Below are 57,671 nucleotides of genomic sequence, written 5' to 3'. Positions count from 1 at the left end.
GCGGCCGATCGAGAGATGACGCGGGTTTGTCCAATGCACTACGAGCCGGTGACGGTTCGGGCGGTCGGGTGGTATGGCGACGGGATCGTCGACTACACCCGCACCTACGGCAACTCCTGCGTCTTCGCCAACAGCGCCGGGCAGCTCTGGAACATCTGACGCGGGGTTAGTGGGGCCGCATCGCGGGCACTCCAGGGTCGTGAGTCGACGAGCTGAGGGTCACGTGACGAACGGTCGGGGCACGGGGGCGCGCGTGCTGTGCGGGCTGCTGGGTGCGGCCCTGCTGACCTTCGGGATCATCGGGCTGGCCCAGATCGGGCTGAGCGGGTTCGCCCCCGTGCCGGAGGGCACGGCGGATCGGACCGACGTGTCGTTCGGGGGGTCGACGCTGCTCAGCGTCATCCACCTGATCATGGGCGCGCTCGCGCTGTTCGCCGCGCTGCGCAACGGGGCGCGGATGGCCGGGCTGTTCGGGATGATCGCGTTCGCCGGGCTGCTGGCCTACGACATCGTGGCGCTCATCGCCGACGACCCGGACGACCCGCTGGGCGCCAGGTGGCCGGTGCTGGTGCTGCACGCGCTCGGGTTGCTGGCCTGCGTGCTGATGGTCGCCCTCGCCAACCGGGCGACGCATGACTTCGAGGGCGAGCAGCACTAGCTACTCGCGCGACAGCACCAGCAGGCCGACCGCCGCGACGAGGCCGCCCACCAATGCGACCGGGCGCACGCCCGCCAGCGGCAGCAGGACGCCGCCGAGGAGCGCTCCCCCGCCGATGCCGACGTTGAACGCCGCCGAGCTGGCCGCGGACGCCACCTCCGTGCTGCCCGGCGCGACCTCCAGGATGCGGCTCTGCAACGCCGTCACCATGAAAGCCATGGCGAACCCGGACAGCGCCTGCAACCCGACCGCAACCACCTTCACCGGGCCGAAGGCGTAGAGGCCCAACAGCACCACCACCTGCAGCGCCACGGAGAGCACCAGCACGGCACGCGGCCAGCGGTCCAGGACGGCGCCGGAGAGGACGTTTCCCACCGCCCCTGCCGCGCCGCCCGCGAAGAGGACCAGGCTCACCGCCGCCTCGGCGAACCCGCTCACCTGCGTGAAGAACGCCGTGACGTAGGTGTACTGCGCGAACACGCCGGTCACCACCAGCGCGACGGTGACGACGAGGATCCGGAACCGCCGGGCGTCCGGGGACGTGCCGGTCGAGGCGTGGTTGTCCTCCGGGCGCACGTTCGGCAGGGCCGCCGCGATCGTCACCAGCGCCAGGAGCCCGACGGCGCTCACCACGAGGAACGCGGTCCGCCAGCCCGCCTGCTGGCCCAGCCAGGTGCCCAGCGGCACGCCCGCCACCATCGCCAGCGACGGCCCGGCGAACAGCCCGGCGATCACCTTGCCGCGCACCCGGGCCGGGAACAGCCCGGCCGCCGTCGCCGTCACCACGGCCCAGAACACCGCGTGCACCAGCGCGATCACCAGCCGGGCCGCCATGAGCAGCCAGTAGTTCTGCGCGATGGTCGACAGCCAACACGCCGCCACGAAGACGGTCAGCAGCCCGGTGAGCAGCGTGCGGCGGGGTATGCGGCGGACCCACCGGGTCAGCGGGACCGAGGCGACCACCACGACCGCGGCGTACCCGGTGACCAGCAGGCCGACCGCGGTCAGCGACACGTCGAGGTCCGCTGCGATCAACGGCAGCAGGCCGATCGGCAGGTTCTCGGTGATCACCAGCGTGAACAGCGCCAACCCGAGCGCCGCGACCGCGACGACCGCCGACGACCGGCCGACCTGGAGTGCTGACACGCGTTCCCCCTTGTTGAGAGCGTTCCCACAATGCGCCGTAGGCTGGCCGACGGCAACCGGATTGGGGTGGAGCGCACATGGCGAGCGTGCTGGTCACGGGTTCGGCGGACGGCATCGGCCGGGAGACGGCGGCGACGCTGGCGGCCGCGGGCCACCGCGTGGTGCTGCACGCGCGGGACGAGGACCGCGCGGCGCACGCGAGGACCGCGGCGCCCGGCGCGGCGTGCGTCGTCGGCGACCTGGCCTCGCTGCGCCAGACCCGAGCGCTGGCCCACGCCGCCGCCGCGCACGGCCCGCTCGACGTCGTGATCCACAACGCCGGACTCGGCGGCGGACGCGCCGAGCGGGCGGTGACCGAGGACGGGATCGAGCTGCTGTTCCAGGTCAACGTGCTCGCCCCGTACCTGCTCACCGCCCTCATGCCGCGGCCGCGCAGGCTGGTCTACCTCACCTCCGGCCTGGAGTCCGTCGGCGTCGCCGACCTCGACGACCCGCAGTACGAGCGCAAGCCGTGGGACGGCATGCAGGCCTACTCCGACTCCAAACTCCTCGACGTCGTCCTGGCCTTCGCGGTGGCACGGCGGTGGCCGGGCGTGCTCAGCAACGCGGTCGACCCGGGCTGGATCAAGACGAGGCTGGGCGGCCCGGACGCGACCGACGAGCTGCCCGAGGGCGCGGAGACCCAGGTCTGGCTGGCCACCGCCACCGACGCGACGGCGACCGGCCGCTACTACAAGCGCCGCCGGGAACTGCGCGCCAACCCGGCCGCGTACGACATCGCCGTGCAGGAGCGGCTGCTCTCCCTCTGCGCGGACCTCACCGGGGTCGCCCTGCCCGGGTGAGGTCACCCGACCGGTGGCCGGTTCCGGCCGTGTGCCGGTGGGCGCGGCCGAAGCGTGGCACCGTCGACCCATGCGCCGTCATTGCCTAGTGCTGCTCACCGGGACCACGCTGCTCCTGGCAGGCTGCGGCGACCGGTCCATCCCCGACCTCTTCGCCGCCCACGCCGACACGCAGACCACCCCTCCCCCACAGCCCACGACACGCCCGTGGACCACCCCGACGAGCACCGACCCGACCACCAGCGAACCGACCACCCAGTCGACCACCGCCCAGCCGACCACGACCAAGCCGACAACGACGGCCGCCGCCCCGGACGGCATCCGGGTGGCGGAGGGCGGCGCCGTGCCGATCCCGGCCGGGACCGGCGTCGGCGGGGTCCGGGTCCAGTCCATCGACGGCGCGCGGGTCACGCTCGCGGGCGAGTCGACCGGCAACAGCTTCCGCGGCGCGTGCCTGCAGAGTTGCACCATGTCCGCCCACAACACCGCGTTCACCGTCGAGTTGGGACAGTCCGGCGGCACGATCCTCAACAACCTGCGCATCGACCTGCTCGGCGTCGACGGCGGCGCGGCCGTGCTGGACGTGGCGAAGGTCTAGCCGGGCAGGACGCGGTAGCCGACCCGCGGCACCGTGTGGATCACCGGCGGGTCGCCCAGCTTGCGCCGCAGGCTGGACAGCGTCACATCGAGCACATTGGACTCCGGCCGGACCAAGGCGTCCCACACGCCTGCGAGCAGCTCGTCCCGCGTGACCACGCGGTCCTGGTGGGCGAGCAGGTGCTCCAGGACCGCGAACTCCTTGCCCGTCAGGCCGAGCAGCACGGCGCCCCGGCGGACCTGGTGGCGGGCCACGTCCATCTCCAGGTCGCCGCAGCGCAGCGGCACGTGCGCCATGGTCGGGCCGAGCCTGCACAGGGTGCGCACGCGGGCGATCAGCTCGTCCAGCGCGAACGGCTTGACCAGGTAGTCGTCGCCGTGTTCGAGCCCTTCGACGCGGTGGGCGATGCTGTCGAGCGCGGTCAGGAACAGCACCGGCGCCGGGACGCGGCGGGCGCGGACGTAGCCCAGCGCGTCGCCGGAGGGGAGCATGCGGTCGAAGACGGCGCAGTCGTAGGCGTTGACGGCCAGCGCCTCGTCGGCGGCGGGCAGGTCGGCCACGGCGTCCACGGCGAACCCCGCGCCGCGCAGGGCGCTGCTGACCGCCAGCCGCAGGTCGGCGTCGTCCTCGATGACCAGGATGCGCACCGCCTCACGGTAGTGGATCACCCCGCCGCGCTCAGCCAGCCCCGGTCGGCGGCCTTCACCCCGGCCTGGAAGCGGCTGCGCGCGCCGAGCCGGTGCATCAGGTCGGCGACCATGCGCCGCACCGTCCGCACGGAGACGCCCAGCCGCGCCGCGGCCGTCTCGTCGGTGCAGCCCGCGCACAGCAGCCCGAGCAGTTCGCGTTCGCGTGGGCCGAGGTCGCCGTCGTCGGGCAGGTCGTCGGCCAGCAGCGGGGTCCCCGCCGCCCAGACCCGGTCGAACAGGCCCATCACCGCCGTGACGACGCTCGGCAGGCGGAACACCCCGTCGGGCAGGATCGCGACCGCGCGGTCGATGACCACCACGTCGGCGGGGACGTCGGGCACGGTGCGGGTGGCGGCCCCGGCGACGGACAGCGCGGCCAGCCGCGGCGCCTGGAGGGTGGCCGTGCGGGCCTGGTCGGGGGCGAGGACGCGGTAGCGGACGCCGCGGCGCAGGTTGGCCTGGTCGACGCGGCGCACCGCGGGGGCCGTGGACGTCATGAGCAGGACCTCGCGGTCCGCGGTGGCCAGCAGCGCGTCGACCCCGGTGTGCCGGGAGACGGGCGGGTCGAGGGCGAGGACGCTCATGCCAGCCTCCCGGGACAAGCCGTGCGTGCGTCGGACATCGTGTGCTCCATTCGGTCGGTGGCGGGCGGGGTCAGGCGACGCGGGCCGGGTCGCGGGCGGTCGAGCGCAGCGCGGCGGCGTGCGCGGCGCGCAGGGCGGGGCCGGGCTCGACGCCCAGTTCCTCGGCGAGCACCGCGCGGGCCCTGGCGTAGACCGAGAGCGCGGCGCTCGCGCGGCCCGCGTCGGTCAGCAGCCGCACCCAGCGCGCCCAGGGCTCCTCGCGCAGCGGGTCGTCGTCGGTGAGCTCGCGCAGCGCGGCGTCGGCCTCGCGCACCCGCCCCAGGGCGGCGCACGCCTCGGCGTACGCCGAGCGCAGTGCCCAGCGCAGCTCGTCGAGTTCGGGCAGCAGCGGCTCGGCGACGGCCAGCCCGCCGTACGGCTCGCCGCGCCAGAGTCCCAGCGCCTGGCGGCACAGCGCCGCCGCGGCAGCGTGATCGCCGCGCCGCGCCGCCTGCCGCGCCTCGGCCGCCCGGCACGCTGCCACCTCGGAGTCCAGCTCGCCCGGGTCCACGCGCAGCCGGTAGGCCCCGGGACGGCTGTCGATGCGCACGCCGCAGGCCGGGGCGGGCAGGGTGCGCCGCAGCCGCCAGACGTAGGTCTTGAGGTTGGCCTCGACGGACGTCGGCGTGGCCGTTTCCGGCCAGATCGCCCGGATCAGCCGAGGGGTCGGCACCCACGCGTTAGCGTGCGCCAACAGCGTGGCCAGCGCGGTGGCGGGCTTGCGGGCGCGCTGGTCGAGCACCACCCCCTCCGGGGTGCGGACCTCGACCGGGCCGAGCACGTGGAACAGCATCACTCCTCCATCCGTCGGCGTCGTCACGCCGTGCTGCCCCTACGATCGACCAGGAGATATGAGGATTCGATGACACTCTGGGGCACGCCATGCGGGTGATGGTCGTCGAGGACGACGAGGATCTCCGGGTCGCCGTCTGCGCCGAACTCGGCGCGCACGGGGCCGTCGTCACCGCGGCGCGGTCGATCGGCGAGGCCGACCTCGCCCTGCGGGCCGCGGCCTACGACTGCGTGGTCTTCGACCGCATGCTGCCCGACGGCGACGCCCTGCACTTCGTGCGCGCCGGGCGGCAGCGGGGCTGGACGACGCCGGTGCTGTTCCTGACCGCCCTGGCCGCCGTCGGCGACCGGGTCGACGGCTTCGCCCACGGCGGCGACGACTACCTGGTCAAGCCGTTCGCCATGGCGGAGCTGGCCGCGCGCGTGCGGATGCTGTGCAGGCGCGCGGGCGCGCGGCCCCCGGTGCTGCGGTACGCCGACCTGGAGGTCGACTGCGCCCGCCGGGAGGTGCGCCGCGCGGGCACGCTGATCTCGCTGTCGCGCAAGGAGTTCGCCGTCCTGGAGTACCTGGCGATCCGCCCCGAGCAGGTGGTGACCCGCAGCGAGCTGATCGAGCACTGCTGGGACGACGGCACCGACCCGATGTCCAATGTGGTCGACAAGGTGATCAAGCGGGTGCGGGACAAGCTGCACGAACCCGGGCTGGTGCACACCATCCGCGGCCGCGGCTACCGGCTGGCCACCGCGTGAGGCCCCGCTCCGCCGCCGACCGGCTGCGCAGGCTGCGGCTGGTGCTCACGGTCCTGTTCACCGTGCTCAACACCGCGGGCCTGATCGTGCTCGCGGTGGTCATCGTCGACACCGACCGCGACCGGGGGCGCGACCGCATCGACGCCGAGCTGCACCGGGTCACCAGCGTCATCAGCAGGCTGCTCGTCTACGTGGACGGCACCATGCACTTCAGCGAGGTCAAGAAGGACACGCTCAACGACCGGTGCCCGAGGTTCGCCGTGGTCAGCGCGGGCGCGGCCACCTTCCCGACCTACACCAGCCCGGCCCCGTGCCCGGACGTGCCCGCGGCGACGCTCGCGGGCTACGCGCGCGAGGCGGTGGACGTGGACAAGACGCTGTCGGCGTACGAGCACGATGTCGACGGCGACCTCGTCCTGCTGTTCGCCGAACCGGTCCGCGCCCCGACCGGCCAGTACATCGGCGCGGTGATCGCGTGGGCCGACGCCGAGGCCGAGGAGGCTCGGCACGACGGGTTCACGCTGCTCGTCGCGGGCGGCTGCCTGCTGACGCTGCTGCTGCTCGCCGGGGCGGGGCACGTGCTGTCCGGGCGGGCGATCAAGCCGGCGGTCACCGCGCTGAGCCAGCAGGAGGTGCTGCTGGCCGAGACCGCGCACGACCTGCGCACCCCGATCGCGGCGCTGCGGGCGCTGGCCGAGAGCGCGCTGCGCAACCCGGAGCAGAGCCCGGAACTGCTCCCCCGCACCGTCCGCCTCGCGGGCCGGATGGGCGGGATCATCGACAGCCTGCTGGTGCGCGCCCGGCTCGCCGCGGGCGTCGACGACCTCGCGATCCAGCCGATCTGGCTCGACCAGCTGGTGTCCGTCGTGGTGGACGAGACGCCCGCCGACGGCGCGTCGATCACCCTGACCGCCGCCCCCACCCAGGTGATGGCCGACCCGGGACTCGTGCAGCGCGCGATCGGCAACCTGCTGGACAACGCGCTGCGCCACGGCCGCCAGCCCTACGCCAAGGCGGTCGTGCACATCACCGTCGCGGGCGGGCGGGTCACCGTCGCCGACCACGGCCCCGGCGTCGACCCCGCGCTGGCGGCCGAGGTGTTCGACCGGTTCCGCACCGGCAGCGGCTCCACCGGCCTCGGACTGGCGATCGTCCGCTGGGTGGCGCAGGCGCACGGCGGCGCGCTGAACGTCTACAACGCCGACGAGGGCGGCGCGATCTTCGAGCTCGTCCTGCCGCCGCGGTGACCCGGTCCGGCGGATGTACCGGATGGATTACCCTCTGTGGCATGGACCGGGGGGACACCAGATCGTCGCTTCGCCGGGCCAGGGTGCCCGCGCTCGTGGCCGTGGTCGCCGTCGTGGGGGCGGTCGTGGGGGCGGTCGTGGTCGCCGTGTCCGGCGCGGCGTCCCGGGTCCCCGGCGTGCGGTTCCTGCCCGCGGGCAACTGGGTCTACAACACGATCATGGGCGCGGCGTTCCACGTCGACGGCGGCACGGGGAACATCGACGCGCGGATCGACGTGGCCGCGGGGCCGGGCGCGCAGGTCGTGCAGGGCGACACCGCGGCCGTCGTGGTGAGCGACGACATCCACCGGTTCAACCAGGCCGAGCTGGAGGTCGTCGAGACGGTGCCCGCGCCGGTCGACGAGACCCCGGTGGCGCTGGAGGCGCCGGGCGGGCCGTACCTCGCCTACCTCGACGCGGGGATCATCGTGCGGTACGGGGAGGTCGAGGCCAACGTGCGGCTGACGGGCCCGCTGAGCAGGCCGGTGGTCACCGCCGACGGCACGCTGTGGGTCCACCGCGGTTCGACGAGCAGCCTGTGCAGGCTGGCGGGCGAGAGCACGGAGGCCGACTGCTCGGTCCCCACGCCGCAGGGCGCGACGGGCGCGCTCACCACGATCGCGGACAAGCCGGTGTTCCTCGACCTGTCCGCCAACGCCATGCACGCCGTCGACGGCGGCGGTCTCGGCGCGGCCGTGCCGCTCGGCGTCGACCTGCCGGACACCGCGCAGCCCGCCGCGACGGACGTCGCCGGGCGCGTCGCGGTCCTCGACCCGGCCAACAGCCGCGTGCACATCGTGGGCGCGGCGGCCCCGCCGACGAGCGTCGACCTCCCGCCCGGCGACTACACCGCCCCGGCGTCCACCGGCGAGGTCTTCGCCGTGGTGGACCGGGAGGACGACACGCTGCTGGTGTTCGACGGGGCGGGCGCCGAGCGCACGAGGAAGCCGCTGCCGCCCGAGGGCGGCGAGCCGACCCTGGCCGCGGGCCAGGACGGCAGGCTCTACGTCAAGGGCGGCGAGGGCGAGCACGTGGTGATCGTCGACCGCGGCGGCGACGTCACCGACGTGCCGGTCGACGGCGTGGACGTGACCACGACGCCGACCCGGGACACGACCACCGCGGGCGAGGACCCGATCACCACCTCCACCACCGTCACGACCACGACGCCGACGCGGGTCGAGCCGACGACGCGCATCCCGCCGCCGGTGGCCCCGCCGAGCCCGCCGGGCGCGCCGCCGGGGGTGCGGGCCACCGCGGGCGACGGGTCGGCGACGGTCACCTGGCAGGCTGCGGCCGCCAACCGCGGCCCGATCACCGGGTACCGGGTCTCCTGGCCCGGCGGCTCCACCACCGTGGGGCCGAACGTCCGCCAGGCGCGGGCGGGCGGGCTGACCAACGGGACGCGCTACGTGCTGACCGTGGCCGCGGTCAACGCCGCGGGCGTCGGGCCCGGCACCCAGTCCAACCCGGTCGTCCCGGCAGGCCCCGCGGCGGCGCCCCGCGGCCTCGTGGTCGACGCCGCGTCCGGCGAGGCCACCCTGACCTGGACCGCGCCCGCGATGGGCGGCGGGCGGTTCGTGCACTACCGCGTCAGCGCGACGGGCGTCGCGGCGCGGACGGTGACCGGCACCTCGGTCGTCCTCAGTGGACTGCCGACCGACCGGGACGTCACCTTCACCGTGCGCGCGGTGACCGAGGTGAACGGGCGCAACGTCGACGGCGCCGCGGCGAGCGCGGTCGTGCGGGCGCCGCGCCCGGTCATCACGGTGACCCGGGGCAGGACCGAGGGCTACGACGGCTGCGAGGTGCCCGAGTGCGGGTACATGCTCGTGACCATGACCGGTTTCGAGCCGGACACCCACTACGAGGTCGAGGTGTACGCGACCAGCGACTACACCAATCCCGGTCGCGGCACGACGACCGACGGCGAGGGCAAGGCGGACTTCGAGGCGTTCCCCTTCGAGGGCGTCGGCGAGCAGGTGTGGGTCGAGGCCACCCTCGACGGCGAGGTCGTGGCCAGATCGGCCCGGTACACATGGAGGTCAGGGTGACGGACGCGGCCGAGGTCTACCGGCTGATCTCGGCGAACGTGCAGGCGGTGGTGCGCGGCAAGCCGAGGGTGGTGCGGCTGGCCATCGCGGCGCTGCTCGCCGAGGGCCACCTGCTCGTGGAGGACGTGCCCGGGCTGGGCAAGACGACGCTGGCGCGCTGCCTCGCCCGCAGCGTCGGCGGCGAGTACCGGCGCATCCAGTTCACCCCGGACCTGCTGCCCGGCGACATCACCGGCGTGCAGGTGTACCACCAGGGCGCTGAGCGCTTCGAGTTCCACCCCGGCGGGGTGTTCGCCAACGTCGTGCTGGCCGACGAGATCAACCGGGGAACGCCGAAGACGCAGTCGGCGCTGCTGGAGGTCATGGCCGAGCGGACGGTGACCGTGGACTCGGTCCGCCACGACGTGCCCCGCCCGTTCCTGGTGATCGCGACGCAGAACCCGATCGAGATGGAGGGCACCTACCGGCTGCCCGAGGCGCAGCTCGACCGGTTCCTCATGCGGCTGTCGGTGGGCTACCCGGACCTGGAGACCGAGGTCCTGGTGATCATGAGCGACTGCGCGGGCGTCGGCCCGGACGAGCTCTCCCCCGTCGTGCACCCCGACGCGCTGCGCGCGGCCGTGGCGCAGGTGCGGGCCACGCACGTCGAGCCCGCAGTGTGCGAGTACGCAGCGCGGCTGGCCGCCGCGACCCGCGAGCACCACGCGCTGCGCTACGGCGCGAGCCCGCGCGGGAGCATCGCGCTGGTCCGCGCCGCGCAGGCAGTGGCGGCCACGCACGGCCGCGGCTACGTCACGCCGGACGACATCAAGGAGGTGGCCGAGCCGGTGCTGGCGCACCGCCTGGTGCTCACCCCGGACGCCGAGCTGAACCAGCGCGCCCCGGCCGACATCGTCGCCGAGGTCCTGGCCGCCACCCCCGCGCCCACCTCCCCGGCGCGGTGACCCGGCTGACACCGCGCGGTGTCGCGCTGCTCGTGGCCTCGGTCGGGGTGGGGACGGCCGGGGTGCTGCTCGGCTATCCGCTGTTGCGGGTCCTGGCGGGCGTCGGGCTCGGCGCGGTGGCCGCCGCCTTCGTCAGCACGCGGGGGCGCGTGCGCGTCGAGGTCGTGCGGGAGGTCTATCCCGACCGGGTGCAGCGGGGGCGTCCCGCGTTCGCCCGGCTGCGGGTGCGCGGCACCGGCTCGCGTCGGCACGCCGGGTTCGTCGCGGGCGACCGGGTGGGCTCGGGCTTCCACACCGTCGCCGTGCGCCCGCTGCCGCCGGGCGGGGAGGCGGTCTACCACTACGAGCTGCCGACCGTCCGAAGAGGACGGCATGAGGTCGGGCCGCTGACCCTGGAGCGGACGGACCCGCTGGGGCTGGGCCGCAGCCGGGTGACCGCGGGCGACACGACGACGCTGTGGGTGCACCCGCGGGTCCATCCCGTGCGGGCCGTGGTGACCGGGCATCCCCGGCACCACCACGACGGCCGCACGACCGAGCGGTCCCCGCACGGGTCGCTGGACGTGCGCGACGTCCGCGAGTACGTGGTGGGCGACGAGGTGCGCCACCTGCACTGGAAGGCCACGGCGCGGACCGGGCGGCTGATGATCAGGGACTACCTCGACCCCGAGCAGCCGAGGTTCACCGCGCTGCTGGACACCCGGTCGGCGGGTGACGGGTTCGAGGAGGCGGTGGACTTCACCGCGTCCCTGCTCGCGGCGTCGGCGGGCGCCGACCACCGCTGCAGGCTGGTCACGCCGTGCGGGGCCGACATCCCGACCTGGGGCGGTATCCAGGCGACCCGGCAGCTCCTCGACGCGCTGTGCGTGCTCGAACCGTCAGCCGCCGACGGACCGCTGGTCCCGCCGACGCTGGGCGGCTCCGGCGGCTGCCTCGCGGTGGTGACCACGCGGCTCGACGCGGACGACCGGGTGGCGATCGCGCGGCTGCGGTATCCGATGACCGTGGTGGTCGTTGTCGGGGGTGGGACGGTCGGCATGCCGGGAGCGCGCGTGCTGACGGCGACGGACGCGGCGGAGGCGGCTCGGCGGTGGAACGCGGTGGTCGCGGGATGAGGACCCGCGTCGCGGTGGGGTGCGTGCTGCTGGCCGCGGCCTGGGCCGGGCTGCTGTTCGCGCCCGTGTTCGGGGTCGGCCCGCTGGTCGTGCCGATCATCGCCGTGGTGGCCGTCGTCTACGCCGTCTTCGAGCTGTGCGCGCGCGTACCGGTCCTGGTGCCCTGGCGTCCTGTGGTGGCGCTGGCCGCGGGGCTGCTCGCGGTCGTGGAGACGGTGCTGTGGGACACCACGGCGGCGGGCGTGCCGACCGCCGCGACGGTGCGGGCGCTGTCGGCGGGGCTCGCCGAGTCCTGGCAGCTCACGCTCCAGTCGACCTGGCCCGCGCGCGACGACCCGGAACTGCTGCTGTTCGTGCCGCTGGCGGTGCTCGCCGCGGCCGTGCTCGGGGTCGAGGCGCTGCGCAGGCCGCTGCTCGCGGTGCTGCCGAGCCTCGCCGTCGTCGCGCTGAGCCAGGCGTACCAGGCCGCGGACGGGGTCGCGGCGACGGTGTCCGCGCTCGCCTACGCCGTCGTCGTGGCCACGCTGCTGGGGGTCACGTCGGGGTCGTGGTCGGCGCGGCGGTCGCTGGTGGTGGTCCCGACCTTCGTGTTCGCGCTGGCGGGCGCGCTGCTCGCCGGGGTGCTCGACCCGCTGGACCGGGAGCCGTACCGCCTGCAGGCCGACCGCGGCGTGGTCCCGCCGGTCCGCACGGTCAGTCCGCTCGCCGAACTGGCCGGGCGGCTGATCGATCCCGACGAGCCTGTCTTCACCTACACGGCGACGCACCCCGTCGACCGGTGGCGGACAGCGGTCTACGACCGGTTCGACGGCGGCACGTGGACCGCCAGCCCCGACTACCGCCGCATGGGCGCGGAACTGGACCCGCGCGTCGACGGCCCGGTCGTGGAGCGCAGCGCGGACGTCGAGGTGCCCGAGCCGGAGGGCGAGCTGCCCAGCCAGCCGCTCCCGGTCGCCGTGTCCGGGGTGGCGCCGCTGGTGGACGAGGACAGCGGGATGCTGCTCGTCCCCGGCGCCGACCGCGCGCTCGCCTACCGGCTGACGTGGCGGGAGCCCGCGGTCGACGCGACCGCCCTGCTGGCCGCCGCGGTCGACGCCGACGCCGCCGACCGCATCCCCGAGCAGGGGCCCGTTCCGGCGGGCGCGGCCGAGTGGGCGCGGGAGGCCGTCGGCGACCTGCGGCCGACGTTCCAGACGGCGCTCGCCCTGGAGGAGTACTTCCGCGAGGGGTTCCGGCTGGCCCGCGGGGCGGACCTGCCGACCGGCAGCGCGTGGCGGCACCTGGAGGAGTTCCGGCGCGTCAAGCGCGGCACCAGCGAGCAGTTCGCCGCGGCGTACGTCGTGCTGGCGCGCGCGTTGGGCATCCCGGCGCGCCTGGTCGTCGGGTACCGGGGCGCTGCCGAGGCGGGCACGGTGACGGTGCGCAACGGGGATGTGCTGGCCTGGCCCGAGGTGGCGGTGGAGGGCGTCGGCTGGGTCCCGCTGGACCCGACGCGGTCCGCGCGCACCACGGCGGGCGGACCGGGGCTGGCCGCCGCGGCCGAACGCGCCCGGGAGGTGCTGCCGCCCGCGTCCGAGCTGCCCGAGCCTCAGTTGGAGCCCACCCCCGTTGCGGAGGCGGAGGAGCCGGGCGGCGCGTTCCCGGTGCTCCCCGTGGTGCTCGCGCTCGGCGCTCTCCTGCTGTTGGCGCTGCTCGCGATGCCTGTCGCGGCCGCAGTCCGGCGGTGGCGGCGACGCCGCATGGGCGTTCCGGGTGCCTGGTTGGAGGCACGGGACCTGATACGCGCCTGCGGTGTCCCGACCACGCCGGGCATGACCGTGCGGGACCTCGCGCGCACGGCGCCCGATCAGTCTCTTGTGGACGCTTTGCACGAGCTGGCCGCGATCGTCGACGAGGCGCTGTGGTCGGGCCGGCCCGGTGAGCACACCGCGCGGGCGTGGGCCGTGGTCCGGCGGATCCGCCGTGGGCTCCCGGCCCCGGCCCGGATGCGGGCCGCGCTGCGGCCGTGACAACAACCTGCCGCACGGCCGGACGGGCGGCATCCGGCCCTACGATGGCGACGAGTGGAGGAGGTGGCGATGTCCGACGATGGGCTGCACCCCATCGGCCACGGGCCCGTCGCCACGGTCTACTCCGGGACCCATGACGGCGAGCCCGCCGCGTTCAAGGTGTTCCCGCGCGGGTTCGACCGGCGGACGCTGGCGGCGTTCACCCGCGAGCAGGCCGCGCTGCCGCCGAACCGGGCGATCCTGGCCGTGGAGGAGGTGACCCGGCTCCCCGACGGCCGCCACGCGCTGCGGCTGCCGCTGTGCGCGGAGTCGCTGGCCGACCGGGTCCTGCGGACCGGCGGGCTGCCGGTGGACGACGTCGTCATCCTGGGCGCGGCCGTGGCGGGCGCGTTGGCCGCCGCCCACGCGGTCGGGGTCGTGCACGGCGGGATCACCCCGACGAACATCCTGATCCGGCCGTCCGGGGAACCGGCGGTGGCGGACTTCGGCACGGTCCTGCGCGACGCGTTCACCCGCGATCCCATGCACGGCGTCGAGTACACCTACCCGGACACCTTGCGCACGGGCGTGCGCGACGAGCGCTCGGACCTCTACGGGCTCGGCGCGGTCCTGCACTTCGCGCTCACCGGGCAGTCGCCGTACCCGAGCAGGTTGGGCGAGCAGCCCGGCCAGCGGGTGCTGCGCGTGCTCGGCGAGCCGGTGCCCGCGATCCACCGGCCGGACGTGCCGGTCGCGCTGGCCACCCTCATCGCCCGGCTGCTCGTGCCCGGCGCGGCGCAGCGCACGCTGGACGCGGCCGCCGTCGCCGACCAGTTGGCCGACACCGGCCCGGTCGCGGTCCCGGTCGCCGCCGAGGAGCCGTCCGAGACTCCCCCGCCGCCGCCCCGTGGGCCGCGGTACGGCCTGGCGGCCGCGGCGGTGGTGGTGCTCGGCGTGCTGGCGGTCGTGCTGGCGATGGTGGTGCAACGGGAGCCCGCGGTGTCGGCGGTCCCGCCGCGCCAGCCCGTCACGGCGGCGACGACCTCGCAGGCGCCGGAGGTCCGGCTGGAGCTGGCCGATCCCAAGGATCTCGGCGACCGGGTCGAACTGCGCTGGCACACCACCCGGGAGATGCAGTTCGCGGTCCGGGTCGCGGTGGAGGGCGGCGGCCCCGCGCCGTACCGGCTGGTCGGCACGCGCACGTCGTACACGGTGACGGTGGACCCGAAGCTGAAGTACTGCTTCTCGGTGCAGGGCTCGGACACCGTGGACTTCTACGTCACCGACCCCAAGCCCATCCGCGGCGCGGTCTGCTCCGGCTGATTCGGGCTTGATCTGGTGCGCGCACCAGTTCCTACGGTCAATCGCCATGACGACGAAGACAGTGGGGAACAGCGGGATCGAGGTCAGCGCGCTCGGCATGGGCTGCTGGGCCATCGGCGGCCCGATGCGCCTGGGGGACCTGGAGGTCGGCTGGGGCGCGGTCGACGACGACGAGTCGGTCCGCGCCATCCACGCGGCGATGGCGGCGGGGGTCACCCTGTTCGACACCGCCGCCAACTACGGGACCGGGCACAGCGAGCGGGTGCTGGGCCGGGCGCTGGCCGGGCGGCGCTCGGAGGCCGTGCTGGCGACGAAGTTCGGCCACCGCATCGACGAGTCCGCGCGGCTGATCCTCGACGTGGCGGTCGAGCCGGAGGACGTGCGCGCGTCGTGCGAGGCGAGCATGCGCAGGCTCGGCACCGACTACCTCGACCTGTTCCAGCTGCACGTCGGCGACCTCGATCCGGCGCGGGCGGACGACGTCCGCGACACGCTGGAGTCCCTGGTGGCCGAGGGCAGCATCCGCGCGTACGGGTGGAGCACCGACGACGTCGACCGCGCCCGCCGCTTCGCCGGAACCGGGACCTGCGCGGCCATCCAGCACACGCTCAACGTCATGCAGGACGATCCGGAGATGCTCGCCCTGTGCGAGCGGACGGGCATGGCGAGCATCGCCCGCAGCCCGTTGGGGATGGGCGTGCTGACCGGGAAGTTCCGCGCAGGCGACCGCCTGCCGGACGACGACGTCCGGGCGCAGCGGCTGGAGTGGATGGCCTACTTCCGCGACGGCAGGCCCAACGAGCAGTGGCTGACCCGGTTGTCACTGATCCGCGACGTGCTGACGAGTGGCGGGCGCACCCTCGCCCAGGGAGCGCTGGCCTGGCTCTGGGCACGCAGCCCGGTGACGATCCCCATCCCAGGCATCCGGACGGTGCGGCAGGCGGAGGAGAACGCGGGCGCGATGGCGTTCGGCCCGCTGACGAACGCGGAGCTGGCCGAGATCGACCGGCTGTCAGCCCCCGTCGCAGGCGATCTCGTCCGCTAAGACCACCATCACCGCCCGGGGCAAGGCGACGATGCCCGCCCCGGGCACCCGGAGGCACCCGGACGACACGCCAGAACGTGGAGGAACACGAGCGCGACGGTGTTCGGGTCGTTGACGAGCACCGAGTTGGCCGAGTTCGAGTGGTCGTCAGCCTCCGTAGTAGGCGATCTTGTCCTCCAGGACCTTCATGGCCGCCTGGGTGCGGGCGAGTTGGTCGGCCAGTTCGGCGTGTCTGCGGCGGAGGAAGGCGACGCGGTCGGCTGGTTCGTGCTCGCCTCTGAGGAGCGTGGTGAACCGGCGGAGCTCGTCGATGCCGAGGCCCGCGTCGCGGAGGCAGGTGACGATGCCGATCCAGGCGACGTCGTCGGGGGTGTAGCGGCGGGTGCCGCCCGCGGTGCGGCCGATGGGGCCGATCAGGCCCTCGCGCTCGTAGTAGCGCAGCGCGTCGAGGGTGAGGCCGGTGCGGCGGGCGGCCTCGCTGGGTGGGAGGGTCTCGGTCACCCGATCAGGATGCCCGCTCCACGGCGGCAGCGACGCGTCCGCCAGCTCCTCGGGCTGAGACGGCCTCGGCTCACTGGATCAGGATGCCTGTTCCCAGGGCGGCGGTGAGGCGTCCGCCAGGTCCTCGGGCGCGGAGAGCCGCCACGCCTCGTAGACCAGCTCGTGCAGTTCGTCGGTCTCGACCCGGTCGAGGTGGACGACGACCCAGCCGAAGCCGCCGGAGGTGAACTGCTCCTCGAACACGTCGGGCCGCTCGAACACCAGCGCCCGCTGCTCGGACAGGGTCTGCTTCAGCCCCACGGTCTGCGTGCGCGGCCAGTAGTACCCGAACCGCCTGCCGCGGACGCTGTAGGAGGTGTACTCCCCGCCCTGCCGACACTCGACGTCGACGAGCGAGTCCACCATCAACTGGAAGTCGGCGCTGGTCGCAGGCATGTCCCCTCACATCGGTCGCTCGCGGGCCAGCGTAGAGGGCGCCACCGACAACGCCGACCGGTGGACATCAGGCGGATGTGCCGGACGCGTCAACCGGGGGTGGCAGCGTGCCGGGTATGAAGCTGATCGCGGTGGTGGTCATGGCGCTCGGGCTGATCGCGGCTCCGCGGACGGCAGTGGCGGCGGGGTGCGCGTGGACGGTGACCGAGTTGCCCGCTCCCGCCGGGTACTCCCACGCCAGCACGACCGCGCACGCCGGTGCGGGGCTGGTCGTCGGGACGGTGTGGAAGACCGATCACCGGGAAGGCGTCGTCTGGCGCGACGGTGTTCCCCGGGTCCTGCCCACCCCGCCGGGGAAGGGAGCCGGGTCGAACTATCCGGCAGCGGTCAACGCCTCCGGGGTCATCGCGGGCCGGTGGGCGGGCAACGACGGCAGCCACACCGCGTGGCGGTACGCCGACGGCGTCTACCAGTTCCTCCCGGGTCGGGGCAGCTGGGTGTCGGTGCCCACCGACATCAACCGGGCGGGCGACGTGGCCGGTTTCAGCAGGCTGTTCTTCGGCGGCGCCCAGGTCAACACCCTGCGGTGGCCGGTCGACGCCCCGGGCGGGTACGTCGACCTCGGTGAGGCGTCGCCGCGCGGGATCGATGACGCGGGCCGGGTGGTGCTGTCCACCGGTCGGGTGGTGAACGCCGACGGGACCTCCTGGCAGCTGCAAGGCGGCCTGCCGTCCGCCTACGAGGACGGCCGCATCGTCGGCTACCAGGGCGCCGCCAGCCCCTACACCATCGTCGAGTGGGACCTGACCGGCCGGATCGTGCGGCGCGTCCCCGACGGCATCCCCACCGGGATGAACGCGGCGGGCGCCATCGTCGGCGTCCACACCGCGGGCACCGTGGCGGTCTGGCACAACGGCGGTGTCGAGCACGTGACGTCACCCGCGCCCGCGCGCAGCCACGTCCTGGACATCACCGACGACAACGCCATCGTGAGCGATTACCGCGTCAGCAGCGCCACCCGCAGCGGCCTATGGCGCTGCGTCTAGGGCGAGAACACCCGCAGATGGTCCCCGGCCGCCGCTGACGGGCAGTCCGCGTGCGCCCCGTGGACCACGGGGGACGGGCCGGGCGCACCCCCATCGGCCCGTCGGACCGCGCCCGGCCACGTCGACGCGACCAGCACCACCCCGGACAGCACGACCAGGACCACGGCGATCGCGCGCTGCCACGCGGAGCCGGTGGCGGGCGGACGACCGCCCACCACCGGCTGGCAGTGCGTCATCTCGACAGGCTGAGCATCGTCCAGGGCCGCCTGCGGACTCGCACTTCCATCTCTCCTCCTGACGCCGGGCCGCGGTGGGCGAACGCCACCGCGGCCCCTTCCCCCGGCGGATGGCGGTACGGCCGTCCCCCGCCTGCGCCACCCATGCCGACATCGTGGCGGACGAATCTTGCGAAAGGCCTGGAATCCCCAGCCCAAGCTGGTATTCCGGTGGGGAGGCCGTCGGCGTGCGGGAAGGGTGTCAGCGATGGGAGTGCTGTTTCGGGTGCTCGGCCCGGTCGAGGCGGTCGCCGACGGCGGACCGATCGACCTGGGCCACGCGAGGCAGCAGTGCGTGTTCGTCACGCTGTTGGTCGAGGCCAACCGGGTGGTCTCGGTCGACGCCCTCCTCGACCGCGCGTGGGGCGCGGAGCCGCCGCTGCGCGGGCGCGACACCCTCTACAGCTACCTGTCGCGCCTGCGGCGGGTGCTGCCGGAGGACGAGGTGACCGTGGAGCGCCGCCGCGGCGGGTACGCGCTCATCGTCGACCCGGACGCTGTCGACCTGCACCGGTTCCGCGCCCTGGTGTGCCGGGCCCGCGCCGCCGATGGCGCGACCGCCCTCTTCGACGAGGCGCTGGGGCTCTGGCGCGGCGAGCCGTTCGGCGCCCTCGACACGCCGTGGCTCGCGGGGCTGCGGGAGACGCTGGCGCGGGAGCGGTTCACCGCGATGCTGGACCGCAACGACGCCGCGCTCGCCGAGGGCGAGCACGCCGCCGTGCTCCCCGACCTGCTGGTGGCCGCGGCCGAGCACCCGCTGGACGAGCGGCTGGCCTGCCAGCTCATGCTGGCCCTGTGCCGGGCGGGCCGCCAGGCCGAGGCGCTGGGCCACTTCGAGCAGGTGCGCGGGCTGCTCGCCGAGGAGCTGGGCGTCGACCCCGGCCCGGAGCTGCGCGCGCTGCACGAGTCGATGCTGCGCGGCGAGATCGGCGCCCCCGCCCGCGTCGTGGCCAGGACGCGGCGCAACGACCTGCCCGGCGACCTCGCCGACTTCACCGGGCGCACGGCCGAGCTCGAGGAGCTGCTCGCCGCCATCCCGGACGACCCGGCGGGCACGGCCATGGTGATCGAGACGATCGACGGCATGGCGGGCATCGGCAAGACGAGCCTGGCCGTGCACGTGGCCCACCGGCTGGCCGCCCGGTATCCCGACGGGCAGCTGTTCGTCGACCTGCGCGGCCACGTGCCCGACGGGATGGCGACCGATCCCATGCACGCCCTGGAGACCCTGCTGCGCGCGATCGACGTCCCCGCCGACCGCATCCCGCCGGACCAGGCCGAGCGCTCGGCGCTGTGGCGCGCGGAGGTGGCCGACCGCCGGATGCTCGTGGTGCTCGACGACGCGGCCGACAGCGCGCAGGTCCGTCCGCTGCTCCCGGGCGGCGCGGGCTGCCTGACGCTCATCACCAGCAGGCGCAGCCTGATCGACCTGCCCGCCGCCCGGGTCCTGTCCCTGGACGTGCTGCCGACCGCGGACGCGGTGGCGCTGTTTGGCCGGATCGTGGGCGCCGAGCGGGCCGAGCGCGAACCCGACGCCGTGGCCGAGGTCGTCCGGCTGTGCGGGCGGCTCCCGCTGGCCATCCGGGTGGCCGCGGGCAGGCTCCGCAGCCGCCCGACCTGGTCCGTGCGCCACCTCGCCGACCGGCTGGCGCTGGGGCACCAGCGATTATCGGAACTGGACGCCGACGACCGCGGTGTCGCCGCGATGTTCGAGCTGTCCTACCGCCAGCTCCCGCCCGACCAGGGGCGGCTGTACCGCCTGCTGGGCATCTCGCCCTGCCCGGACTTCGACGTCCACGCCGCCGCCGCGCTGGCGGGCGCGCGGCCGGAGGACGCCGACCGGATGCTGGAGGCCCTGGTCGACGTCCACCTGCTGGCGGAACCCGCGCCCGGCCGGTACCGCTTCCACGACCTGCTCCGCCACCACGCCGGGGCGCTGGCCCGCCAGAGCATCCCGGAGCCCGAGCTGACCGCGGCCCTGACCCGGCTGTTCGACTACCACCTGCACACCGCCGCCGCGGCCACCGAGCACCTGGGTCCGCACGCGCACCCCGTGGAGCCGACCCGTCCCCCCGACCACGCCCCGGCGCTGGCCGACCGGGCCGCCGCACTGTCCTGGTTGGACAGCGAGCGGGCGAACCTCGCCGAGGTCGTGCGGCACGCCGCCGAACACGAATGGCACAAGCACGCCTGGCAGCTCCCGATGGCGCTGTGGCGGTTCTACTTCCAGCGCGGCCACCTGCACGACTGGATCACCACCCACCACCTCGCCATGACCGCGGCGACCGCGCTGGGCGACCGGTCCGCGCAGGCCGTCACGCTGAAGGCGCTGGGCACCGCGCAGTGGCAGGCGCGCCGGTTCCCGGAGGCGCTGGAGCACTACCAGCGGGCGCTCGACCTCTACCGGGCGATCGGCGACCAGCGCGGCGAGGCCGCGGTGCTCGGGAACATGGGCCTGATCTTCTACCAGACCGACCGGTACCCGGAGGCGATCGAGCACCACCGGCGCGACCTGGACCTGTGTCTCGCCCTCGGCGACCGGCGCGGCGAGGCGACGACGCTGAGCAACCTCGGCCTGGCCTACGAGCGGATCGGCCGCTACCCCGAGGCCCTCGACCACTGCGCCCGCGCCCTGGCCCTGATCCGCGAGCTCGGCGACCGCTGGCTCGAGGGCGCGACCCTGATCCACATCGGCATCATCCACACCCGCATGGGTGACCACGCCGAGGCGACGGCCGCCCAGCAGACCGCGCTGGCGTTGATGCGCGACCTCGGCGACCGCGAGCGGGAAGGGCAGGTGCTCGCCAACCTCGGCATGGTCCACAACGCCCTGGGCGACCACGACACGGCGCTGGCCCACCTGCGGCAGGCGCTGGCCATCGCGCGCGAGGTCGGCGACCGCTGCGAGGAGTGCACGGTCCTCAACGACCTGGGCACGGTCCACCTCGCCGTCGGCGACCCGGAGGAGGCGCTTGCCGCGCACCGCGCCGCCCTCGACCTCGCGCTGGCCATCCCCGACCGGTACCAGCAGGGACGCGCCCACCACGGCATCGGCGCCGCGCTCGGCCGCGACGACCGCGCGCACTGGCGGCGGGCGCTGGAGATCTACGCCGACCTCGGCGTCCCGGAGGCCGACGAGGTCCGCGCCGCCCTGTCGGCCGGGACGGTGTCCATAGAGGAGTGAGGCTCCCCCGTCCGCTCGTCGGGAACCAGGCGCCGGGTGGGTGAGCGCTCGGGGTTGCCCCCGTCGGCATGATGGGGGGATGCGCATCCTGGTGGTCGAGGACGACCCTGGCGTGGCCGCGGCGGTCGTGGACGCCCTGCGGGCGCGCGGGCACGGCGTGCTGCGGGTGGCGACGGCAGCGGAGGTGGCGGAGCTGCGGTGCGAGGTCGACCTCGTGCTGCTCGACCTCGTGCTTCCCGACGGCGACGGGCTCGACGTGCTGCGGGACCTGCGCCGCGCGTCCGACGTCTCGGTGCTCGTGCTGACCGCGCTCGGCGCCGAGCGGGACGTGGTGCGCGGGCTGCACCTGGGCGCCGACGACTACCTGGTGAAGCCGGTCCGGCTGCGGGAGCTGCTGGCGCGCATCGACGCCGTCGCGCGCCGGGCGCTGGGCCCGACGGCGGCGCGCACGGCGGTCGAGGTCGGCGACGTGCGGGTGGAGCTGGACGCCCGGCGGGTGACGGTCGCGGGCGCGGAGGTCGCGCTGACCGCCAAGGAGTTCGACATCCTCGCGGTGCTGGCCCGGCGGGCGGGCGTGGCGGTGAGCCGCGAGCAGGTGCTCGACGAGGTGTGGGGGCGCGCGGCGCCCGGGGTCTCGCGCTCGCTCGACGTGCACCTGACCTCGCTGCGCACCAAGCTCGGCCGCCCGGGGCTGCTCGCCACGGTCCGCGGGTTCGGGTACCGGTTGGGCGGAATGACTTAAGGCGGTGTTAAGGACGCCTGAGACCGCGGTCACGTCCCCTTACAGTCCCCCGCCACAGGCATTCCCGGCGCGACGAGGAGCGGAGCCATGGTCACCACGGACGCGGTCACCCCACCGACAGGCAGGAAGAAACTGCGCGGACTCGGCCCCGGCCTGCTCGCCGCGGCGACCGGCGTCGGCGCGGGCGACCTGGTCGCCACCATGGTCGCGGGCGCGCAGTACGGCACGGTCCTGCTGTGGGCCGCCCTGCTGGGCACGGTGCTCAAGCTCGGCCTCGGCGAGGGCGTCGGGCGCTGGCACCTGGCCTCCGGGACGACGCTGCTGGACGGCTGGCGGCGGTTGGGCCGCTGGGCCACGGGCTTCTTCGGCGTCTACATCGTCCTCTGGGGCTTCGTGTACGGCGCGACGGCGATGTCGGCGGTGGGGCTGCCGCTGAACGCGCTGTTCGGCGGGCTGTCGGTGCGGTACTGGGCGATGATCGCGGGCGCGGTCGGGCTGGTGCTGGTGTGGGCGCAGCGCTACCACGTGTTCGAGAAGTTCATGACCGTGCTGGTGCTGATCAAGTTCGTCTCGGTGGTCTCGATCGCGGTCCTGGTCGCGCCCGACCTCGGCGACGTGCTCAGCGGGCTGGCCTTCCGCCTCCCCGAGGGCTCGACCGTCTACGTGCTCGGCCTGATCGGCGGTGTCGGCGGCACGATCACCATGGCCGCCTACGGCTACTGGATGTTCGCCAAGGGCTGGAAGGGCACCGGCTGGCTGTCGATGATGCGGCTGGACAACGCCGTCGGCTACCTCATGACCGGCGTGTTCGTGGTGTCCATGCTCATCGTCGGCTCCACCATCCTCTTCGGACAGAACCTCACCCAGTCCGACAGCGGCCTGCTGGTGCTGGGCACCGCGCTGGGCGAGCGGTACGGCGACTGGGCGCGGCTGCTGTTCCTCATCGGCTTCCTCGCGGTCACCTCGACCTCGCTGCTGGGCGTGTGGAACGGCGTCAGCCTGCTGTTCGCCGACTGGACGCGCACGATCCGGCTCCCCCACGGCCGCCGCGCGGAGGCCGACCTCGCCGTCGTCGAGGCCGTGGTGGGCGACGAGCCCGGCACGGGCAAGGGCTACCACGCGGGTGCCGCCGAGCGGTCGGTGCCCTTCCGCGGCTACCTGCTGTGGCTGACGTTCCCGCCGATGGCGCTGCTGTTCCTGGACCGCCCGTTCGCCCTGACCCTCGTCTACGGCGTGCTCGGCTCGGTGTTCATGCCGTTCCTGGCGATCACGCTGATGCTGCTGCTCAACTCGCGGCGGATCGCCGCGGACGGGCGGTCGGGGCCGCTGTCGAACGTCGTGCTCGGGGCGTCGTCGGCGCTGTTCCTGGTGCTGCTGGTGGCCGATCTGGTCGAGCGGTTCGGCTGAGCCGGTCCGATGCGCCGCCGTCTGCTCATCGTGCTGCTCGTGTTCTCGGTGCTCGCCGTCGCCGGGTTCGCGGTGCCGCTGCTGGCCAGCACGGCGGCGAACCGGACCTACGAGTTCACCATGGCCCGCACCGCCGACGCCGCCCGCTTCGCCGCGCTCGCCCAGCCCGCGCTGGCGGGCGGGTCGACCGACCAGCTGCGCGCCGAGGTGCGGGCGCACGCCGACCTCTTCGGCGACGGCGTGGTGGTCGTGGACGCGCGGCGCGCGGTCGTCGTCGCCGAGGGGATGGGCGCGGCCGAGCCGGACGTGGCGGCCGCGGTCGACGCTGCCCTGCGCAACCAGCCCAGACCAGCGCCCGCCGACCTGCGGCCGTGGTCCGGCGGCGACGTGCTGGTCAGTCAGGCGGTCGGCACCGGGGTGCGGGTGTCCGGCGCGGTGGTGCTGCGGACGTCCGTGCGCCCGGCCGTCGAGGACATCGCGGTGCGGTGGGCGCTCGTGCTGCTCGCCTCGCTGGTCGCGGCGGCGGCCGTCGTGGTGGTCGTCTTCCGGGTCGCCCGGTGGGTGCTGCTGCCGGTGGACCAGCTGGCGCGGGCCATGCACCGGATGACCGAGGGCCGCGAGCACCCGCACGTCGACGTCGTGGCCGGGCCGCCGGAGCTGCGCGGCCTGGCCGGGGAGTTCAACCGCATGTCGGACGCGCTGGCCGAGTCGGCGCAGGCCCAGCGCGGGCTGGTGGCCGACATCGCCCACCAGCTGCGCAACCCGATGGCCGCGCTGCGGCTGCGGGTCGACGGCCTGGCCGACGGCGCGGTCCAGCGCTCGATGCTCACCGAGTTCGACCGGCTGGAGGCCCTGTTGGACGGCATGCTGGCGCTGGCGAGCGCCGACAGCACCGCGACCGACCTAGCCGCGTCCGGCGCGGACGCCCGCTGCGACGCCGTCACGGTCATCGCCGAACGGCTCGACGCCTGGCAGGCGGCCGCCACGGCGGCCGGGGTGACCATGGCGGGTCCGCCCGATCCGCCCACGTCCCTGCCGGTGCGCTGCGCGGACGGCGAGCTGGCCCAGGTGATCGACGTGATCCTGGACAACGCCGTCAAGCACGCGGGCGCTGGCGCGACGATCCGCTGGTCCGGCCGGGCGCGCGACGGCGTCGTGGAGCTGGAGCTGGCCGACGACGGCCCCGGCGTGGGCGAGGCGGAGCTGCCCCGGCTGACCGAGCGCTTCTGGCGCGGCCCGGCCGCCCGCGCGACAGCGGGCTCGGGTCTCGGCCTCGCCATCGCCGAACGCCTCATCACCGCCCGCGGCGGCCGGTTCGCGGTCACCACGGGCGGCGGCCTGACCGTCCACATCGAACTTCCGGAGGCGCAGGCGTGAACCCGCAGCGCAGCTGGACAGGTGGCCTTACGCGGAGGGCGGTGCTGCGGCTCGGCGCGGGCGCCATCGCGGCGGGAATCGCCGGATGCGGCAGCGGGGAGTACGCCGGGCCCGCCCGGACCCTGCGGATCGCCGCCGGTGAGCGCGGGGGGTTCTACGTGGAGTTCGCCGAGTTGCTCGCCGGGCAGCTCGACCGCGCGCTCGGCGCGATCGTGGTGGGCACCAAGGGGTCGGCGCAGAACCTCGGGCTCCTGCGGACGGGCGGGGCGGACCTCGCGCTCGCGCTCGCCGACATCGCCCGCGGCGCGGCGGAGGGGCGGGTGGGGTTCGGCGAACCGCTGCCGGTGCGGGCGATCGGGCGGGTGTACGAGAACTACATGCAGCTGGTCGTGCTCGCGGACAGCCCGGTCGCCTCGGTGGCCGATCTCGCGGGCAGGCGGGTGTCGCTGGGCGCCGACGGGTCGGGCGCGGCCATCTTCGGCGCCCGGCTGTTCGACGCGGCCGACGTGGCCGCGGCGATCGAGCACAACACGCTCGCCACCGCGGTCGAACGCCTCGGCTCCGGGCGCGTCGACGCCCTGCTGTGGTCCGGCGGCGTGCCGACGCCCGCGCTGACCCAGCTCGCCGCCGCCCACCCCATCCGGCTCATCGACCTCACCGACCACCTGCCCGCGCTGCGCGCCGACCACGACCCGGCGTATCACCGCGTCACCGTGCCCGCGGGCAGCTACGGCGCCACGCGCCCGGTCGAGACGGTCGGCGTGGCGAACCTCCTGGTGACCACTCCCGACCTGCCCGACGCCGTCGCCGCCGCCGTCGCCCGCACCCTCGTGCGGAGCGCGCCCCGCCTGATCCCCCCGTCCGCCCTCGGCACCCAGTACCTCGACCTGCGCTCCCTGATCGTCACCAGCGGCATCCGCCTGCACCCCGGCGCAGCCGCCGCCTACCGCGAGTTGCGCCGATAGGAGGACCGGAACGTCAGCGATCCGCAACGGACCACTGATCCGGACCAGCAGCTCCTGCTCCCCGGGTCCGGTCCTGGCATGCCTGTGGAGCCCGCCGCCGCCTGGGCGGGTGCGGGCTCCACAGGTGGGTCGGGATCACCGACCCGTCGGGGTGGTCAGCGGACGGTCAGGGTGTAGGTGGTCGTGCCGGTTCTGCCGTTGGTGTCGGTCGCGGTGATGGTCACCGTGTAGGTGCCGCGCTGGTACGGGCCCATGACCGTCATCCGGGAGGTGCGGCCGGGGTAGACGGTCTGCGGGGTGAACATCGGCGGGTGGGGCAGGCCGGTCGCGGTGAGGCGGTAGGGGGCCGTGCCGCCGGTGATGGCGATCGTCGCGTTGGCGTAGCCGCCGGGTGGGACGGTGGCGGAGTTCGGGGTGGCGGTGGGCTTCGGGCCGTTCGTGGTGCCGCCGTCGCCGACCGTGAGGGTGTACTCGGCAGTCTTGGCGGCGGAAGGGCCCTTGGCCGTGATGGTGATCTTGTAGGTGCCGGGCGGGGTGGTCGTCGACGGCTGCAGGGTCAGCTTGGCGACCTCGCCGGAGGTGATGGTCGACGACGGCTGGAAGGTGGCCGTCGTGCCTGCGGGCAGGGCGGACGCGCTCAGGTCCAGCTTCTCCGGGCCCCCTTCGGCGGCCGTGGTGGTGACGCTGGTGGAGACGTGCTTGCCGGGATCGGCCTTGCCCGAGGACGGGGACAGCGCGACCCCGAACCCGCCGGGCTGGGTCCCGCCGATCTCGGCGCGGACCCAGTCGCCCATGGCGTTGGTCAGGCGGGCCATGATGCTGTAGCGGTCGCAGCCGCTGGAGCCCCATGACGAGACGCCGACGACCACGCCGTCCACGATGAACGGGCCGCCGCTGTCGCCGGAGCAGTTGGCGGTGCGGCCGTCGTTGTAGCCCGTGCACACCATCAGGTCGCCGTTGACCCGGATGTCGAAGACCTGACAGCTGTTGGGGTCGTTCACCGGCAGAGTGGTCTTGCGCAGCTCGCCGGAACCGCCGCCCGATGACGTCTTGCCGTAGCCGAGGGAGAGGCCCGACTTGCCCGGCTGGGTCAGGGCGCTGTCGCCCGAGCCCGCCACCTTGGCCCACTGGCTCTCCGGCACCGGGAGGTCGTCGACGGTGGTGACCACCGCGACGTCGTAGCCGGTCCGCCAGCCGCCGGAGCCGGTGTACCCGGGGTGGGTCTTGAACGAGGCGACCGCCGTGCGGAACGTCTCGTCGCCCGGGGTGTTGAGGTCGTCGTCGCCGTAGATGTAGCTCTTCGCGCCCGTGGCGTCGACCATGCAGTGGGCCGCGGTGAGGATCTTGCGCTTGCCGACCACGGAAGCGGTGCAGGACTGCCCCTGCGGGCCGCCGCCCCCGACGCGCATGCCCGCGATGACGAACGGGTGCTCGCGGACGGTGGTGCGCTCCCCGTTGACGATCTGGGCGCCCGCGTCTCCCGGGCGGAGCTGGTCGGTCGGGGTCGCGGCGATGCTGATCCCGTCGGTGGGCGCGGCGCCCGCGGTGACGGGCAGGGCCACCGCGGCCAGCGCCACGGCGAGCGCCGCGGCGAAGCGTGGTGTTCTCATCGTTCTCCTTCGATGGCAGGGTAGACGGCGGTGGCCGTCCATTGCGGTCAGAACGTGATCGACCAGCCGGTCAGCGTCCCGACGTCGAACCGGTAGACGTCGCGAACCGAGAGCCGCCAGGTGCCGTTCGCGTCCTCGCGCGACGCGTCGACGGTGAAGCTCTGGTGCACGCCGCCGGACTCGCCGACGCCGCCCGCGCGCTTGAGCGGGTAGGACGTCCCGCTCGGTCCGATCAGGTCGATCGCGAGGTCGCCGGTGTAGCCGTGGTCGATGTCGACCCGCACCGGCAGCGTCGCCGAGGCCTTGCCGTCACAGGAGTCCTGGGTCACCGAGGAGCCGACGGCCGTTCCCGCGTCGGGGATGGTCACGTCCTCGTCGTTGCCCTTGACCCCGCACTTGGGCGGCGTGCCGCCCCCGATGTCGCCGACATAGAGGACCTTGTTCGGCGAGCCCGATCCGGGGTTGGTGATCAGGTCCGGGCTGGCGCTGGCCACCAGCGCGTCGCTCACCTGCTGGGGGGTCGCGTCGGGGTGGGCCGACAGGTACAGCGCCGCCGCCCCGGCGACGTGCGGGGACGCCATCGACGTGCCGCTTCCGGTGCGGAACGATCCGGTGTGGTCGCTGGAGTAGATGTTGCCGCCCGGGGCGAACAGGTCGATGCAGCGGCCGTAGTTCCCGCCTCGGGTGCGGTCCTTGTTGAACCAGCCGACCGTCAGCGCCTCGGGCACGCGGGCCGGGCTGACGCCGCACGCGTCCTGGCCGTTGTTGCCCGCGGAGACCGCGACCACGATCCCCTTGGCGGCCATGGCCCTGATCTGCTCGTCACCGACGCCGAGGGTGTCCATGCCCAGGCTCAGGTTCACCACGGCGGGCCGCACGGCGTTCTTGGCCACCCACTCCATGGCGCTGACCGTGGCCGAGTCCGGGCCGGAGCCGTTGCAGCCCAGCGAGCGCACGGCCACGACCTTGGCCTTCTTCGCCACGCCCACGGTCTTGCCCGCGATCGTCCCCGCGACGTGCGAACCGTGCCAGAAGCAGTCGCTCGCGTCGGTGTCGTTGTCGACGAAGTCGTACCCGTGGCCCGCCCTGCCCTCGAACTCCGGGTGCTGGGCGTTGATCCCGGAATCGATGACGTAGGCGGTGACTCCCGCGCCCTCGTTCGGGAAGGTGTAGAGCTTGTCCAGCGCGGTGGTGCGCTGATCGATCTGGTCGAGGCCCCAGGACGGCGGGTTCGGCTGCTCCCCCGTCGCCGTCGCCGTGCCGTCCTGGTGGACCGACCGGACCGCCGGGTCGGCGGCCAGTCGCCGCGCCTGGCGCTCGGACAGGCCGCGGACCGCGAAGCCGTTCAGCGTCACCGAGTACGTGGCGGACACCTCGCCGCCGTAGCGCTGGGTGAGGGTCGCGGCGTGGCCCGCGCGGGCGCCGTCCTCGAGCACCACGATGTACTGTCCGGAGTAGTGCCGGTCGGCTTGGGCTACGGCCGCTTCCGCCTGCTGCGCCACGGCGACACCCGCGGCCGCGACCGCGGCAGTGGCCGCGATCGCCGCGGTGAACAGCCTGGGTATCCAGCGTTTCGTGCGTTCTCGCATGTGCTTCCTCCATCGTCCGAGCGGCCGTCCGGCAGGGTTCGGGACAGCGGGCCGCTCGGGATTCACCCTTCGGCGTGGGCGACGGGGGAACAAGCGTGGCGACGACCCGTAGGGGTACGGATCGTGCGCTCGCGGGTTACGGCGTCCGCCGGGCCGACCTATCCTGTCGGGCATTCCTCTGCGGGCGGTCCCACCACCAGGAGCGGACATGGGTCAAGGTCACGCGACTCCCCTCTCGGTCAGATCCGGCCCGGCGCCGATGATCGGCCGGGACGCGGAGCTGGCCGCCCTGCTCGCCGCGGTCCGGCACGCGCCGTCGGTGGTGTTCGTCGAGGGTCAGGCCGGTGTGGGCAAGACCAGGTTGGTCAGCGAGTTCGCCGCCGCCTGCCGGGACAGGCGGGTGGTCATGGGCACGTGCCATCCGCTGCCCGAGGCGTTCCCGTACGGGGTGCTCCTCGACTGCCTCAGCCAGTGCGGCGACGGCCTGGACGACCCGGGCCCGGTGACCGGGGCGCTGCGGGCCCACCTGCCCGAACTCGCCGACCGCCTGCCGCCAGCGCCGCCCGCCCTCGGCGATCCCGACGCCGAGCGGCACCGGATGTTCCGGGCCGTGCGCGACCTGCTCCGCGCGCTGGGGCCCACCGTGCTCGTGCTGGACGACCTGCACTGGGCGGACGAGGAGACCCGCCAGGTGCTGCGGTTCGTCATGGCGAGCCCGCCGCCGGGCCTGTCGATCGTGGCGACCTACCGCCGCGAGGACCTGCCCGCCGGGACGCCGCTCGGACGCGTCGTGCACGTCCCGCACGGGCGCCACCTGGTCCTGCGCCCCTTCGACGCCGCCGACGTGCGGGCCATGATCGACGCGATCGTGGGAGCCGAGGTGACCTCGGAGGGGTTCGCCGAGGCCGTCCTGCGCGAGACGGCCGGGCTCCCGTTCGTGGTCGAGGAGACCGTGCGGGCGCTGCGCGACCCCGTGCGGGACGTGCGGGCCGACGGCGACCTCGCCCAGCGGCTCCTGGACGGCATCGACGTGCCCGTCCTGGTCGCGGACGCGGTCCGGGAGCGGATCCGGGCCCTGCCGGACGCCGCGCGGTCGGTCGTCGAGGCCGCCGCCGTGCTGGGCGTGCCGGAGACGGCCGAGGTCATCGGCGCGGTGGCGGGCGAGGCGGAGCACCTGGTCGACAGCGGTGTGCTCGTGGAGGAGACGCCGAACAGGTACGGCTTCCGGCACGGCGTCGCCAGGCGCGTGGTGCGCGCGTCGCTGCCCGGCCCTCGGCGGCGGGAGCTGCACGAGCGCGCCGTCGCGGTGCTGTCCGGCCTTGACCCCGCGCCGCTCGCGCGCCTTGCCGCCCACGCCAAGGCCGCGGGCATGACCGGTGAGTGGCTGCGGTACTGCGAACTCGCCGCCGAGGCCGCCGAGGAGGCCAAGGACGCGGCCACCGCAGTCGACCTGCTCTCGGCGGTGCTGGGCGATCCCGGGCTCAGCGTCGAGGACACCAACCGGCTGGCCACCAGGCTGTGCGGCTACGCGCTGACGGGACTGCCCGGCGGGGTGGTGACCGCGCGGGTCGAGGGGCTGCTGGCGGACCCCCGGCTGGCCCCGGACGTCCGGGGCGAGGTGCACCTGTGGTTCGGGCTGCTGCTGCAGCGCGAGACCGGGGCGGTCGTCCGCGGCGCCGAGGAACTGGCCCAGGCCGTCGACCTGCTCGCCGACCAGCCGGAACGGACCGCGCGGGGGCTGGCGGCGATGGCCGGGCCGTACCTGGGGACCGCGTCGGTCGCCGAGAACCGGGCCGCGCTCGGGCGGGTGGAGCGGATCGTCGACCACCTGCCCACCCCGGCCCTGCGCGTCGCGCTGCTGGCCACGACGCTGGGCGGGCGGCTCGTCCTCGGCGACCCGAGCGCCTGGGAGCGCGTCGCCCAGCTGCCGTCGCCTGCCGACGTGCGCGATCCCGACGAGGTCCACCACCTGGCCAGGGCGCACTGCAACCTGGCGGACGCGTGCTCGTGGATCGGGCACTACGGCCGGGCGCGGGAGTTCCTGCGCACCGGGATCGCCCTGGCCGAGCGGGTCGCCGCCGACTACGTCGTCGGCACGGCGGAGGCCACGGCGGTGCGGCTCGACTGGCTCTGCGGGCGGTGGGCGGGGCTGGAGCAGCGGATCGACCGCCTGGTCGCCACCTACGGGAACCTGCTGCTGACCACCGACCTGCACCTCACGCGGGGCTGGCTGGCGGCCGCGCGCGGCGAGTGGGTGCGGGCCGAGGAAGCGTTTCAGGCGGCGGGCGCGCACCAGGTGTTCCCGGTGGGCGTCTCGGCGGCCGGGGGGATGGCGGGCATGCTGCTCAGCCGGGGCCAGGCCGCCGCGGCGGAGGAGCACATCGAGCGCGGCGTCGCGGTGCTGCGGAGCAAGGGCGCGTGGGTGTGGTCGGGCGACATCCTGCCCCAGGCCGTCGACTGCTACCTGGCGGTGGGCCGCGTCGACGCCGCGCGGCAGGTCGTCGCGGAGACGGCCGCGGGGCTGAGCGGTGTCGACGCCCCGCTGGCCCGGGCGGCGCTGACCGCCTGCCGCGCGCGGCTGGCCGCGTCAGAGGACCGCGACGACGCCGAACGGCTCTACCGGGAGGCTATCGACCTGCACCGGGAGCTGGGACTGTCCTATCGCGCCACCCAGCTGGCCGAGCAGGCCGAGGGCGCGGCCCGGACCGACGCCGCGGTGCTTGACGCGCTGGCCCGGTCCTACGACGCCCTGGGCGCGACGGTCGACGCCGCCCGCTGCCGCCACCGCATCCGCAGCACCGGGGCGACGACCCCGTCGCGGCGCGGTCGGCGCGGCTACGGCAGCGAACTGTCCCCCCGGGAGCAGGACGTGGCGCGCCTCCTGGCGGGTGGGCACACCAACCGGGAGATCGCCCAGGCCCTGTTCCTCTCCCGCCGCACCGTCGAGGAGTACGTCGTCAAGGTCCGGCGCAAGCTGAACGCCTCCTCGCGCCACGATGTCCACTTCTGACCCACCACAGTGGACGATGGAGCCGCCGACGCCTATTCCGGCGCCGATGCCAGGTAGACGGTGTTGGTCGATTCCCCGCCCCGCAGCGGGTTCGGGAAGCGGACGACCTCCGCGGCCACCCGGTCGAAGGACTCGCCCAGCGCCCGCAGGAACGGGTCGTCCGGAGGATCGTTGGACCACAGGGCGAAGACCCCGCCCGGGTGGAGGCCGTCGCGCACCCGCCGCAGGCCCGCGGGGGTGTAGAAGTCGGCGTTCTCCGGGCGCAGCAGGTGACGCGGGGAATGGTCGATGTCGACGACGACCGCGTGGAAGCGCCTGCCGGGCGCGGCCGGGTCCAGGCCGTCCGGCGAGCGCGCCAGCTCGAAGAAGTCGCCGTGGACGAACCGGCAGCGGGGATCGGCGGTCAACACGGCGCCCGCGGGGATCAGGCCGCGCTCGTGCCAGGCGATGACCTCGCCGAGCGCATCGATGACCGTCAGCGAGCGCACCGCCGGGTGCTCCAGCACCGCCAGCGCCGTGAACCCGAGGCCGAGGCCGCCCACCACCACGTCCAGGTCCGCGGCGTCCCCGAGCCGGGCTGTCGCCAGCCTGCCCAGCTCCACCTCGGCGTCGGTGAACTGGCTCGACATCAGGAACTCGTCGCCGAGCTTGATCTCGTCGATCTCCCGGCGGGTGACCGGGTCGAACCGGCGCCGCAGCACCAGCTCCCCCATGGGCGTCCGGCACCAGCCCAGCTCCTGGAATCGGATGCTCATCGGGCCACCGTACTCGGCCGGGCGAGCGGCGGGCCGCGCGGGACCGGTCCGCGTCCGGGTGAATCACGCGGTCATGCCGTCGGCTTCGGGGCGGGGCGGTCGGGGTGGGTCTCGGGCAGATAGGCGTCGGCGGACGGATGGTCGTCGAGGTCGGCCAGGAGGCCCTGGGCGGTCGCCAGGTGGGCCATGGCCTGGTCGCGTTCCCCCGCCACCGTCCGCATCCTCCCCAGCGCGGTCAGGGCGCGGTTCTGGCCGTCCCGGTCGCCCCCCGCCGCGCAGAGGGCGAGCGCCCGCGTGGTGACCGCGGTGGCCTCCTCGTACCGGTCGCGCGTCAGGTAGGCCTGGCCCAGGGTGATCAGGAACCGGGCAGCGCCGCGCGGGTTGCCCGCCTGCTCGCTCTGCTCGCACGCCTGGCGGTAGCACTCGATCGCCTCGTCGACCATGTCCAGCTCGCGGTACATGCTCCCGAGGCGGTCGAGGTTGGCGCAGATGGCGGTGACGTCGTTGGTCCCGCGGTACAGCGCCACCGCGCGCCGGTAGTTCTCGATCGCCTGGTCGTACCGGCCGAGGCGCCTGCTCACCTCGGCCAGGCCCATCACGGCGAAGCCCTCGATGTAGCGGACCTCGGTGTGCCCGCACAGCTCGACCGTCGCCTCGTAGTAGGCAAGAGCGCTCTCGTACTGCCTCTGCCGCGCCCGCCCGAACGCCATGCCCAGGAGCAGTTCGGCCTCCATCTCCTGGTCGTGCAGCATCCGGGCCGGTCCGAGCGCCGCCTCGTAGGTCGCGGTGCCCTCCGCCCAGCGCTCGCGGGCGTCGAAGTAGCCCTCCAGCCGCAGCGCCACCTGGCAGGCGTGGGTGAGCAGGCCGTGCCGCCCGGCCGCCTCGACCACCCCGGGCAGGTCGGCGCAGACCGCGTCGCACCAGGCCAGGGCCGACTCGACGGCGGTGAACCGCAACGGGACCACGACCGGGTCGGGCGGCGGCGGTTCGGTGTGCCTGCGCACCGGGTGGATCAGACTGTCGCACGCGTCGACCGTGTGCAGGTAGAAGTCGAGCAGTCGTCGCATGGCGTCGCGGACGTCCTGCTGGTCCATGCCCTGCGCCCGTTCGAGCACGAAGGCGCGCACGAGGCTGTGCGACTCGTACCGGTCGGGCGCGGTCTGGCGGAGCAGGTGCGCGTCGACCAGGTCCTCCAGCACCCGGTCGGCGGCAGGCAGGCTCACCCCGGCGAGCGCCGCAGCCGCGTTCAGGTCGATGACCGCGCCGGGGTGCAGCCCGAGCAGGGTGAGCATCCGCCGTCGGTCGGGTTCCAGGTCGGCCACCGAGCGGTCGATCGCCGCCGACACGCCGTGCTCTCCCGCAGACAGCTCGGCGAGCCGCCCCTTCGGGTCCCCGAGGCGGTCCCGGATGTCCGCCAGGGTCCAGAAGGGACGGTCGCGCAGCCGGACCGCGGCGAGCCGGATGGCCAGCGGCAGCCTGCCGCACAGCTCGACGACCTCAGCCACGAGTCCGGGCGGCTCGGCCGCGACCCGCTGCGGAGTGGCGATCGTGGTGAACAGGGACACCGCGTCGGCGAGCGGCAGGACGTCGATCGGCAGCGAGTGGGCCTGGTGCGCCAGTCCCGTCAGCCGCCTGCGGCTGGTGATCAGCGTGCGGCTCGCGCCCGCCCCGGGGAGCAGCGGGCTGACCTGCGCCTCGCTGAGCGCGTTGTCCAGCACGACGAGCATCCGGCGATCGGCCAGCAGCGAGCGGTACAGGCCCGCGCGGGCCTCGGTGCTGACCGACATCCGGGTGGCGGGCACGCCGAGGGCCCGCAGCATCAGCCCCAGCGCCTCGTTCGGGTCGAGCGGGTCGGCGCCGTCCGTGTGTCCGTGCAGGTCGAGGAAGAGCTGCCCGTCGGGGTAGCGCTCAGCGAGCCGGTGCGCCGCGTGGACGGCCAGCGTCGTCTTGCCGCTGCCGGGCATCCCGACGATCGTGATGATCGGCCGGTCATCGACCGCCTCGGCCGTGAGTTCGGCCAACTCGGCCTCCCGGCCGGTGAACGTGGGCAGGTCGACCGGCAGTTGGGCGGGCCGCTCCGCTCCCCCGCGCGTTCCCGGTTCCGCGCGGGTGGGGGGCCTGTGCCGGTGCTGCCACGGGACATCGCGTGTGCGCGTCGTCCCGGTGACCCGCGCCGACGCCGAGCCGTCGGCCCGGTTCGAGTCCACTTCGACCACCGCGAGCCCGTCGGGCCGGGTCGCGAGCACGATGGGCGCCGCGTGCACCCCCGGCACCTCGTCCGAGAGCAACCGCTGGTGCAGCGCGCTCAGTTCGTGCCCTGGCTCCACCCCCAGTTCCTCCACGAGGCGGTTGCGCGTGCGCCGGAACACCGATAACGCCTCGGTTCGCTGACCGGACCGGTGCAGGGCGACCATCAGCATTCCCGCCATCCGCTCCCACAAGGGATTCCGCAGGAGGAGTGCGCGCAATTCCGGCAGGACCTCGGCATGGTGGCCCAGTGACAACCGCGTGTGCAGGTACTGCTCGTAAACGCGCTCGCGCAGTGACTCCAGCCGGGTCGCCTCCGCTTCGAGCCAGTGCCCGGTCGCCACGTCCTCCAGCGCCCGGCCCCGCCAGGTGCGCAGCGCCCGCTCGAGGAAGTCGCACGCGGCGACGGGGTCCTCCGCCTGCTCCCCCCGCGCCGCCAGCTCGGTGAACCGGTCCACGTCCAGCTCCCCGGGGTGCGCCGTCACCAGGTGCCCGCCGCGGCGGGTCTGCAGCCGGGACTCGGTCTCCTCCGGCGCGCGCAGGATGCGGCGCAGCCTGGTCAGGTACGTCCGCAGGTTCGACTCCGCCGAGGTGGGCAGGTCCGACCAGACCAGGTCGAGCAGTTGCCTGGTCCGGACCACCTCGTTGGCGTGCAACAGAAGGGCGACCAGCACGGCGCGCTGTCGTGGGCCACCCAGCGGTCGCGGCTGCCCGGCCATGTGCACCCCCACCGGCCCGAGCAACGTGAACTCCACGGCATGTGCCCGCGGCATTCCACGGCCTCCTTCCCCAGTCACACACGTTCCGTCACCGACTGTACGCGCGGTGTGTGCGCGTTTGTGTGCGCAGATCGGGAAGACTGGCCTCGGTCACCGGCGATCACCGGAAACGGGCAGGGACATGCCGTTCAGGAAGAAGTGCCCCGCCATCGACTCGCGCGCCGAAGGGATGACCTCGCATGGATCGTCACGGTTGTGGGGAAGCCGAGGAGACCGCCGACGCGCCTTCGCTCTGGCAGACCTACCGGGCCGGCGGCCTGCCGTCGGAGTCGGTCCCGGTCGGCCTGCTGCGCCTCGGCGACACCCCGCGCACGGGCGGGGTGAGCGAGGAACACGTGCAGGCGCTGGCGAAGACCGACACCCGCCTGCCGCCCATCATCGTGCACCGGCCGACCATGCGGGTGATCGACGGCGTGCACCGCCTGCGCGCCGCGGAACTCGGCGCGCACCGCAGTATCGAGGCCCGGTTCTTCGACGGCGACGAGGACGACGCGTTCGTGCTCGCCGTCGAGGCGAACGTGGTGAACGGCCTGCCGTTGACGCTGGCCGACCGCAAGGCCGCGGCCGCGCGGATCATCACGACCCACCCCACGCGCTCGGACCGGTGGATCGCGCTGGTGAGCGGGCTCGCCGCGACGACCGTCAGCGCGATCCGCCGGTGTTCGACTGTGTCGGACAGACAGTCGAACAGCCGGATCGGGCGCGACGGCAGGCTGCGCCCGCTGGACAGCTCCGAGCGCAGGCGGCTGGCCGGTGAGCTGATCAGGGCCGATCCGGGCCGGTCGCTGCGGGACATCGCCAGGGCGGTCGGCATCGCGCCGTCGACAGTGCTGGACGTGCGCAACCGGCTGAGTTCGGGCGAGGACCCGGTTCCCGCGCGCCGGGACGGCGCGGCGAGGTCCGCCCCGGGCGACGGAGCATCCCGGTCGCCGAAGCGCCCGGCCGCGGCGCGGCTACGGTCCGAAGTGGACCCGGCGGACATCATGGTCACCCTCCGCAAGGACCCCTCGCTGCGGTTCAGCGAGGCGGGCCGCGCCCTGCTCCGCTGGCTCGACGCGCACTCGGTCGCTGGCCACGCCGCGCCGCCGCCGGAGGACATCCCGGCGCACTGCCTCGGCACGGTCGCCACGCTGGCCTGGCACAACGGCCGGTTCTGGATGGCGCTGAGCAAGTACCTCGACGACCTCGACCAGGACGGCAGGCACACCGCGCAGGCGCACTGAAAGCCCGAACCCGGACAAAGCCGTCCGATCGGGCCGATGGCCCCCGAACACCCCGAAGCCCGCGGCATCGCGCCGGTCCTCCGGCGCCCGACCGCGGCGAAGCCCCGATGGGAATCCGCGATATGCAGCGCAGGGACGTCGGCCGGACGGTGCTGATCACCGGCGGCTGTGGGTTCATCGGCACGCACCTGGCGACCAGCCTGTCCGAGCAGGGGTTCCGGGTGGTCGTTGTCGACCGGGCGGCGCGGCCCGACGATCCGGTGGAGTCCGTGCGCCTGGACATCGCGGACTTCCCCGGGTGTGTCGAGACCGTGCGGGCGGTCGACCCGCACCTGGTCTTCCACCTCGCCGCGGCCTCGACCATCGAGGCCGCGTTCGACGACCCGCACGGCGCGCTGGTCGCCAACATCGGCGGGACCGTCAACATGCTGGAGGCGGCCAGGATCGGGTGCACGAGACTGGAGCGGTTCGTCTTCTCCTCCACCGACAAGGTCTACGGGGAGCTGTCCGGCGACGCGTACGTGGAGACCTCGCCACTGGACGCGCGGGGCGTCTACGACGTCGGGAAGATGTCCGCGGACACCCTGGTCCGGCTCTACGGCGCTGAATTCGGCCTGCCCGTCTCGACATTGCGGCTGTGCAACGTCTTCGGGCCGGGCGACCCGAACACCGGGTCGCGGATCGTGCCGCGCACGCTGAGCCGCGTGTTCGCCCCGCCGGGTCCGCTGCCGCCGGTCGTCTACCAGGGTTCCATCGCCCACGGCCGGGATTACGCCTATGTGACGGACGTGGTGCGCGCGCTGACGCTGATCGCCTTCGACCGCAGGGCCCTCGGCGAGGTCTTCAACATGGCGCCCGCCGGGCACCGCACGACGCTGGACCTGGTCGAGGAGATGATAGATCAGGCCAGGAAGGCCTGCGAACCGCACGACCGGGACCGCGCTGACGCCATCCTGGAGAACGGCTACGAGATCGTGGCGGGCACGGGGATGCCGCGCGCCCTCGGACGGCAGCACTGCGACGCCGAGAAGATCGGCGCGCTCGGCTACCGCAACGCGGTCTCCATGTCCGAGGGGCTGCGCCGCACGATCGGCTGGTTCATGCGCGACCTCGGCATCGGGCCCGCGCCCGGTGACGACCGTTGCCAGACCACCTGAGGGTCAGTACGTTCGGGGATCGAGGTTCCCACCGCGTTCCGGCGGCAGGCGGACCCGCATCACACCCGGGTTCACCCCAGAACCCCTCTCCCTCGGCCACATCCTCGCCGCACCGGCATCGGAGGATCGTCCAGAATGCAGTCATCCGCGTCCGCACCGGCCATCGATGTCGTCGGGAACGACCGCAGGCGCGCCGAATACGACCGCGAACTGCGGGCGGGCCGCGACCGGTTCTTCCACCCGCAGGCCGATTCCTGCCCGTGGTGCGGGGCGACCGCGGTGCGATGCCGGATCGAGCTGCCGGACACCCGGCAGTGCAAGCCGGGGTCCTTCCGGATGTGGGAATGCCGCGCGTGCGGGCACCTCTTCCAGAACCCGATGCTGACCGACGTCGGGCTCGCCTACTACTACCGGGACTCCTACGACGGGATCGGCCGCGAGCACTACGCCTCGGTCGCCCGGCACCGGGCCGCCGCGCACCGCGGGCTGGTCCGGCTGCTCGGGGGCCAGCCGCCCGCGCGGTGGCTCGACGTCGGCGCGCGGCACGGACACCTGTGCGGCGTGACCCGCCAACTGCTGCCCGGCACGGAGTTCTGGGCTCTCGACCCGAGCCCGGTGATCCACGACGGGGTGCGGCGCGGGTGGGTGGACGTCGCCGAGCAGACGCCGCTGACCGAGTTCGCGCGCGGGCACGCGGGCGGGTTCGACGTGGTGAGCATGATCCACTACCTGGAGCGGACGCCCTGCCCGGCCGCCGAGGTCGACGCGGCGCGCGCGCTGCTGCGCGACGGCGGCGTCGCGCTGATCGAGCTGGTCAACCCGGCGAGCCGGTTCGCCAGGCTGCACGGCCGGTTCTGGTACGGCTGGATGGCGCCGCAGAACCTCCACCTGATCCCGCACCGGAACCTGTGCCTGCTGCTGGAGGAGCGCGGGTTCGAGGTGGTGCGCGTGCGGCTCGGCGCTGCCAACAAGCCGTTCGACAACGTCGCCGCCCTGCTCACCGCGCTGAACCACCACCTGCCCGCGGCGGCGTCGTGGCCGTGGCTGAGCCGCCCGGTGCGCCCCGCGGAACGCCTGCTCCGGCGGGCGGTGATGGCGGCCTCGACCCCGGTGCTCGCCCTCGCGTTCGCGCTCGACCTGCTCTTGCACGTGATGACCTCGGGCAGCCGGGGCGGCAACGCCTACCGGATCGTCGCCGCGGCCCGTCCGAGGAGGAATCCCCCCAGCTAGCACGACAGCTTCGCGACAGGGAAGGCGTGGACGTGAACGTGGGACAGCTGCGAGCAGGGGTCGATCGGGCCGCCGAGCGTGCGATCACCCATCTCTACGACCGGCAGCGGGAGGACGGGTCCTGGGTGGACCGGCTGTCGTCGTCGACGATCGCCACCGCGCTCGGTGTCCTCTCACTCAACCGCGCCGACCCGGTCGGCTACGCCGAGCGCGTCCGCACCGCGGTCGAGTGGCTGCGGCGGCACCAGCGCCCGGACGGCGGCTGGGCGATGGCGGACGCGGAGTGGCCGAGCAGCCCCGGCATGACGGCCTTCGCGGTCGCGGCGCTGCACGAGGTCGACTCCGCCGCCTCCCGCCAGGCCATCGAGCGCGGCAGGCGGTTCCTTGACGAGAACGACGCGGTCAACGCCATCCCGGGGCTCAACGGGCAGGCGCCGAAGACGTGGCCCGCCGCGCTGCCGACGATCTGGGCGCTGACCGGCTTGCGCGAGTTCGACCAGCAGCCGGACCTGCCCGTCGAGACGATCCTGGTGCCGCGCCGCTGGCGCAACAAGGTGTCCATCGCGCTGCCCGCCATCCTCGGGCTCGGGGTCATGCAGAGCCGCACGATGAAGCGCTCCGCGGTGCGCCGGGTGCTCGGCCGGATCGCCGAGCCGCTGGCGCTGAACTGGCTGCGGGAGGTCTCGGGCACCAACGGCGGCATCGAGGAGTGCCCGATGATCGCCGGGTTCCTCTACCTCGGGCTGCGCCACGCCGACACCGGGCTCGACCTCCAGCTCGCGTCCCTGCGCTACCTGCTGGAGACCCAGCGCAAGGACGGGTCGTGGGCGATCGACCGGGACCTGGAGATCTCCGTGACCGCCTACTCGATCATGGCGCTCGGCGAGTTCCAGGACGTGGCGGACGAGCCGCTGATGCAGGGCACCCGGGAGTGGCTGCTGCGCAACCAGTGGAACAAGCCGTTCCGCCAGTTCGGCATCCCGGCGGGCGGGTGGGGCTGGGCGAACCCGTCCGGGTGGCCGGAGTCGGAGGACACCGCCGTCGTGCTCGGCGTCCTCGCCGACCTCGGCGTCCCGCGCACGCACCCGGCCGTGCAGCTCGGCGTGCGGTGGCTGCTGAAGATGCAGAACCGGGACGGCTCGTGGTCGGAGTGGGTCCGCGACACCGCCATCATGAACGACCGGCCCTGCCCCGGCGTCACCGCGCACGTGATCATGGCCCTGCGGCGGCACGGCCTGTCCGACGCGCCCGGCGGCGCGCTGGCCCGGGCCCTGGAGTACCTGCGCGCCCACCAGGAGAAGGACGGCTCCATCGCCTCGGTGTGGTTCCGCGACAACACGCACGGCACCAGCAGGCTGCTGGAGGCGTTCGTGGACAGCGGCAGGGGCGACGCGCGGCCCGCGGTGGCGGCGCGGGAGTGGCTGCTCGACAACCAGGCGACCGACGGCGGCTGGCCGCTCAAGCACGAGCTGCCGCCGCAGGGCAGCACGGCCGAGGAGACGGCCTGGGCGTTGTTCGCGCTGCTCAAGGCTGGCGAGGACCCGTGCAGCCCGGCCGTGGTGCGGGCGGTGGAGTGGCTGATCGAGCGCCAGGACCACCACGGCACGTGGCGGCCGAGCAACGTGGGGCTGTACTTCGACGACCTGTGCTACACCGACGACCTGATCGCGCACACGTTCGCCCTGCGGGCCCTGGGCCGGTGGATCAGGACGAGTGCGCGCGGCGGGTCCCGGTGAGCAGCGCGGTGGCGCGCAGGGCCGCCATGCCGCCCGGGCCCCGGCTGCCCGCGCTCGCGCAGACCGTGCTGTGGGCGGTCGCGCCGGTCCGGTTCGGCCGGTCGTGCACGCGCCGCTACGGGCCCGTCTTCACCGCCCGCATCCTGGGGTTCGGCGACGTCGTCTACATCAGCACCCCGGAGGGGATCCGCCGGATCCTGCGCGACGACGCCGCCCGCTTCGACGCCGCCGCTGCCAACGAGTCGATCCGGTTCGTCGTCGGCGAGCACTCGCTGCTGATGTCCGGCGGCGCTGAGCACACCGAGCGGCGCAAGGTGCTGATGCGGCCGCTGCACGGCGACAACGTCGCGGCCTACGTCGAGGTCATGGAGTCGGTCGTGGAGCAGGAGATCCGGCGGTGGCCGCCCGGGTCGACCGTGCGCCTGCTCGACTGCTTCCAGCGGGTCACGCTGGAGGTGATGATCCGCGCGGTGTTCGGCATCACCGACTCCGCCCGGCTGGACCGGCTGCGGGCGCTGGTGCCGAGGCTGCTCGCGGTGAACCCGCTGATCATCCTGCTGCCCGCGCTGCGCAGGCGCTTCGGCGGCGTCGGGCCGTGGGCGGCGTTCCAGCGCCTGCTGGCCGAGGTCGACCGGATCGTCATCGCCGAGATCCGGGAGCGCCGCGCCCGGATCGCCGCCGACCCGGGCAGCCGCGGCGGCGACGTGCTGTCCCTGCTGCTGACGCAGGGCGGCGAGAACCCGCCCCTCACCGACCGGGAGCTGCGCGACCACATGGTCACCCTGCTCGCCGTCGGCCAGGAGACCACCGCGACGCAGCTGGCCTGGTTCTTCGAGCGGGTCGTGCGCGCGCCGGGCGCGCTCGACCGGGTGGAGGCCGCCGTGCGGGCCGAGGACTGGAAGGTGCTCGACGCGGCGATCCACGAGGCGATCAGGGCCCGCCCGACCACATTGGACATCGGCAGGGTCGTGACCGAGGAGTGGACGGCCGAGGGCTACACGTTCCCGGCGGGCACGCTGTTCGCCGTCTCGCTCGGCCTGCTGCACCTCTCCGACGACCTGCACCCGAGACCGGACGACTACGCCATCGACCGGTTCCACCCGGTAGAGCCGCCGAGCGCGCACTTCCTGCCGTTCGGCGGCGGCAGCCACCGGTGCCTCGGCGCGTCGCTGGCGATGGTCGAGATGCGCACCGTGATCGCGGCCGTCGTCCGCGACGTCCGGCTGCGGGCGCGCCGGGCCGCGCCGGAGGCGGTCACCCCGAGGGGGCCGATGCTCGTGCCGCGCCGGGGCGCGGAGGTGGTCGTCGTGGCGAACCGCGTCGCGGCCGGACGAGAGTGAGGACCGACGTGACCGTCCGTGCTTTCCCCTTTCCCCGCGCGCCCCGGCTCGACCTGGAGCCGGAGTACCGCGCGCTGCAGGACGACGAGCCGGTCAGCCGGGTCCGGTTCCCCTACGGCGAGGAGGCCTGGCTGGTCACCCGGCACGCCGACGTCCGCACCGTGCTGACCGACCCGCGGTTCTCCCGGGCCGCGTCGCTGGAGCGGGACGTGCCGCGGGTGACGCGGGAGGACTTCAGCGGCGGCATCGTCGCCATGGACCCGCCCGAGCACACCCGGGTCCGCTCGGTGTGCCAGCACGCGTTCACGCCCCGGACGGTAGCGCGGCTGCGGGAGCGCGCCACTGCCGTCGCCACCGAGCTGGTCAAGGACGCGCTCGCCGCCGAGGCCTTCGACGGCGTCGAGGACTTCGCGCTGCCGTTCACCCTCAAGATGATCTGCGAGCTGCTCGGCGTGCCGTACGCCGACCGCGAGCACTTCCGGCACTGGGCCGAGGCGGGCCTGGCGACGACCGCGATCTCCGAGGACGAGCGGTGGGCGGCGACCGGGCGGATGTGGGACTACGTCGCCGCCCTGGTCGCCGAGCGGCGGGCCCGGCCGAGGGAGGACCTGATCTCGGCCATGCTCGACGTCCAGTCCGCCACGGGGACGGTGAGCGACGACGAGCTGGTGGTCGTCGTGATGACCATCCTGGTCGCTGGCTACGAGACCACGTCGACCCAGCTGCCGAACTTCATGTACGTGCTGCTCGACGACCCGGCGCGGTTCCGGGCGCTGGCGGCGGACCCGCTGCTGATCCCGTCGGCGGTCGAGGAGCTCATGCGGTACGTGCCGCTGGAGGCCAACGGCACGACGCCCCGCTACGCCGTCGAGGACGTGGTGCTCAGCGGCACCCGGATCGCCGCGGGCTCGCCGGTGGTGCCCGCCTCGGTGATCGCCAACCGCGACCCCCGGGTCTTCGCCGACCCGGACCGCCTGGTCCTCACCCGGGACCCGAACCCGCACCTCGGCTTCGGCGTCGGCGCGCACTTCTGCCTCGGCGCGCCGCTCGCCCGGCTGGAGCTGCGGGTGGCGCTCGACGTGCTGGCCGCGACCGCGCCCGGCCTGCGGATCGTCTCGCCGGACGGGGTCGACTGGAAGGCCGGGATGCTCGTGCGCGGCCCGTCCCGCCTGATGCTGACCGAGAGGAGCGGATCATGACATCGCCTCAATCCGGCGCCGAGGTCACCTCGCGGGAGCCACCGCCGGTCGAGCGGTTCCGGCCAGCGGACCTCGACGAGCAGGACTGGCGCACGCTGCGCGCGACCTGCCCGGTGTCCCGGGCCGACGGGCCGGACGGCACGCAGGTGTGGCTGGTGAGCCGCTACGCCGACATCCGCCAGGTGCTCGGCGGCGCGGCGTTCAGCGTGTCCCCGATCGACCTCGACCGCGGCGGCGGCACCGCGGAGGCCAACGAGTCGATCTTCCAGGACCCGCCCGAGCACACCCGGCTGCGCGGCCTGGTCGCCGGGCCGTTCGCCGTCGGCCACGTCGGCCGCTACCGCGACACCATCCGGGCGAAGGCCGACGAGCTGATCGCCGCGATGGGGGCGGCCGACGCGCCGGTCGACGTGATGGCGGACTTCGCCAAACCGCTGACCATGAACGTGATCGCCGAGGTCGTCGGCGTGCCGGAGCCCGACCGGCGGATGTTCCAGGAGCTGTCCGACCGGCTGCTGGTGCCGGTGTCCGAGGCGCAGGGCGTCATCGCGCTGGAGGGCTGGAAGCGGCTCAACGACTACGTGCGGGACCTGATCGCCGGACGCCGCCGCACCGGCGGCCGCGACGGCGACGACCTGCTGGCGCACATGATCCGGACTCAGGAGGACGAGGGCACCGTCGACGACGTCGAGCTGGCGACCATGGTCCTCGGCCTGCCCGTGGCGGGCTACGTCAGCACGGCCAACGCGATCGCGGTCGCCATGCGCTACCTCGTGGAGTTCGGGTGGCTGCGCAGGCTGCGCGCCGCCGCCGACCCGGCGGACCTGCGGAAGCGGTTCGTGGAGGAGGTGCTGCGGATCCAGTCCGGCGACAACGGCGAGTCCATGCCCCGGTTCGCGGCCGAGGACGTGCGGCTGGGCGACGTCACGATCCGCAAGGGCGACACGGTGGTGGCCCCGCTCGTCGCGGCCAACCGGGACGAGGAGCTGTTCAGCGACCCGGACACCTTCGACCCGTCGCGTCCTGGCCTGGTCCGCCACCTCGCGTTCGGGTTCGGCATCCACCGCTGCCTCGGCGCGAACCTGGCCCGGCTCGAACTGCAGGTGGCCGTCGACGCGCTGGCCGAGTGCGGGCTGGACTTCGAGATGGTCGAGGCGTGGAAGGCGGTGCCGTGGAAGGTGAACATGCTCGGCGACCGGTTCCCGGACCGGATGGTGCTGCGGGTGATGGCGGCATGACGGGCAAACACGTCCTGTACGCGTCGATCCCCGCGTGGGGGCACGTGTACCCGGTGCTGGAGGGCCTGACCGAGCTGGTCCGGCGCGGGCACCGGGTGAGCGCGTCGGCGTCGGGCAGCTTCGCGCCCGAGGTCGGCAAGGCGGTCGACGTGGTGCGCTACGACTCGCCCATGGACACCGCGCACGTGGAGCTGTCGGACATGGGCAACGTGCTGCCGTTGATGCTCAAGGAGACCCGGGCGGCCTACGCCGCGCTGGAGCGGGTCGTCCGGGAGGACCCGCCGGACGTGATCGTGGCCGACGTGCTGTCGACTGCGGGCTGGCTGATCGGGCAGGCCACCGGCATCCCGGTGGTCCGCACCTGGCCGGTGTTCGCGTCGAACTCGGAGTTCTCGCTGCACCAGGACTACGGGTCGCGGTCGGACACCGACGAGTCGATGGCGGTGTTCTTCGCCGCGGTGGCGGATTTCCTCGACGAGGTCGGGCTGTCGTCGTCGGTGTCGCCGCAGCGGTTCTTCGACAACGAGGCCGACCGCAACATCGTGCTGTTCCCCCGGGAGATCCAGCCGCGCGGGGAGACCTTCGACGAGCGGTTCACGTTCATCACGCCGTGCATCCGACCGGCCGAGGACTCCCCGGAGGTCGGCTGGCTGGCGGCGGCGCGGCCGCTGGCCGTGGTCTCGCTCGGCACGGTGTTCAACGAGAAGATCGGGTTCTTCCGCACGTGTGTCGAGGGCGTCGAACGCCTCGGCTGGCACACGGCGGCCGCGCTCGGCGACAAGGTGCCGCCCGAGCGGATCGGCCCGGTCTCCGACCGGGTGCTGCTGCGGGCCAGGCTGCCGATGATCGACGCCCTGCGGCACGCGTCGGTCGCCGTCTCGCACGGCGGCCTCACCAGCACCGTCGAGGCGCTGGCCCACGGGGTCCCGGTGCTGGTCGCCCCGCAGATCGGCGAGCAGCGCGGGGTCGCGGACAGCATCGAGCGGCTCGGGCTCGGCGTGCGGCTGCCGGAGCCCTTCACCGCCGCCGAGCTGGCCGACGTGATCAAGGAGGTCGTCAACGACACCGCCATGGCCGACCGGCTGGCCCTGTTCCGGCGGAAGCTGCGCGGCGGCCGCAGCGGGGGCGAGTTCGCCGACGCTGTCGAGGCCGCGTTCGTCTGACCGTTGGAGCGAGACAGGGGGTTCCCCGTGCAGCACGACCAGCTCACCGACTACCCGTTCGCGCGCGACTCGATCATCGACCCGGCCGAGGACCTGGCGCGGTTGCGCGCCGCCGCCCCGATCCACCGGGTGCGGCTGGCGGGCGGCGGGCAGGCCTGGCTGGTCACCCGCTACGAGGACGTCCGGGTGCTGCTCGGCCACCCCGCCTTCGGCACCGGGTACCCCGGCTCGATCCCCGAGGCGGACGAGGACAACCTCGCGGCGGGCTTCATGTTCCTCAAGGACCCGCCGGACCACACGCGGCTGCGCCGCAGCGTGACCCGCGCGTTCACCGCCCGCCGGGTCGCCGCGCTGCGCGAGCGCGCGCAGGCGGTCACCGACGCCCTGATCGACGCCATGCTGGCCAAGGGGCCGGTGGTGGACGTGCAGGAGGAGTTCGCCTATCCCCTGCCGATCACGATCGTCTCCGAGCTGCTGGGCATCCCCGACGCCGACCGAGACCGGTTCCGGGGCTGGGCCGACATCGTGCTCCGCTCGGCTGGCGGCGACGCCGGCGCCGCGTTCGCCGACCTCCAGCGGTTCGTGGTCCGGCTCGTGGAGTCCAAGCCGAACGGCGACGACCTGCTCAGCGATCTAGCGCGCCGATCGGGCACCGCGGACGGCCTGACCCGGATCGAGGTCTCCTCGATGGCCATGGGCCTGCTGATGGCCGGATACGTGACCACAGCGTCGGCCATCTCGCACGGGCTGCTGCGCCTGTTCGCCGACCGCGCGGTGCTCGACGGGATGCGCGAGGGCCGCGTCGATGTCGAGCGCGTGGTCGAGGAACTGCTGCGGCTGCAGGACGAGGAGGTCGGCATCCAGCGGATCGCGCAGTCCGATGTGGACATCCTCGGGGTGCGGATCGCGCTGGGCGATACGGTGATCGCCTCCCGGGTCGGCGCGAACCGCGACCCGGCAGCGTTCACCGACCCGGACGCGATCGCGGTGACCGGCGAGCGGGGCCCGCACCTGGCGTTCGGGCACGGGATCCACCACTGCCTCGGCGCGGCGCTGGCCCGGATGGAGCTCGCGGTCGCGCTCGGCACGCTGGTCCGCCGGATTCCCGGCATCCGGCGGGCGGACCCGCCGCACGAGGTGCGGTGGCGGGCGGAGGGCATGGACGTCAGCATCGAGCGGCTCCCGGTCACCTGGTGACGAGCGGCCGCGCGCGAGGACGCAGACGAGGACGACGCGAATCGGAAGGGGATGGGTGACCATGGGAAAGTCGATCCCGCGCTTGGCGCGGCCGTACGACCGGGAGGCGATGGACCGGGCGTTCCGCGAGGAGGGCGCGGTCGTGCTGACCGGCGCGTACACGGCCGAGGAGTGCGACACGTACGTCGAGCAGGTCAGGACCTACCTCGACGAGCACCCGGACGAGAAGGAGTACGCGGCCAACTCGCTGCTCGCTCAGTTCCAGGGCGAGACGACCGTCACGATGCACCAGCTCATCGGCGCCATCGACTGCGCGCCCGCCATGGTGCTGCACCGGGACATCGTCGACGCGGCGCGCAGGCTGCTGGCCCCGCTGTCGGAGACCATCCTGCTGATCATCGCCGAGTACATGGGCCGCTACCCGGGCGCGCCCCGGCAGCAGATGCACCGCGACACGTTCTCCTGGCAGCACGCGCCGTTCGGGGAGAACCCCGTCGCGCTGTCCGTCATGTGCGCGATGAGCGACTTCACCAAGGAGAACGGCGCGACCTGGGTGGTGCCCGGCGCGCACAGCGGCTCGCCGGTCGCGCCGCCGCCGGACTGGAGCGAGGCGGTCCAGGTCGAGATGGCCAAGGGCGACGCGCTGCTGTTCCGGCAGGACCTGTTCCACGCGGGCGGGGCGAACACCACCGAGTCCGACGTCCGGCACATCCTGTCGTTCGGCTACCAGGTCGGCTGGCTGCGGCAGGTGGAGAACAGCCTGCTGAGCGTCCCGCCGGAGAAGGTGCGCGAGTTCGACCCGGAGCTGCAGGAGCTGCTGGGCTACTCGCACGAACTGGTGCTGGGCCTCTACAAGGGCGGGCCGCCGCAGAACGCGCTGAAGGTGTGACCGCGAGGAGGGCCCGGCCGACCCGCCGGGCCCTCGCCGCGACCGGTCACCGCACCGGCTCGTACCGGCGCCGCATCAGCTGCCGCGCCAGCAGGGTCAGGGCCAGGGACGGCACGCCGACCAGCAGGGCGAGCCGGACCTCGCCCGCGGCGGCGACCAGGAACGTGCCGAGGACGATCCGCTCGGCCACCACGATCTCGTGCGCCCGCAGACCGACCGGCCGCGCGATGGGCCGGGGCGCGCGGGCCACGCCCCACAGCGACACCCCGCCGAGCGCCACGACCACCAGCAGCACGGGATAGTAGATCCGCGGGTCGATCCCGTCGCCGAACGGGATCGGCCACGCGAGGGCGATGGCCACCCAGCCGACGTAGAACCCGATCAGGCCGCGCACGGTTGCCGCGTCGCCCCGCCGCACCGGGTATGTCAGGTACCCGCCGAGCCGGTCGCCGTCGCGGTCGCACAGCGCGCCGAGCAGGTTCGACCCGGAGTCGTGCAGCCAGAACATCAGCGCCAGCGGCACGAGCCCGGCCGCAGGCAGCGGCTGCACCATCATCGAGCCGAAGAGCACCGTCAGCGCCGTCGGCAGGCCCCGGCTGGCGTTCCCCCACAGCCCCCGGCCCTTGAGCCACCGGGCGTAGGCGATGCCGAAGACGGTCGCGGGCAGGGCGAGCAGCGCGGTCAGCGGGTTCACCAGCACCGCGATCACCGCGCCGGTCCCGATCAGCGCGATCATCGTGTTCCGCGCGGTGGCGGCGGCGATGCGCCCGGACGGGACCGGGCGGTGCGGCTTGGTCAGCGCGTCGAGGTCGCGGTCGAAGTAGTCGCCGCCGTACAGCGAGGCGATCCAGGCGAGGGTGGGCACGAGCCAGGCGAGGAACAGCAGTCGCCCCGGCGCGTCCGGATCGGTGAGCACCGCGCCGCTCAATCCGACGGTCCCGGCGTAGAAGACCGTGTCGGGGCGGCACGCTTCGAGGTGGGCGAGGAATCTGACCCGAATGGTGTGGGTGCCGTGCATCATCTGCTTCCTTGGCGGGGAACCGATTCGGCTTCCGATCATCGCGTGAGGGGAATTCCATGACACGCACCGCACACATCGTCGGCGCCGGGATCGCGGGCCTGGCGACCGCCGTCGCGCTGGCGGGCCGGGGCTGGGCCGTCCGGGTCTATGAACGCGCTCCGGGACTGCGGGCGTCCGGCGGCGGAATCGGCGTCACGCCCAACGGAATGCGCGCGCTGGACGCGATCGGGGTGGCCGACGCGGTGCGCGCGCGGTCCGTCGTCCAGGCCCACGGCGGGGTGCGCGCGCCGGGCGGCCGGTGGATCGCCAGGACCGGGCTGCGGTTCGTCGAGGAGCGCTACGGCGAGCCGATCCGCGCGCTCCTGCGGCTCGACCTGGTGCGCGCGCTGGCCGACGCGCTGCCGCCCGGGACTGTCCACTACGGGCAGGAGGCCTGCCTGGCGGGCAGCGGCGGCCCGACGACGCCCGCGACGATCGTGGTGGGCGGCGCGACCGTGGAATCGGACCTGGTGGTGGGCGCGGACGGCATCCGGTCCGCGCTGCGTCGCGCCCTGCACCCCGGACACCCCGGCCTCGTCGACACCGGCTCGGCCGCGTGGCGGTGCGTGGTGCCCGCCGACGGGCTGGACGTGGTGGCCGCCGAGACGTGGGGCGCCGGACAGCGCCTGTCGATCCTCCCGCTGCCCGAGGGCAGGGCGCACTTCTCCGCGCTGGCGAAGGTGACCCCGCCGAGCCGGCACGCGGGCGCGTACGAGCGGCTGACCGGCCTGTTCGGCCGCTGGCACGACCCGATCCCGCACCTGCTGGAGCGCGCGTCCCGGGCGGAGCTGCACTTCGACCGGATCGAGGACGCTGCCCGCCCCCTCGACGGGTTCGCCCACGGGCGCGTGGTCCTGGTCGGCGACGCGGCGCACCCGATGACGCCCAACGTGGGCGCGGCGGGCCTGGCCCTGGAGGACGCCGTCGAACTGGCGCAGGCGACCGCGGGCGCGCGGTCGTGGGACGCCCTGCGGGCAGGCCTGGCCGCCTACGACGCGAGCCGCCGGGCGCGCACCACGCGACTGCGCGCCATGTCCCGCTGGATGGGGCGGGTCGCGGGGCTGTCCGCGCCGGTCGCGGTGGCCGCCCGCAACACCGGGGTGTGGCTCGGCGGGCTCCTGCCGGAGGCGGTGTCCCGCCGGTCCATGGACGCGATGGTCGGCTGGTCGGTCCCGCCGCCGCGGTGACCGCCGCCACGGCATGGCGTTCGCCCGCGACTCGTTGCCAGCCACCGGGCGCGCTGTTTGAATGGCCTTTGCCAGCGTGGAACGTTCTTGGCGACCGATCTCCTGATTTCGCCGCAGGCGCGGAAATCACTCCGATGCGGAGATGGGACACTATGGAAGCGCGGGATTTCGAGCTGCTCATCGGCCAGAACATCATCGACAGATACCATTCCGACTCGACCAGGCCGCAGGTCTTCGAGCTGGTCGGCATGGAGTGGGACCTGCTCGACGACGTGTGGCCGCCGACGTATTCGCCCGGGGGCGAGCTCTACGCCCACCTGATCCCGTTCGCGGACATGTCCTCGTTCCTGGAGATGGGCTGCGGGACCGGGATCATGTCGGTCCTCGCGGCGCTGGCGGGCGTCGAGCGGGTGCTGGGCCTGGACATCAACCCGGCCGCCGTCCGGAACACCGAGCTGAACGCGGCGCGCCACCATGTCGCGCACCGCGTGACCGCCCGGGAGAGCAACCTCTACTCGGCGGTCGGGCCCGGCGAGCGGTTCGACGGCATCTACTGGAACCCGCCGTTCCTGAACGCGCCGGAGGAGACCGTCGACTCCTCCATCTGGCACGAGACGATGTTCGACCCGGCGTACACCAAGCTGCGCCGCTTCCTGTCCGAGGGCCGCGGGCTGCTGACCCCGCGCGGCCGGGCCTACCTGTGGTTCGGCGAGGCGCTGGGCAACCCGACCCTGGTGAGCGACCTCGCCGACGAGACCGGCTACCGGCTCGACGTGCTCCAGCGCGTGGAGATGTCGGAGATCCCCGAGGCCCTGGTCGACGCGTTCCCCGCCGACCTGACCGGTGGGGAGGGCGATGGCGGCGGCGCGTGGCACCTGCACCTGCTGGAGCTGACGCCCAGGTGAGGCCGCCGGGACCGACCGGGGAGCCATCGCCCGCCCGGGGCGGCGGCCGACGACGGCGCTCGCGCGCCGCCGAGCGCCCGGCCGCGCGCTCACCGCCCCGCCACGAAACCGAACCAGCGCAAGGGGAATTCACCGATGGTAGATCGGCCGTTGCAGGTCTGGCTGGTGCAGCAGGGCGTCTGGGCCATGTCGCTGGAGTCCATGCCGCTTGCCTCCGGATATCTCAAGGCCACCGCACTGCAGCAGGACGACATCGCCGCGCGGGCGGACATCACGATCCACAACTTCGACGGCGGCAGCACGCTCTTCGGCATGGCCAACGACCTCTTCGCGGCAGGCGCGCCGGACGTGATCGCCTTCTCCGTGCTCGGCTGGAACTACCAGGAGTTCGCCGCGCTGGCCGAGACCTTCAAGCAGCTCAACCCGGACGGCTGGGTGGTGTTCGGCGGCAACCACGTCTCCCACCAGGCGGCCCGCGTCTTCGGCATGCACCCGCACGTCGACGTGATCGTCAACGGCGAGGGCGAGTTCACCTTCTGCGAGCTGCTGCGCGCCCGCCTCGACGGGCGGTCGGTCCGCGCGCTGCACGCTGTCGACGGGATCTCCTTCCAGGCGGGCGGGCACGAGATCGTCACCACCCGCGACCGCCCGAGGATCGAGAACCTGGACGACATCGCGTCGCCGTTCCTCACCGGGGCCATCCCGATGACCGACGACGAGGGGAGGTTCCCGTACGACGTCGCGCTGCTGGAGACCAACCGCGGCTGCCCGTACAAGTGCTCCTTCTGCTACTGGGGCGGCGCGGTCGGCCAGCGGGTCCGGGCGTTCTCCCGGGAACGGCTGCGCGCGGAGATCGAGCTGTTCGCCCGGCACAAGGTGCACACGCTCGTGCTGTGCGACGCCAACTTCGGGATGATGCCGAGCGACCTGGAGTTCGTCGAGGACGTCATCGCCGCGCGCGAGGAGCACGGCTACCCCAAGAGCATCGAGACCTCGTGGGCGAAGAACAAGTCCGCCGTGTTCTACAAGATCGTCAAGGCGATGAAGGACGCGGGCCTGCACAGCTCGTTCACCCTCGCGCTGCAGACGCTGGACGAGGACACCCTCGACCTGATGAACCGCCGCAACATGAAGGTCAACGACTGGGAGAGCCTGGCGGAGTGGCTGGGCAAGGAGGGGCTGGACTGCTACGCCGAGCTGATCTGGGGCGCGCCCGGCGAGACGATCGAGACGTTCATGAAGGGGTACGACCGGCTGGCCAACCACGTCTCGCGGGTCGCGGTCTACCCGATGCTGATCCTGCCGAACACCAGCTACCACACCGACCGCGAGCGGTTCGGCATGGTGACCGTGCGCGGCAACACCGACGACTTCGAGTACCTGCTGTCGCACGACACCATGTCGCCCCGCGACAACCAGTACATGCACCGGTTCATCTTCGTCTCGCGGCTCATCGCCGAGAACCCGGTGCTGCGGTTCGTCTGGGCGCCGCTGCGCACCCTCGGCGGCATCACCCAGTCGGAGCTGATCCGGTCCCTCATGGAGTGGTTCGAGACCGACCAGCACCCGATCGCCGAGCCGTTCCGCACCGGCATGGTCAACTCGTTCACCGACTCCGACGTGCTCGCCCCGGTGCTGACCCTGTTGTACGGCAGCGACGACGCGAAGGACATGCTGCGGCGCTGGTGGGCCGAGTCGACCATCCCGCGCGTGCCGCCGGAGGTCCGTCCCCTGCTGGACGCCGTGTTCGAGTACGACCTCATCACGCTGCCCGCGTACACCATGCCCTCCCAGGAGCCGTCACCGCGCCACGCCAACGAGTCGCTGCCCCAGGTGGAGATCGACGGTGACGGCTACTACGTGTGGCGCGACGGCTGGAAGGGGTTCGACGTGCCCGCGTTCAGCCTGGCGCTGCGCCGCGACGAGCCGTACGAGCACCTGCTCACCGAGTCGGTGCACTCGCTCTACTACAAGGTCGGCGCCGACCACTTCCTGCCGTCCACCAACCACGAGGAAATCCTCTACTACATGGGCAGGCTGGGCCGCCAGTTCGGCACGGTCCTGACGTGACGCGGGCCGTCTCATGCGCACGATGGAGGAAAACGATGTCCGGTCATGTGACGATCGACCCGCTCGCCGACGGCGCCGGAGCACGTGACCGGCCCGCGTCGGCCGCCGGTCACGAGGCGAGGGTGGGCCAGGTCGCCGAGGGGCTCACCGAGCGCTGGCAGGCCGAGTCGAGCCTGCTCGCCGCCATGTGCGCGCACGCGCTGGTGCCCGCGGGCAAGCTGTTCCGGCCGATCCTGCTGCTGGAGTCGGCGGGCGCCGTCGGCGGCGACCCGGCCGTGGTGCTGCCCGCCGCGGTGGGCGCGGAGTCCGGGCACGTGGCCAGCCTGGTGCACGACGACATCATCGACAACGACGACCTGCGCCGGGGACGGCCGTCGGTGCAGCACAAGTTCGGCGCGGACAACGCCATCATCGTCGGCGACGCGCTGATCTTCGACCTGTTCGTCGCGCTGGCCGAGTGCCGCCACACCGGGGCGGCGCCGGAGCGGATCGTGGCCGCGCTGGACGTCGTCGCCCGGTGCGGCATCGACCTGTGCCGGGGCCAGAGCCTGGAGGCCGAGCTGTGCGAGCGGGTCGACTTCGACCTCGACGCGTACCTGACCATGGTGCGGCTGAAGACCGCGGCGCTGTTCCGGGGCGTGTGCGAGTGCGGGGCGCTGCTGGCGGGCGGGGACGAGGAGTCGGTGCTGGCGCTGGGGACCTTCGCGGAGAACCTGGGCTGCGCCTTCCAGATCCACGACGACGTGATGTCCTACACCCAGGGCACCGACGTCATGGGCAAGCCGGACACCAGCGACATCCGCAACGGCAGGCTGACGCTGCCGGTCATCATGGCCTACCGGGCCGCCGATCCCCCCGATCGCGTCGCGATCACCGAGGTTCTGGTGGGCGAGGGCGACCCGGAGGGCAGACGGGCGACGCTGGTCGCGATCCTGGACCGCACCGGCGCGATCGGCGCCGCCGCCGCGCTGGCCAGGGAGTACTGCGAGCGCGCGATCGCCGCGCTGCGGATGCTGCCCCGCTCGGCGAGCCGCGACCGGCTGCACGGCTTCGCGCAGGCCGCGATCGACCGGGACCGGTGACCCGTGGCCCCGAACCCGACCGACCGCCTGCCACGACGGCGGGTGGTGCTCGCCGAGCCGCGCGGCTTCTGCGCCGGGGTGCACCGCGCGATCGCGATGACCGAGCGGGCGCTGGAACTGCACGGCCCGCCCGTCTACGTGCGCAAGCAGATCGTCCACAACCACTTCATCGTCGGCATGTTGGAGCGCAAGGGCGCGCGGTTCGTCGACGAGATCGCCGAGGTGCCCCGGGGCAGCGTCTGCGTGTTGTCCGCGCACGGGGTCTCCCCCGCCGTGCGCGCCGAGGCGGCCGCTGCCGACCTGCACGTCATCGACGCGACGTGCCCGCTGGTGGCCAAGGTGCACCAGCAGGCGAAGCGGGCCACCCGGGACGGTCGGCTGCTGCTGCTGATCGGGCACGACGACCACGAGGAGACCGAGGGCACCCGGGGCGAGGCGCCCCAGCGGACCGTGGTCGTGGAGACGGTCGAGGACGTGGACCGGCTCGACCTCGCGCCGGACACCCCGGTCGCCTACCTGACGCAGACGACGCTGTCGATGGACGACACCGCCGACGTCGTCGCCCGGATCAGGGCGCGCTTCACCGACGTGGAGGAGCCCTCCAGCGAGACCATCTGCTACGCCAGCCAGAACCGGCAGACCGGCATCAAGTCGCTGGCGCGCCAGTGCGAGCTGATCCTGGTGGTGGGCTCGGAGAACTCCAGCAACTCCCAGCGGATGGTCGACGTCGCCGGGAAGGCGGGCGTGCGCGGCCACCTCGTGCCGGACGTCGGGCACCTGCGCGCCGAGTGGCTGCGCGGCGTGCGCACCGTCGGCGTCAGCTCCGGGGCCAGCGCGCCGGAGGTCCTGGTCGAGGAGGTGCTGGTCCGGCTGGCCGAGCACGGTTTCGACCAGGTCGACGTGGACACCACCGCCGTCGAGACCGTCACGTTCTCGCTGCCCGGCGGCCGGTCCGTCGAGCCGGGCCGTCGGCTGCTGCCCTCGATCCGGCGCCCGTCCGACCTGCGGCGGCTCACGGTGGCGGAACTGGACGGGCTGGCCGCCGAGATCAGGGCGCTGCTGGTGGCGGAGGTGTCCCGGACCGGCGGGCACCTCGGGCCCGGGCTCGGCGTGGTCGAGCTGACGCTGGCCCTGCACCGGGTGTTCGACTCCCCCGCCGACCGGATCCTGTGGGACACCGGGCACCAGGCGTACGTGCACAAGGCGCTGACCGGCCGGTGGAGCGAGTTCGGCGGGCTGCGGGCGCGCGGCGGGCTGTCCGGCTACCCGTCGCGCGCCGAGTCGCCGCACGACGTCATCGAGAACTCGCACGCCTCCACGGCGCTGTCCTACGCCTACGGCATGGCCACCGCCGACCGGCTGCGCGGGGTCGGGGACCGCCGCGTGGTCGCGGTGGTCGGCGACGGCGCGCTGACCGGCGGGATGGCCTGGGAGGCGCTGAACTCCATCGGCGGCGACGGCAGCCGGGTCGTGATCGTCCTCAACGACAACGGCCGGTCGTACTCGCCCACGATCGGCGGGCTGGCCCGGCACCTGGCCGGGGCCGAGCCGCACACGTTCTTCGCCACGCTCGGCATCGGCTACGTCGGGCCGGTCGACGGGCACGACGTGGTCGCCGTCCAGCGGGCGCTGCTCCAGGCCCGGGACGCCGACGGACCGGTGGTCGTGCACTGCCTCACCAGCAAGGGACGCGGCCACGCGCTCGCCGAGAACGACGAGGTGGACCGGTTCCACGCGGTCCGGCCCATGGACCCGGCGACGGGCGTGCCGCTGTCGTCCGGTGGGCGGTCGTGGACGTCGGTGTTCGGGGACGAGCTCGTCGAGCTCGGCGCGCAGCGCCCGGACATCGTCGCCGTCACGGCCGCCATGCGCGACCCGACCGGCCTGAGCGCGTTCGCCGCGCGGTTCCCGGACCGGGTGCTGGACGTCGGGATCGCCGAGCAGAACGCGGTGACCGCCGCGGCCGGGCTGGCGATGGCGGGCATGCGGCCGGTCGTGGCGATCTACTCGACGTTCCTCAACCGGGCCTTCGACCAGGTGCTGCTGGACGTGGCGCTGCACTCGTGCCCGGTCGTCCTCGTCCTCGACCGGGCGGGGGTGACCGGCGACGACGGCCCGTCGCACAACGGGATGTGCGACCTGTCCCTGCTGAACACCGTGCCCGCCATGCGGGTCGCGGCGCCGCGGGACGCCGCCACGCTGCGCGAGGCGCTGCGGAGCGCGCTCCGCGTCACCGACGGCCCGTGCGCGGTGCGCTTCCCCAAGGGGACGGTCGGCCCGGACCTCCCGGCGGCCTTCTCCTACGCCGGGCTGGACGTGCTGCGCCCCGATCCCCGCGACGACGTCCTGCTGCTGTCGGTCGGCCCGATGGCGCGCACCTGCCTCGACGCCGCCGACCGGCTGGCCGCGCGGGGAATCGGGGTGACCGTGGTCGACCCGGGCTGGGTGCGGCCGGTGAACCCGCTGCTGCGGGTCATGGCCCCGCGCTTCCAGGTCGTCGCCTCCGTGGAGGACAACCTCGCGGCGGGCGGGTTCGGGTCCGCGCTCGCCGATGACCTCAGGGACGCCGGTGTCCGGACCCCGGTGGCCGTCTTCGGCCTCCCCCGGCGCTTCCTCGCGCACGGCAGGCGGGACGAGGTGCTCGCCGACTGCGGCCTGACCGCCGAGGCGATCGCGGCGGACCTGGGCAGGCGGGTGGCCGCGCCCGAGCGGTGGCGGGCGGTCGAGCCGAGCGGGTCGGTCGGATGAGCGTCCACCTCGGCATGCCCGCCCCCGCGGCGCTGGCCCGGCGGCGGCCGACCCGACAGGTCATGGTCGGGCCGGTGGGCGTGGGCAGCGACTTCCCGGTGTCGGTGCAGTCGATGACGACCACGCTCACCGCGGATGTGAATGCCACGTTGCAGCAGATCGCGGAGTTGACCGCGGCCGGGTGTGACATCGTGCGGGTGGCGTGCCCGTCGCAGGATGACGCGGAGGCGCTGCCGGCGATCGCGCGCAAGTCGCAGATCCCGGTGATCGCCGACATCCACTTCCAGCCGAAGTACGTCTTCGCCGCGATCGAGGCCGGGTGCGCCGCGGTGCGGGTGAACCCGGGCAACATCAGGAAGTTCGACGACAAGGTCAAGGAGATCGCGCAGGCTGCGCGCGATCACGGCACGCCGATCCGGATCGGGGTCAACGCCGGGTCGCTGGACCCGCGGCTGCTGGCCAAGCACGGCAA

At 73.9% G+C, this 57,671-nt stretch carries 47 protein-coding genes and 1 pseudogene (1 of these 48 running past the window's edge); 36 read left to right on the top strand and 12 right to left on the bottom strand.

Annotation, left to right across the window (positions count from 1 at the left end; genetic code table 11):
- Positions 1 to 159 carry the final stretch of an SSI family serine proteinase inhibitor gene (locus tag IEY98_RS31550; protein WP_189214360.1) on the top strand. Its footprint begins 216 nt before the window's first position, so 159 of the gene's 375 nt are visible here — the last part of the coding sequence; its start codon lies beyond the left edge, outside the window; its stop codon occupies positions 157 to 159.
- Between the two features lie 64 nt (positions 160 to 223).
- Positions 224 to 658: a DUF4383 domain-containing protein gene (locus IEY98_RS31545; RefSeq protein WP_189214359.1), complete on the top strand. Its 435-nt coding sequence runs from the start codon at positions 224 to 226 to the stop codon at positions 656 to 658.
- Here IEY98_RS31545 and IEY98_RS31540 read toward each other — a convergent pair whose 3' ends face one another.
- Positions 659 to 1,804 (bottom strand): MFS transporter, encoded by a 1,146-nt coding sequence (locus tag IEY98_RS31540; RefSeq protein ID WP_189214358.1) that lies wholly within the window; start codon positions 1,802 to 1,804, stop codon positions 659 to 661.
- A gap of 77 nt (positions 1,805 to 1,881) precedes the next feature.
- Between IEY98_RS31540 and IEY98_RS31535 the strand changes: the two genes are divergently transcribed.
- Both IEY98_RS31535 and IEY98_RS31530 read left to right on the top strand, forming a co-directional pair.
- A complete protein-coding gene (locus tag IEY98_RS31535; RefSeq protein ID WP_189214357.1) occupies positions 1,882 to 2,646 on the top strand; it encodes an SDR family NAD(P)-dependent oxidoreductase in 765 nt (254 codons plus the stop codon).
- Between the two features lie 88 nt (positions 2,647 to 2,734).
- Entirely contained in the window at positions 2,735 to 3,244 is a 510-nt protein-coding gene (locus tag IEY98_RS31530; RefSeq protein ID WP_189214356.1) for a hypothetical protein, read from the top strand.
- Here IEY98_RS31530 and IEY98_RS31525 read toward each other — a convergent pair.
- The 3 genes from IEY98_RS31525 to IEY98_RS31515 form a co-directional block, all read right to left on the bottom strand.
- The gene (locus tag IEY98_RS31525; protein ID WP_189214355.1) at positions 3,241 to 3,891 is read right to left on the bottom strand and encodes a response regulator transcription factor; all 651 of its coding nucleotides are present in this window, start codon (positions 3,889 to 3,891) and stop codon (positions 3,241 to 3,243) included. The two genes, IEY98_RS31530 and IEY98_RS31525, sit on opposite strands and share 4 nt — an antisense overlap.
- 17 nt (positions 3,892 to 3,908) lie before the next feature.
- The gene (locus tag IEY98_RS31520) at positions 3,909 to 4,517 is read right to left on the bottom strand and encodes a helix-turn-helix transcriptional regulator (protein WP_189214354.1); all 609 of its coding nucleotides are present in this window, start codon (positions 4,515 to 4,517) and stop codon (positions 3,909 to 3,911) included.
- 70 nt (positions 4,518 to 4,587) lie between these two features.
- Entirely contained in the window at positions 4,588 to 5,349 is a 762-nt protein-coding gene (locus tag IEY98_RS31515) for an AfsR/SARP family transcriptional regulator (protein WP_189214353.1), read from the bottom strand.
- Between the two features lie 89 nt (positions 5,350 to 5,438).
- Between IEY98_RS31515 and IEY98_RS31510 the strand changes: the two genes are divergently transcribed.
- The 8 genes from IEY98_RS31510 to IEY98_RS31475 all read left to right on the top strand — a co-directional run bounded on the left by IEY98_RS31510 (position 5,439) and on the right by IEY98_RS31475 (position 15,853).
- Complete coding sequence (locus IEY98_RS31510; RefSeq protein ID WP_229787821.1) at positions 5,439 to 6,098, top strand: response regulator transcription factor; 660 nt, start codon at positions 5,439 to 5,441, stop codon at positions 6,096 to 6,098.
- The gene (locus tag IEY98_RS31505) at positions 6,095 to 7,345 is read left to right on the top strand and encodes a sensor histidine kinase (protein ID WP_189214352.1); all 1,251 of its coding nucleotides are present in this window, start codon (positions 6,095 to 6,097) and stop codon (positions 7,343 to 7,345) included. The genes IEY98_RS31510 and IEY98_RS31505 overlap by 4 nt, the downstream gene beginning before the upstream one ends.
- Before the next feature lie 41 nt (positions 7,346 to 7,386).
- Entirely contained in the window at positions 7,387 to 9,438 is a 2,052-nt protein-coding gene (locus tag IEY98_RS31500) for a fibronectin type III domain-containing protein (RefSeq protein ID WP_189214351.1), read from the top strand.
- Positions 9,423 to 10,382 carry an AAA family ATPase gene (locus IEY98_RS31495; protein WP_189214350.1) on the top strand — a complete coding sequence of 320 codons (960 nt, stop codon included), beginning with the start codon at positions 9,423 to 9,425 and terminating at the stop codon, positions 10,380 to 10,382. Before IEY98_RS31500 ends, IEY98_RS31495 begins: the two co-directional genes overlap by 16 nt.
- Positions 10,379 to 11,497: a DUF58 domain-containing protein gene (locus IEY98_RS31490; RefSeq protein ID WP_189214349.1), complete on the top strand. Its 1,119-nt coding sequence runs from the start codon at positions 10,379 to 10,381 to the stop codon at positions 11,495 to 11,497. The genes IEY98_RS31495 and IEY98_RS31490 overlap by 4 nt, the downstream gene beginning before the upstream one ends.
- Positions 11,494 to 13,506, top strand: a complete 2,013-nt coding sequence (locus IEY98_RS31485; RefSeq protein WP_189214348.1) for a transglutaminase TgpA family protein — start codon at positions 11,494 to 11,496, stop codon at positions 13,504 to 13,506. Before IEY98_RS31490 ends, IEY98_RS31485 begins: the two co-directional genes overlap by 4 nt.
- Before the next feature lie 69 nt (positions 13,507 to 13,575).
- Positions 13,576 to 14,808, top strand: coding sequence for a protein kinase domain-containing protein (locus IEY98_RS31480; RefSeq protein ID WP_189214347.1), 1,233 nt, complete (start codon positions 13,576 to 13,578; stop codon positions 14,806 to 14,808).
- A 46-nt stretch (positions 14,809 to 14,854) separates the two neighbouring features.
- On the top strand, positions 14,855 to 15,853 hold the full coding sequence (locus tag IEY98_RS31475; RefSeq protein ID WP_189214346.1) for an aldo/keto reductase: 999 nt from the start codon (positions 14,855 to 14,857) through the stop codon (positions 15,851 to 15,853).
- 147 nt (positions 15,854 to 16,000) lie between these two features.
- Here the strand turns inward: IEY98_RS31475 and IEY98_RS31470 are convergent, their stop codons facing one another.
- Together IEY98_RS31470 and IEY98_RS31465 are read right to left on the bottom strand one after the other, a co-directional pair.
- Positions 16,001 to 16,354, bottom strand: a complete 354-nt coding sequence (locus tag IEY98_RS31470) for a MerR family transcriptional regulator (RefSeq protein WP_189214345.1) — start codon at positions 16,352 to 16,354, stop codon at positions 16,001 to 16,003.
- 78 nt (positions 16,355 to 16,432) lie between these two features.
- Positions 16,433 to 16,789 (bottom strand): MmcQ/YjbR family DNA-binding protein, encoded by a 357-nt coding sequence (locus tag IEY98_RS31465; RefSeq protein ID WP_189214344.1) that lies wholly within the window; start codon positions 16,787 to 16,789, stop codon positions 16,433 to 16,435.
- A 116-nt stretch (positions 16,790 to 16,905) separates the two neighbouring features.
- Here IEY98_RS31465 and IEY98_RS31460 point away from each other — a divergent pair, with 116 nt between their 5' ends.
- Complete coding sequence (locus tag IEY98_RS31460) at positions 16,906 to 17,835, top strand: hypothetical protein (protein ID WP_189214343.1); 930 nt, start codon at positions 16,906 to 16,908, stop codon at positions 17,833 to 17,835.
- Here IEY98_RS31460 and IEY98_RS31455 read toward each other — a convergent pair.
- Positions 17,832 to 18,071 (bottom strand): hypothetical protein, encoded by a 240-nt coding sequence (locus tag IEY98_RS31455; protein ID WP_189214342.1) that lies wholly within the window; start codon positions 18,069 to 18,071, stop codon positions 17,832 to 17,834. The two genes, IEY98_RS31460 and IEY98_RS31455, sit on opposite strands and share 4 nt — an antisense overlap.
- 247 nt (positions 18,072 to 18,318) lie before the next feature.
- Here IEY98_RS31455 and IEY98_RS31450 point away from each other — a divergent pair, with 247 nt between their 5' ends.
- The 5 genes from IEY98_RS31450 (at position 18,319) to IEY98_RS31430 (ending at position 25,785) form a co-directional block, all read left to right on the top strand.
- On the top strand, positions 18,319 to 21,294 hold the full coding sequence (locus IEY98_RS31450) for an AfsR/SARP family transcriptional regulator (protein ID WP_189214341.1): 2,976 nt from the start codon (positions 18,319 to 18,321) through the stop codon (positions 21,292 to 21,294).
- Between the two features lie 79 nt (positions 21,295 to 21,373).
- Positions 21,374 to 22,036: a response regulator transcription factor gene (locus tag IEY98_RS31445; protein ID WP_189214340.1), complete on the top strand. Its 663-nt coding sequence runs from the start codon at positions 21,374 to 21,376 to the stop codon at positions 22,034 to 22,036.
- An 87-nt stretch (positions 22,037 to 22,123) separates the two neighbouring features.
- Complete coding sequence (locus IEY98_RS31440; protein WP_189214339.1) at positions 22,124 to 23,443, top strand: Nramp family divalent metal transporter; 1,320 nt, start codon at positions 22,124 to 22,126, stop codon at positions 23,441 to 23,443.
- Between the two features lie 9 nt (positions 23,444 to 23,452).
- Positions 23,453 to 24,820, top strand: a complete 1,368-nt coding sequence (locus tag IEY98_RS31435; protein ID WP_189214338.1) for a HAMP domain-containing sensor histidine kinase — start codon at positions 23,453 to 23,455, stop codon at positions 24,818 to 24,820.
- 41 nt (positions 24,821 to 24,861) lie between these two features.
- Positions 24,862 to 25,785: a TAXI family TRAP transporter solute-binding subunit gene (locus tag IEY98_RS31430; RefSeq protein ID WP_189214337.1), complete on the top strand. Its 924-nt coding sequence runs from the start codon at positions 24,862 to 24,864 to the stop codon at positions 25,783 to 25,785.
- A 155-nt stretch (positions 25,786 to 25,940) separates the two neighbouring features.
- On the opposite strand, the gene IEY98_RS31425 is transcribed toward IEY98_RS31430, so the two are convergent.
- Positions 25,941 to 27,395 carry a trypsin-like serine protease gene (locus IEY98_RS31425; RefSeq protein ID WP_189214336.1) on the bottom strand — a complete coding sequence of 485 codons (1,455 nt, stop codon included), beginning with the start codon at positions 27,393 to 27,395 and terminating at the stop codon, positions 25,941 to 25,943.
- A gap of 47 nt (positions 27,396 to 27,442) precedes the next feature.
- On the bottom strand, positions 27,443 to 28,984 hold the full coding sequence (locus IEY98_RS31420) for a S8 family peptidase (RefSeq protein ID WP_189214335.1): 1,542 nt from the start codon (positions 28,982 to 28,984) through the stop codon (positions 27,443 to 27,445).
- 208 nt (positions 28,985 to 29,192) lie between these two features.
- Between IEY98_RS31420 and IEY98_RS31415 the strand changes: the two genes are divergently transcribed.
- Positions 29,193 to 31,994 carry an AAA family ATPase gene (locus tag IEY98_RS31415; protein ID WP_229787817.1) on the top strand — a complete coding sequence of 934 codons (2,802 nt, stop codon included), beginning with the start codon at positions 29,193 to 29,195 and terminating at the stop codon, positions 31,992 to 31,994.
- Between the two features lie 32 nt (positions 31,995 to 32,026).
- Here the strand turns inward: IEY98_RS31415 and IEY98_RS31410 are convergent, their stop codons facing one another.
- Entirely contained in the window at positions 32,027 to 32,749 is a 723-nt protein-coding gene (locus IEY98_RS31410; protein WP_189214334.1) for a polyamine aminopropyltransferase, read from the bottom strand.
- Positions 32,750 to 32,820: 71 nt separating this feature from the next.
- On the bottom strand, positions 32,821 to 35,769 hold the full coding sequence (locus IEY98_RS31405) for an AfsR/SARP family transcriptional regulator (protein ID WP_189214333.1): 2,949 nt from the start codon (positions 35,767 to 35,769) through the stop codon (positions 32,821 to 32,823).
- A gap of 185 nt (positions 35,770 to 35,954) precedes the next feature.
- Between IEY98_RS31405 and IEY98_RS31400 the strand changes: the two genes are divergently transcribed.
- The 10 genes from IEY98_RS31400 (at position 35,955) to IEY98_RS31355 (ending at position 48,147) form a co-directional block, all read left to right on the top strand.
- On the top strand, positions 35,955 to 36,998 hold the full coding sequence (locus tag IEY98_RS31400) for a ParB/RepB/Spo0J family partition protein (protein WP_189214332.1): 1,044 nt from the start codon (positions 35,955 to 35,957) through the stop codon (positions 36,996 to 36,998).
- A 107-nt stretch (positions 36,999 to 37,105) separates the two neighbouring features.
- Positions 37,106 to 38,155 carry an NAD-dependent epimerase/dehydratase family protein gene (locus IEY98_RS31395; RefSeq protein ID WP_189214331.1) on the top strand — a complete coding sequence of 350 codons (1,050 nt, stop codon included), beginning with the start codon at positions 37,106 to 37,108 and terminating at the stop codon, positions 38,153 to 38,155.
- A gap of 135 nt (positions 38,156 to 38,290) precedes the next feature.
- Positions 38,291 to 39,385 carry a class I SAM-dependent methyltransferase gene (locus tag IEY98_RS31390; RefSeq protein WP_189214330.1) on the top strand — a complete coding sequence of 365 codons (1,095 nt, stop codon included), beginning with the start codon at positions 38,291 to 38,293 and terminating at the stop codon, positions 39,383 to 39,385.
- A gap of 32 nt (positions 39,386 to 39,417) precedes the next feature.
- Entirely contained in the window at positions 39,418 to 41,121 is a 1,704-nt protein-coding gene (locus IEY98_RS31385) for a prenyltransferase/squalene oxidase repeat-containing protein (RefSeq protein ID WP_189214329.1), read from the top strand.
- Positions 41,085 to 42,461 carry a cytochrome P450 gene (locus IEY98_RS31380; protein WP_189214328.1) on the top strand — a complete coding sequence of 459 codons (1,377 nt, stop codon included), beginning with the start codon at positions 41,085 to 41,087 and terminating at the stop codon, positions 42,459 to 42,461. Before IEY98_RS31385 ends, IEY98_RS31380 begins: the two co-directional genes overlap by 37 nt.
- An 8-nt stretch (positions 42,462 to 42,469) precedes the next feature.
- A complete protein-coding gene (locus IEY98_RS31375) occupies positions 42,470 to 43,660 on the top strand; it encodes a cytochrome P450 (RefSeq protein WP_189214327.1) in 1,191 nt (396 codons plus the stop codon).
- Positions 43,657 to 44,898 carry a cytochrome P450 gene (locus IEY98_RS31370; RefSeq protein WP_189214326.1) on the top strand — a complete coding sequence of 414 codons (1,242 nt, stop codon included), beginning with the start codon at positions 43,657 to 43,659 and terminating at the stop codon, positions 44,896 to 44,898. The genes IEY98_RS31375 and IEY98_RS31370 overlap by 4 nt, the downstream gene beginning before the upstream one ends.
- Complete coding sequence (locus tag IEY98_RS31365) at positions 44,895 to 46,061, top strand: nucleotide disphospho-sugar-binding domain-containing protein (protein ID WP_189214325.1); 1,167 nt, start codon at positions 44,895 to 44,897, stop codon at positions 46,059 to 46,061. The genes IEY98_RS31370 and IEY98_RS31365 overlap by 4 nt, the downstream gene beginning before the upstream one ends.
- Before the next feature lie 27 nt (positions 46,062 to 46,088).
- Complete coding sequence (locus IEY98_RS31360) at positions 46,089 to 47,258, top strand: cytochrome P450 (RefSeq protein WP_189214324.1); 1,170 nt, start codon at positions 46,089 to 46,091, stop codon at positions 47,256 to 47,258.
- 61 nt (positions 47,259 to 47,319) lie between these two features.
- Positions 47,320 to 48,147 (top strand): phytanoyl-CoA dioxygenase family protein, encoded by an 828-nt coding sequence (locus IEY98_RS31355; RefSeq protein ID WP_189214323.1) that lies wholly within the window; start codon positions 47,320 to 47,322, stop codon positions 48,145 to 48,147.
- A gap of 46 nt (positions 48,148 to 48,193) precedes the next feature.
- On the opposite strand, the gene IEY98_RS31350 is transcribed toward IEY98_RS31355, so the two are convergent.
- The gene (locus tag IEY98_RS31350) at positions 48,194 to 49,165 is read right to left on the bottom strand and encodes a UbiA family prenyltransferase (protein WP_189214322.1); all 972 of its coding nucleotides are present in this window, start codon (positions 49,163 to 49,165) and stop codon (positions 48,194 to 48,196) included.
- 59 nt (positions 49,166 to 49,224) lie between these two features.
- Here IEY98_RS31350 and IEY98_RS31345 point away from each other — a divergent pair, with 59 nt between their 5' ends.
- The 7 genes and pseudogenes from IEY98_RS31345 to IEY98_RS31320 form a co-directional block, all read left to right on the top strand.
- Positions 49,225 to 50,394, top strand: a complete 1,170-nt coding sequence (locus IEY98_RS31345) for an FAD-dependent oxidoreductase (RefSeq protein WP_189214321.1) — start codon at positions 49,225 to 49,227, stop codon at positions 50,392 to 50,394.
- Between the two features lie 152 nt (positions 50,395 to 50,546).
- Positions 50,547 to 51,299 (top strand): methyltransferase, encoded by a 753-nt coding sequence (locus tag IEY98_RS31340; RefSeq protein WP_189214320.1) that lies wholly within the window; start codon positions 50,547 to 50,549, stop codon positions 51,297 to 51,299.
- A 135-nt stretch (positions 51,300 to 51,434) separates the two neighbouring features.
- On the top strand, positions 51,435 to 53,369 hold the full coding sequence (locus IEY98_RS31335) for a KedN5 family methylcobalamin-dependent radical SAM C-methyltransferase (RefSeq protein ID WP_189214319.1): 1,935 nt from the start codon (positions 51,435 to 51,437) through the stop codon (positions 53,367 to 53,369).
- Between the two features lie 35 nt (positions 53,370 to 53,404).
- Positions 53,405 to 54,451 carry a polyprenyl synthetase family protein gene (locus tag IEY98_RS31330; protein ID WP_189214318.1) on the top strand — a complete coding sequence of 349 codons (1,047 nt, stop codon included), beginning with the start codon at positions 53,405 to 53,407 and terminating at the stop codon, positions 54,449 to 54,451.
- A 3-nt stretch (positions 54,452 to 54,454) separates the two neighbouring features.
- Positions 54,455 to 55,315: pseudogene (gene ispH / locus IEY98_RS32985) on the top strand (4-hydroxy-3-methylbut-2-enyl diphosphate reductase); the annotation flags it as partial.
- Between the two features lie 108 nt (positions 55,316 to 55,423).
- Positions 55,424 to 57,199, top strand: a complete 1,776-nt coding sequence (locus IEY98_RS32980) for a 1-deoxy-D-xylulose-5-phosphate synthase (protein ID WP_229787832.1) — start codon at positions 55,424 to 55,426, stop codon at positions 57,197 to 57,199.
- On the top strand, positions 57,196 to 57,671 hold a 476-nt coding region (locus IEY98_RS31320), incomplete at its 3' end, for a flavodoxin-dependent (E)-4-hydroxy-3-methylbut-2-enyl-diphosphate synthase (protein WP_189214316.1). The genes IEY98_RS32980 and IEY98_RS31320, both read left to right, overlap by 4 nt.

The organism is Actinokineospora fastidiosa, from assembly GCF_014648415.1.
Classification (GTDB): domain Bacteria; phylum Actinomycetota; class Actinomycetes; order Mycobacteriales; family Pseudonocardiaceae; genus Actinokineospora; species Actinokineospora fastidiosa.
This window is presented reverse-complemented; position numbering and strand designations above follow the sequence as displayed.

Excerpts from the sequence above, each read along its gene's own strand:
- IEY98_RS31515 (WP_189214353.1), bottom strand. The coding sequence starts at position 5,349 with ATGCTGTTCCACGTGCTCGGCCCGGTCGAGGTCCGCACCCCGGAGGGG.
- IEY98_RS31480 (WP_189214347.1), top strand. The coding sequence starts at position 13,576 with ATGTCCGACGATGGGCTGCACCCCATCGGCCACGGGCCCGTCGCCACG.
- IEY98_RS31420 (WP_189214335.1), bottom strand. The coding sequence starts at position 28,984 with ATGCGAGAACGCACGAAACGCTGGATACCCAGGCTGTTCACCGCGGCG.
- IEY98_RS31425 (WP_189214336.1), bottom strand. The coding sequence starts at position 27,395 with ATGAGAACACCACGCTTCGCCGCGGCGCTCGCCGTGGCGCTGGCCGCG.
- IEY98_RS31445 (WP_189214340.1), top strand. The coding sequence starts at position 21,374 with ATGCGCATCCTGGTGGTCGAGGACGACCCTGGCGTGGCCGCGGCGGTC.
- IEY98_RS31350 (WP_189214322.1), bottom strand. The coding sequence starts at position 49,165 with ATGCACGGCACCCACACCATTCGGGTCAGATTCCTCGCCCACCTCGAA.
- IEY98_RS31345 (WP_189214321.1), top strand. The coding sequence starts at position 49,225 with ATGACACGCACCGCACACATCGTCGGCGCCGGGATCGCGGGCCTGGCG.
- IEY98_RS31495 (WP_189214350.1), top strand. The coding sequence starts at position 9,423 with ATGGAGGTCAGGGTGACGGACGCGGCCGAGGTCTACCGGCTGATCTCG.
- IEY98_RS31455 (WP_189214342.1), bottom strand. The coding sequence starts at position 18,071 with ATGACGCACTGCCAGCCGGTGGTGGGCGGTCGTCCGCCCGCCACCGGC.
- IEY98_RS31475 (WP_189214346.1), top strand. The coding sequence starts at position 14,855 with ATGACGACGAAGACAGTGGGGAACAGCGGGATCGAGGTCAGCGCGCTC.
- IEY98_RS31370 (WP_189214326.1), top strand. The coding sequence starts at position 43,657 with ATGACATCGCCTCAATCCGGCGCCGAGGTCACCTCGCGGGAGCCACCG.
- IEY98_RS31520 (WP_189214354.1), bottom strand. The coding sequence starts at position 4,517 with ATGAGCGTCCTCGCCCTCGACCCGCCCGTCTCCCGGCACACCGGGGTC.
- IEY98_RS31340 (WP_189214320.1), top strand. The coding sequence starts at position 50,547 with ATGGAAGCGCGGGATTTCGAGCTGCTCATCGGCCAGAACATCATCGAC.
- IEY98_RS31415 (WP_229787817.1), top strand. The coding sequence starts at position 29,193 with ATGGGTCAAGGTCACGCGACTCCCCTCTCGGTCAGATCCGGCCCGGCG.
- IEY98_RS31365 (WP_189214325.1), top strand. The coding sequence starts at position 44,895 with ATGACGGGCAAACACGTCCTGTACGCGTCGATCCCCGCGTGGGGGCAC.
- IEY98_RS31405 (WP_189214333.1), bottom strand. The coding sequence starts at position 35,769 with ATGCCGCGGGCACATGCCGTGGAGTTCACGTTGCTCGGGCCGGTGGGG.
- IEY98_RS31465 (WP_189214344.1), bottom strand. The coding sequence starts at position 16,789 with ATGCCTGCGACCAGCGCCGACTTCCAGTTGATGGTGGACTCGCTCGTC.
- IEY98_RS31395 (WP_189214331.1), top strand. The coding sequence starts at position 37,106 with ATGGGAATCCGCGATATGCAGCGCAGGGACGTCGGCCGGACGGTGCTG.
- IEY98_RS31450 (WP_189214341.1), top strand. The coding sequence starts at position 18,319 with ATGGGAGTGCTGTTTCGGGTGCTCGGCCCGGTCGAGGCGGTCGCCGAC.
- IEY98_RS31510 (WP_229787821.1), top strand. The coding sequence starts at position 5,439 with ATGCGGGTGATGGTCGTCGAGGACGACGAGGATCTCCGGGTCGCCGTC.
- IEY98_RS31535 (WP_189214357.1), top strand. The coding sequence starts at position 1,882 with ATGGCGAGCGTGCTGGTCACGGGTTCGGCGGACGGCATCGGCCGGGAG.
- IEY98_RS31335 (WP_189214319.1), top strand. The coding sequence starts at position 51,435 with ATGGTAGATCGGCCGTTGCAGGTCTGGCTGGTGCAGCAGGGCGTCTGG.
- IEY98_RS31440 (WP_189214339.1), top strand. The coding sequence starts at position 22,124 with ATGGTCACCACGGACGCGGTCACCCCACCGACAGGCAGGAAGAAACTG.
- IEY98_RS31330 (WP_189214318.1), top strand. The coding sequence starts at position 53,405 with ATGTCCGGTCATGTGACGATCGACCCGCTCGCCGACGGCGCCGGAGCA.
- IEY98_RS31400 (WP_189214332.1), top strand. The coding sequence starts at position 35,955 with ATGGATCGTCACGGTTGTGGGGAAGCCGAGGAGACCGCCGACGCGCCT.
- IEY98_RS31435 (WP_189214338.1), top strand. The coding sequence starts at position 23,453 with ATGCGCCGCCGTCTGCTCATCGTGCTGCTCGTGTTCTCGGTGCTCGCC.
- IEY98_RS31500 (WP_189214351.1), top strand. The coding sequence starts at position 7,387 with ATGGACCGGGGGGACACCAGATCGTCGCTTCGCCGGGCCAGGGTGCCC.
- IEY98_RS31355 (WP_189214323.1), top strand. The coding sequence starts at position 47,320 with ATGGGAAAGTCGATCCCGCGCTTGGCGCGGCCGTACGACCGGGAGGCG.
- IEY98_RS31390 (WP_189214330.1), top strand. The coding sequence starts at position 38,291 with ATGCAGTCATCCGCGTCCGCACCGGCCATCGATGTCGTCGGGAACGAC.
- IEY98_RS31485 (WP_189214348.1), top strand. The coding sequence starts at position 11,494 with ATGAGGACCCGCGTCGCGGTGGGGTGCGTGCTGCTGGCCGCGGCCTGG.
- IEY98_RS31410 (WP_189214334.1), bottom strand. The coding sequence starts at position 32,749 with ATGAGCATCCGATTCCAGGAGCTGGGCTGGTGCCGGACGCCCATGGGG.
- IEY98_RS31460 (WP_189214343.1), top strand. The coding sequence starts at position 16,906 with ATGAAGCTGATCGCGGTGGTGGTCATGGCGCTCGGGCTGATCGCGGCT.